Raw genomic sequence first — 41,001 nt, 5'->3', positions numbered from 1 at the left:
TTTCGTTGGGTGGTCCGGGATCAGCCAGCGCACAGCAGGAGCAAGACAGGCTGCGCAGACTTGAAGACTCACGATGGCCCGGTTTGGACCGTGCCATTGATCCAGCCGAGACTGATTTGGGTCGATTTCGGGAAAACACCGGATTGGCGCTCAGCTTTGACTATCAAGCGCTATACCAGCGCAGCTCTCACAGCCTGACCGGGCAGGACGAATCTGCATCCGGTCAGCTTAGGATGATCGGGACGTGGGAATTGGCAAACCGGGGTGGCGAAAACCCGGGTAGCCTTGTCTTTATTCTGGAGAACCGACACCGGTTGGGCCAGTCCATTGCACCTTCAGCGCTGCCTGCGCAAATTGGATATCAAGGGGCAACTGCGGTCACGTTTGGGGACACAAACACTACCTTGTCGGTAGCTTACTGGCAACAAGCCTTCGCAAACGGACGCGGAGGAGTGGTGGCGGGTCGGATCGATCCGGGCGACTACTCCGACATTCTGGGTTACGTGAACCCAAGGACGACCTTTTCGAACTATTCAATCCTGTTTAGTCCTGTACTGCCAATCCCAGATCCAGGCTTTGGCGTTACCGTCGGCGGCTATCTGACGGATCAGATTTACGCGTTAGGGGTGGTCAGCGATGCCAATGGGTCTCTCACAGACATTGAGTGGTTTTCCGGGGGTAGCGAATTTTACAAATACGCCGAGATCGGCTGGACGCCCGAAAAATCAAAACGATTTCTGACAAACGTTCATCTGGGGATGTTTCACACGGATGCGCGCCAACAAGTTGGCGTACCGGAAACATATGGAGCCACACTTTCTGCCAACCATACATTCGACAACCAACTGATGATCTTCGGACGGCTGGGATGGTCCAATGGTGGTGGAGCGCTGGCCACGCGTGCAGTCAACGCAGGCTTGATGTGGCGACCTGGCACCTATGATGATCTCTTTGGCATTGCGGCCACTGTTGCCGACCTGACGTCACCAGGCTTGCCCGATCAAACGACACTTGAAGCTTTCTACCGTCTGGACCTGGCTGACAATCTGGCGTTGACGGCAGACGTGCAATACCTGAAAAATCCCGGATCAAACTCGAACGACCCGCTGGTTTTAGGATTAAGACTGAGGGTCAATCTTTGATGCATGCCGGGTAACAAATTCCGTTCGGGCTTAATTTTGGCCAGAATGGCGGGGGCGGCAAGTGAGTGGGTCGCCCCCAACTTTTTCATAGTGGCAGACCTTTTCGGTCTCCTTATGATCTCTTCAGTCTTTATGTGGGAGCTTTAGTTTCATGGCGCGATACATCTACGGTTTGGTTATTTTGCTTTTTGCTGCGGCGGTATCGACGTCAAACGCTGTTCCAGCGTACGCACAGAACGCGGCGAGTGAACAGGAACCTGTTGATGTACAGCAAGAAGATCTCTTAACTCAGGTTGCCGACAAATCGATTTCCGCTGGCGACCTGGAGATACTGCTTGTTCCGCTGACGACTGACGAGCTTTCGGAAATTGCTGTTACCTGGCAAGACCATGTCCGCAACCAACTTGAAGAAATTGCCCGTATCAATCTTAGCCTTCAGGCCGGAAACGAAGCGCAAGAAGATGACCTGAGATCACAACTGTCTTTAATAAACGATACCGGCACCGTAATTTTGGATAATTACACTCTGGTCTTGGATGAATGGGCCCTAAAGGGTGCTGCAGAAGAAGATCTGAAACCGCATACAGATTATCTCTTAGCGCTCAAAACTGGCGTTCTTAAAACAACGGATTTTCAGACGCTATTTAATAACGCTCTCCAATGGTTGGTTTCCTGGGAAGGAGGTGCTGGTCTTTTATTGGCTGGGTTGGGTGTTTTGGCTGCTGTTTGGGTCATGATGTTTGTCGCCAAAATGGTGCGTCGTTTAACTGAGCGCGGCCTTGAAAAGATACCTACAATTTCGCGGATGCTTAAGAAATTCATTGCGACCGCAGTGTTTTGGGCGGTCTTTATTCTCGGAATTCTGGTTGTGCTTGCCTTGTTTGGTGTGAACGTCACTCCTTTGTTTGCAATATTTGGTGGTTTGTCTTTCATTCTTGGCTTTGCGCTTCAGGAAACGCTGGGCAATCTCGCTAGCGGTTTGATGATCATGGTTTTAAAGCCATTCGATACCGGGGACTATATTCAGGTTGGCGGGTCATCTGGTTTTGTTGACGAGATGTCGGTCGTTTCGACAAAAATCCGAACCTTCGACAACCAGATCATCATTGTGCCGAATAGTAAGATCTGGGGTGACGTAATCACAAATGTCAACGCATCTGATGAGCGTCGCGTCGATCTGGTTTTTGGGATCGCGTATTCAGACAATGCTGCTCACGCAATCGATGTTCTGAAGGAATTGGTCGCAAGGCACGAATTATGCCTGAAATCGCCTGATCCAGAAATATTTGTTGGTGAGCTTGGCGACAATTCAGTCAATATCTTTTGTCGACCGTGGTCCAAGTCTGATGACTATTGGACTGTCTATTGGGACCTTACCGGACAAGCAAAGGAGCGGTTTGACCAAGAGGGGATATCAATACCGTTCCCGCAGCGCGATGTTCACCTGATCCCAGTGGAAGGAGCAAAGACATGAAAGCATTTGTAATCTGGATGATGTCCTTCCTGCTTTTTTGCAGTGTAGCCTCGGCCCAGTCAGAAGAAGTTTTGCTGCCACAGCAGGAGCGAGAAGATCCCGAATTCATAGCACCTGTTGTTGTCGATGGGGATGAACTTTTTGTCGTCCGCGGATCCAGCGCATTGCCCGCAACGGACAGGGCCGCAAAGATTGAAGAAAGAATTGCTCAGGTCGCGGAAAAATCAGAGAGCAAAACGGTCGACATCCAAATCTCTCGGGCTGAATTTGGACAACTCGTACGCGTCGACGGCCATATGGTCACTATTACCACTCAGGCTGACGCAGACCACGAACAGATGGACATTGAAGTTCTGGCCGGGCTGCAAGCAGAGGCCATCGAAAATGCCATATTAAAGTACCGGGAAGCGCGATCCAACGAAGGCCGCGTTGACAGCGCGCTGGCCGCTGTAGCTTGGACAGCAATATTTGCACTGGTGTCATACTTCTTCTTTGCCAAACGGAAGAAGTTTCTAGGCTACATTAGAAACAACCTCGAGAAGAGAGCGGAAAGCGTAGAAGAGGCTACCAAGTCGATCTTACGAAGTCGAGCAATTGCATCCATCATCGTTTATTCAATTCATGCTTTGATGTGGGTGCTGTTTCTGTTCTTTTTCTACTACTACCTGTCCTTGGTATTGCTGTCGTTCGCGGAAACCCAGGCCATCGCTCAAGTTCTTCTCAAGTACGTCAGTGAGCCATTGATAAATGTTGTGCTGGCTGTCGTTGGGTACATCCCAAATCTGATCATGCTGGTAATTATTGCAACCTTATGTCGATTTGCGATCCGGGGCCTCGATCTGTTCTTTGACAACCTGGAGAACGGTGCATTCGAAATCAAAGATTTCGAGGCGCATTGGATCGCGCCGACGAACATGCTGTTCAGGGCTTTGGTCATCGTGATCGCACTGGTGTTCGCTTACCCATACATTCCGGGCTCAGGTTCCCGGGCGTTTCAAGGTCTGACAATTCTTGCCGGTATCATGGTCTCGTTAGGGTCCAACACGGTTGTGTCAAACATGATGGCAGGTCTGTTTGTCATCTATCGGCGCAGCACGAATGTTGGTGATCGAATAATGGTCGGAGACAAGATAGGGGACGTGACCGAAATCAAGCTCATGGAAACACTTATCAAGTCCATCAAAAATGAAATGATCAGTATTCCAAATGCCCAGTTGTTGAACTCAGAGGTCGTGAATTATTCGCGAAAAGTCGATGGTCGAGGCCTTGTCGTTCACACAACGGTCGGGATCGGGTACGAGGAGCCGCCAAAAAAAATTACAGCAATGTTGATAGAGGCGGCTCATCGCACACAGGGATTGAGAAAAAGCCCGGAACCTTTTGTGCTTTGGACACAGTTGGCCGACTACGCAATCAATTACGAAATTAACGCATACACGTCTCGGGGATCGAGTTTGCCTAAGATTCTGTCTGATCTACACCAAAACATCGTGGAAGTGTTCAACGAGAACGGTACGCAAATTATGACACCGTCCTACATGGCTGACCCGCCAAGTCCTAAGATTCCCACTGAGGAATGGGATGGAAAGCTTGCTCAAATAGCGGAGTAAAAGAATATTACGTCCACATTGGGCCCACTTAACTCCGTCACTGCGGTTCGATGGATTAGTTTGATTGATCCAGAGCAATGGGTAAGATCAACGAGGTAGTCTTAAAAGCGTTTTGGGGTGTCAGATGAGCAGAGGGTTGCTGACCGTAATAGTAGTGCTTTTCGCGGGTGCCGCTCTTGCCGCTGGTATGGAGCGGTGGGGTGAGTCCGGCGACTGGACAATTTTAATCGATCCTGAGAAAGGAAATGGCTGCCTCGCGTGGAAACCCTTCGAAGGCGACATGACAGTTGAGATTGGCGTCGCACCCAATCAGGCTGGCGGCTTCTTCGCCGCTTATAATCCGACCTGGGTTCAGATTGAGGACGGATCGACCGGCATCGTGAACTTTGATTTTGGTGACGCAAAGTTTGAAGGCGAAGCCGTAGGTGTTTTTAAGAATGGCGTCCCCGGGGGGTATGCCTTTTTCGACAACCCTGCGTTTGTAACCGAATTTGGAAAGCGCCAAAGCGTCACGATAAGTGGTGAAAGTGGAACCGAAGTAGAACTTGATCTGAGTGGGTCTTCGAAAGCCATCGAGGCCGTTTTGGCATGTCAAGCAGAACAGCCGGAACCACTCAAGAACTAGGTCGTGACCGACTATTGAAGTTGATTAATATCTGGCACGCACGGTTGCCTGTCTGCTGGCATCGCATCAGCGCCTTCCGGAGCCTTGTTTCTGGATCCGCCCACATCCAACTTGAACTTCGGTGACGAAAGTTGGCCAGTCACATGAAACGGCCACGCGCTACGGGATAACGGTTTGCCAACTCGACGTGGTTCCGCCCTGATCGCAATAGTATCTTTGACCCAATCCACTTGGCCTTTGGCCACCAATTGAACAGAACCCGTTTCAACCACGATAGAATCTGAGCTTACCCGGCCGACTTCGATCTTAATTGGTGCCACAACGCATGTTATGTCCGTGTAACCTTGACGGAGTTCCTCTGAGAACAGCCAAGGGAAAATACCAAGCCCTGCCAACTCCAGAAGGCTGGTGCTGACATAGCCTTGTGACATCGACAAAGAAGCATTGCCGCGCATGGAATTCACAAACGCCTTGCCCGACGCTGCATTGCCTGAAACATTGAACTCACCACTCAAACGCCCATATGCATCTATCCCGATACCCAGTTCATCGAGAATTTCTCCGAATTCCCATCCCGAGGTTGACCCCGACACGGAGAGCCAATCAGGTGAGTCAATCAGATCCATCACTGCCCGTAGGCTGAAGTTTCCACCGCCATATGCCATCTGGAGCGGGCCAAAATCTACGGTCCCTTCTTTTGCAGACAATTGGCTGGAAACAGAAGTTACGCCTTGTTGGCCAACAATTTCCTTAAAGTCGATCTGTACCTCGACGTCAGCCTCTCTCAGTACGCGCTGCACATCTAGAAGATCGGCAGGCTTTCCTTTCTCCTTTGGTAAAACCAGGGGCAGTACGTTGGTTTCTTTCGGTAGAACTAAGGGCTGTACGTCGGTTTCAGGATCTTTTGAAGCGTCGCCTACCAAGCTTTTAAGCTGGTCCAGCGTAGCGGTCAGGTTTTTTAGATCGTTTAAATCGAGCCTTTTACTCGCAACGTTTCCGCGAACTACAGAAGCGCCCTCGGGAAATTTTGCATCCAAAGCGGCCAGAAGGTGTGACGAACCGGCTGCAAACTCAATTGAGGCAGTGAAGTCCTCGCCCTGCTTCGACGTCTCTGCATCGACGGCAAGTGCGCCAATCTCGACAGGTTGCAACTTGAGCGCAGTCAGAAAACTGGCTCCGTCGCTGACATCCAGTTCCACGTCAAAATCAAGACCTGACAGCCCTTTCAATTCGCTGACCGATAGCGCGAGGTCAAGCGCCCAAAGATCTGTGCCATAGGTGGTTGCGTTAAACCTGTTGAGCGAAACAGGCCCTCCTTCATTGGACAAGCTGAAGTCGGCATTTATGCCACCGAGCTGATCGACAAAATCTTCATCCATATTTGGCAAAATCAATTTGGCCGGCCCGTTGAGTGTGCCTTCGAAGGTCACGTCCTGAAGTTGAAGCAGGTCGAGAATTTCGCCGTTGGCATTTAGAATTGGGTCTTCAATGGGTCCGGCCTGTAAGGCGATGCCCAGCATGGCAAGCCGACCATCGGGCATTCGGCGAATGCGTTCGATAGAGGCTGGCCCGATCACGTCCAGGCCCTGGTCAAATGCGTTAGTTTGGAACAGAAGTTTCTCGAACTCGAATGACGAAAGTGATCCCACCATGTGCATTTCAAAGGCTGTAAACTTCAGCTCTTGGAAACTCTTTGCTGCGTTCGGCGGCTGCCCCTCAGGATACAGCCGAGCGTCAAATAACAGATCAACGCCCTGGGCTGTGTAGAGGTTTTCCATCGACCCTTCAGCTGTAAGTCGCTGTCCGTCCTCAAGGTTTACACTGGTCGTGAAAGTCTCGATTTTCAGAGCGTCCTGAGAAACAAGCTCTGCTTGCAGCTGGCCATTCCCTTCCAGAACGCGCTCCAGCCCAATGACTTCAAGAAAGTCACCGAACTCACCAGTGTCCATTTGCAAAACGGCACGATAGCCGCCACCCTCGTTTTCCGAAAAAGGTTCACCGTCATAGCTTACCGTCATTTCGCCAAAATTGGCACGCGTCGTAAATGATGCGCCATGAGGATAGTCACCCTCGATTTCGAAACTTTGACCGTTGACGGAGCCTGTCCCCGAGACCTTTGTTCTTTGCCCTTGGTCTACCTGTTCCAGAGCGAGAGACTGGAGGTCAAACACGAACGAAAAGCCAGAGGTTTGATCATCAATGTTCAACCCAATGGATGTGAAAGCTACATTCTTGTCGCTCAGAAATGAGAGGATCCCGCTACCTTCTGGGTCACTCCCATTGGATCCGCCTGTCTCAGTTATAGCCTCTTGGTTGTCCTTTTCCGTGGCGTTTTCGGGTTCAGCTTTTGGCGTCGGTCGGCCTTTTCGCCAACTTGTAGTGCCGTCAGCAGCAGTAAGGAAATTCGCCTGGAGACCGTCAACGACGAGGTTGTCAAAGTGCAGACGCCGATTGGCCAAAGCAGCAACATCCAATTCCAGTTCCAGCAGGTTCAATTCTGCAAGAGATGTTTCCGGCATTGTTTGGCTCGGGATAACCACTCCGCCGACGTAAATGTGGGTAATGCGTCCAAGCGCGATACTTACATCGTCATTGACCACAATCGGTTGTCCGATTTGTTCAGAAAGGACTTTTTCAACCAGGTCACGTCGCATCCCCGAGAATAGCGGCGCAGCAAGTAGCAACCAAACAAATGCGATTGTTGCAAACACAAGTATTAAGACAATCCCAATTGTTCTAAACAGCCAAGTCCTCATGCATCCCCCTGTCGTCGCCTACGCCGTTTTGTCTATCTTTAACTCGGCGTTTGCCAAACTACTGGAAAAGTTGGGCACATAATTCGGTTCCCGCGCGCCGTGCATTTCGTGCTCATCGGTCCAAAGCTGCCAGGATACGAGCATCCCGCTCGTATGGGTCCTCGCGGAAATGAACGACCCCGTCTTCAACCCACGCTGTCCAGTATGTCAAAAGAACTGGCATTGGCTCAGGTAGATCAACGCGCGTTGTCTTCCCGCTATCCAGAATGGACTGCATCTTCTGTCGGCTCCAATCTGGCTCTCCCTCCATCAGAAGGCTCGCGAACTCGAACGGATACTCAAGGCGAACGCAGCCGGAACTGAGATTTCTCTCGTTTCGGTCAAAAAGGGTTCTGTCGTTTGTGTCGTGCAAGTATACAGCGTATTTGTTTGGAAACATGAACTTAACCAAACCCAGCGCATTGTCCGGGCCCGGTTGCTGAACCAGGGTCACGCCGGGGTTCTTCGCCCCCCAGTTTACAGCGTTTGGGGGGATTGTCTGGCCATTCTTGTTCCGAACGACATAGTTGTTGCGTGTCAGATAGGCTGGATCCTTGCGGATGCGCGAAAGTTTGTCTTTACGAAAAATCGAGGCGGGAACGGTCCAGGTGGGGTTGAATTCCATGTACTCAATTTCATCTCGGAACACAGGGGTCTTTCGGTAGGCTGACCCTGTGATCGATCTAGTGGTCCAAAGCGTGCCATCCGATGTAACCAAATATGTGCGGGCTCCTGCAATGTTCACCAGCACGAATTCGTCGTCGACTTCCCGCATAAGCCAGCGGCCGCGTTCCAAGCTGAGACGCAGCTTGTTTATGCGATCTGCCACCGGTTTGTTTAGTGATGCGAACGTCTTACCGCCAATGACCCCATCGGCTTCCAATCCATGCCGACTCTGAAAAGATTTGACTAATTTCACCAAGCTATCGTCGTAAACCCAAGCTGGGTTTGTGCCGTTTTCGCCATCTTCAGAAGAACCGCTTGTTTCAACGTAGCCTTCTGCCGCCAGCCTTTCGCGCAGCTTAGCGACGGCAGGATCTACCATTTCTGGTTTAAGAACGGTTTCATCCGGAACATTGGTCCAACCGCCCTGCAAAGCAATGGCCCTATACTTACTCAGTGCTTCGACAAGCATCGTATACTGCGCATTGTCGATATCGATGCGTTCGATTAACGCGCTAAAACCTTCTCCTTGAAGAAACTGATTCAGGACAACGGCTGGGTCTTGTTGAATGACCGGTTTTGAGAAGTTCCAATCGTCGTCCAGTGCATTTGGGTCAACTTTCCCGAACACCAAATGATGAACCAGTTTCACGGCAGCGTCAGTTGCCAGAATATCGAACAATGCTTGATTAGAGACATCCCCACTTTGGGCGGCCTTAAATGCGGCTTGAAGCTCCGCTAAGTCAAAGTCTTCTGGTCTGAAACCCTGTTCTATTGCACTATCCAACTCATCAAAGAGTTCGTCCGACAATACATCGCGTGCCCACGCAGGAGTGAAGTCCCTCTCTTCGTAAAAACGCGGCACTAGGATTTCAGCATCCAAGCTCTTGCTGTCAGGTAGCGTGCTGCTCACGTCCAACTTGGCACCGAGTAGAGAAGCAATCTGCTCTGATAGCTCGTTTGCGACACTTGGGATGGGGAATATTGTTACCAATGCAGTTAGCGAAATCGCGACTAACGACTTAACGTGACCCACCAATACCTCCTGCGGTTTCGCTCTACATGCTGTCTCTATGTGGGAGGATACTCATACATAATGTATAATCAAATTGTAATTTATGATTTTAGTATGGCCATTTGATTGGAGGGTTCGAGAGCCGTGTGGATATGCAGGGGATCGGCGCTGAACGTCCAAACGATGATGTGGACGAGGCGGCCCTGTTGAATCTAATGTCATTACAGTATCGACGGAGTTGGGCGGGTATGGCGACATTTGTTTTGGTCCATGGAGCGTGGCAAGGAGGATGGTGCTGGGCGCGCGTAGCCGCGCTTCTGCGCAGGGAGGGCCACGACGTTTTCACCCCGACACTGACAGGGTTGGGTGAACGTGCTCACCTCGTGAGTGACGAAACCGATCTGGCCATGCATATCGAGGATGTCCTGGGAGTGATCACGTGCGAAGAACTCTCCGACATTGTTTTGTGCGGTCATAGCTATGGCGGCATGGTTGTCAGCGGAGTCGCGGATAGAGCGCCCGACCACATTCGCTCACTTGTGTACCTCGATGCGCTCGTACCGGGCGATGGGCAGGCGGCCTTGGATGTTTTGCCTGCGGATATCGCGGCAGGGCTTCGTGATAGTGCTGTCGATGGTAAAGTCGCGCCGGGCCCAGCGGAGGCTTTTTCGGTGAATGGAGCAGACCGTGCGTGGGTGGACCGCCGAACTGTCGCGCAACCACTCAAGACATTTGAGCAACCGATTCAACTGGTGAGCGGCGGAGCCAAGGTGTTAAAGCGGACCTACATCCATGCCACCGGCTGGGTCCCAGGGCTTGGCCAACCGTTTTTCGAGCGATATCAGCATCAGCCGGGGTGGACGGCGATTTCGGTGCCATTCGGTCACTACGTGATGATCGACAGGCCTGACGACTTGGCCCGAATGCTAATGTCCGCAATTTGAAGGTGGCCACCGGGTCCTGCACGAGCGCGTGGACAGCGAAATTACCCGCGTAGGAATAGTAATTGCATCCATCCCGATTGTCCTACCTCAACCAGCGCTTCGGGCGAGATGCGCCGCAGCTCCGCATGTGATTCCGCGTCTCGACTGATCAGCTGGCATTGATCTCGATGCTCCATCTTCGGTCGTCTCATGGGGCCCTTCTTCTGACATTCCCCTTTGTATCTGACGCTCTCGGGCAATTGGCTAACTTTGCGTAATACTTCATCGCCCTAAGAAAGCCAGTTCTCTGGCGTGCGAGCGCATCTTCCGGAGAGGCTCTAATTCTGCAAACAACCTCGTCCTTCCGTGCAAGTAGTTTGCAACTGCGCAGCAATACGAGAGCTCAGCACCGATGCTCCTCATTGCTCGTTTTGTTGGGTGTCAACTGGCGACACATCCTGCTCATTGTCTGACGTTGCTTCAATCTCCCGAACTGCCAACCCGGCGATTTTTGAACCAGATACCAAACGCTGTTTCGGCGCGTGAGGCCCTTGATCCAGCCTGTGACATCCGTGGCAGGGATATCGAGATGCGGTGCTTCATCTTCAAAAACTCGGACCTTGTAGTCAGAGATGTCAGAGAGCCCGGACATGTTTCCTGCACGGGCCTCCGCGATTGGAGTAAGTGCCCTGATCTTGCAATTCTTGCCGGAGGCAGAAAAAGCAGGGGAGACACGAATTTGCCAGATGCTGTATGACGTATGAGTGACCAAAAGCTAACACTAAGCTGCTATCAGACCACCAGCTTCGCCTGCGATATCGACTATGCAGTCATCGCCGGTCTGAATGCGATTTGCCGGGCTTTCCCCTCCGAGTTCCAATTTGGGTGAGGTTAACCAGAACGCGCATTGCCATGGGGTCATTTCACGCGGCAGGGCTTTCAACACTTTTTCCATCAAAGGAAGCGGGGTTCCATCCTCAGCAAACTGGAAAGATGGATAGGCGTTGGCCCCTTTGTAAGGCAAAGAAAGTACCTTCCCGGTTCGTGTCCAGATGTCGGCTATCCGCGTGATCTGCCAAGAGCCCTTCTGCCATTGTGCGTGCACGCCGGCATCGTCCAGCAACGGATACTCACGCGCAAAATCATCCATCCGGATGTCATTGACGGCGCAACAATGCCCCTCGAAATTATGCAAATACATCTACTTACTCACTGAACTCACTAACAACTCATGAAACGATACTGCCAAAAAATCGTTCTAGCCAAAGTTAAGAAGTTCACATTGGGCAAACTTAACTTCAGCTAACCTCGCTTTTTTAACCTAGCGCGCTGAAATTATTGTTGGTTTGCTTACAATGGCCCGCCGTACTGATGCTCGTAAAACCAGTTCTGAATTCGTGGCTTTGTTACTCATTGGGGTGGTAATCCTCACAAGCTGAGGGCATTGGCCATGGATCTACCGAACCAATCTCTGGTTTGTGAGGGATCAACAACAAAGCATTGGACAAAGCCACAAGTCAATCTGTCCAATGTTGGAAACTAGTACTGAGGTTGGACTCTCTTTGCTACGACCACGATCCTCTTCTTCTGACACTCCCGCAAAAAGACAAAAGGTCCCGATCCTAAGACTTGCGTGACACCAAGCGGGATGGGGAGGTTTTGAATTTCTACCGACCTAAATTCTTTTCTCTGGTCACAATACGAACTGACCATTCCAAAAATTCTCTACCGCCACCTTGAATTTCTGGACCGACCATTCCACATCTTGCTCATGAGCAAAGAAACTTACGCAGTTGGCGACATCAAACCACCCGCAGGCCCGGGTAGGCCTCGCGCCTTTGACGAAGCTGAGGCTTTGGAAAAAGCCTTGTGCGTTTTTTGGCACAAGGGCTACGAGACCGCATCTGTGGATGATCTGACCAAGGCCATGGGTTTGAGCCGGTCCAGCTTCTATGGAACGTTCGGCAACAAGCAGGCTTTGTTTCACAAAGCTCTCAGGCACTATTCAAGGCGTGGTCTAAAAAATCTGCGTGACGTTGCAGATGCGGGCGGAAATGACCCCGTTGGTGCGATAATGGAAGCTTTGGCGAACCCGCAAGGCGGTCGTGACGGCTGCATGCTGATCAATTGCCTTACGGAGCTTGCTCCTCATGATGATGAAGTGGCGGCTCTCGGGCGACAGCATTTGGAGAGTATTGACGAGATTATTGCAAGAGCGCTTGAGCCTTCGGATCCGGGACAGGTACTCGACAAGGCACGCGCCTTTGCGTCCCTTGCAATCGGCACACTAGCCTTGCGTAAGGCGGGCGTTCCCGATGAGCAGATATCGCAAACCCTGAAACAAGCCCGGTTGGTGATTTCGCCATAAGGCCCCCCGCCACCATAAGGAAATGAAACCTAACACAAACTCAAACAAGAGACAGTGACCCTAATATTGGACCATTTGGTCCAATAATATCTGAACGAAGTTTACCAAAGAAGGAAGCAGCAATGGCTGATGAAAAACTGTTCTCCGGCATCAAAGCTGGTGCAATCGAGCTGAAAAACCGCATTGTCATGGCGCCACTGACCCGAAACCGGGCAAGAGCCGAGGATGACAGCGTCCATGAATTGCAGGCCAAGTACTACGCGCAGCGGGCAGGTGCTGGATTGATCATCACGGAAGCTTCGCAAATCTCGCCCCAAGGAAAAGGCTATGCCTGGACACCCGGCATTTATTCCGAAGCACAGATCGACGGCTGGAGAAAAGTGACTGAGGCCGTCCATGCCAAGGACGGGAAGATCGTAATCCAGCTTTGGCATGTGGGCCGGATTTCGCATACCAGTTTGCAGCACGATGGTGGCGCCCCTGTTGCACCATCCGCAATTGGCGCTAAGGCCAAGACGTTTGATGGTGAGCAGTTTGTTGAAACATCTGAACCGCGGGCTCTGACCATCGATGAAATTTCTGGCATCGTTGCCGACTACCGGAGGGCCGCGGAAAACGCCAAAGAGGCCGGTTTCGACGGTGTCGAGGTCCACGCAGCCAACGGATACCTTATAGATCAATTCCTGCGGGACGAATCCAACAAGCGTGAAGACGAATATGGCGGCCCAGTCGAGAATAGAGCACGGTTCCTGAAAGAGGTCATGGACGTGGTTGTCGATGTCTGGGGCGCCGACCGCGTTGGTGTCCGCCTCAGCCCATTCTCGGACGCCAACAACATCTCCGACAGCGACCCGCAGGCGACATTCACCCATGCGGTCAAATTGCTGAATGGCTATGGGCTGGCCTATCTCCATCTTGTGGAGGGACAGACCGGCGGCCCGCGCGATATTCCGGAAGGTGGCGATCTGAAGGCGCTCTATGAATTGTTTGACGGTGCGAAAATGGGCAACAACGCTTACGACCGAGACTTGGCGATTGAAGCGGTTGATACCGGCGCCGTCGATCTGGTGGCCTTTGGCCGGCCGTTTATTTCCAACCCGGATCTTGTCAACCGGCTGGAGAAAGACGCCGCACTGAATGAGCTCGATCCAGCCACTCTCTACGGCGGAAATGAAAAAGGGTACATCGACTACCCGGCACTGGAAGAGGAAGCTGTTGCCGCAGAGTAATGCATCGCTCTTAACCCTGTGGTGACAGGCAATACCAAGCAAAGTGAGCGCGCCAGTTTTGGACGCGCTCACCTAGCGGTTACGGCTATATCCATTCTTGAAGCGGGAAGCTATCACAAGCCCGCGAATGAACTGCTTCCCTATGATCGGGGTTGGATATTTCCAATCAGAATGCACTCTTGATTGAGAGGCGCCCAGTTTTAGTTGAAGAAGATGTACGATTACTATCACGAGTTTGCACTGTTTCGCGGAAATGGTGCGGATAGCTTTTGTTGGGTTTTCCTTGTCCGAGTCGCCGCCTTTGGGCTCAGCTTGCGCTAAACTTGCGACGCAAATGCTCAGCCAGCGCTGTTATGCGTCGGGGTTGTATCCGGCTGAGCGGAAACATCATTTGCAAAGGTTTCGTCGGTGGGAGGAAGTCGCACAATACAGAAACAAGTCTGCCAGATCGAACATCGTTGCCGACATCAAGCTCCGACTTTGAGACGACACCATGGCCTGCAATCGCCTAGATGTAAGCGAGATTGTTTTCTACTGAAGGTCGCCCAAGCGAGGTGCTGAAATGCTTCAGAGCGAAATCCCTTTCAGTCTAGTCGTGTCCCCAAGTAGGGAGACAAGCCGTCAAAGTATTTCCCAACAAACCTAAAGCTGGGACCCAATTGGTAAAATACTTAGGAAACCGGAAACTATGTGATCCCAGGCTGATCCTGTCGGTTCGGATTGATATTCAAGGACGTTGCCATCATCATCTCTTGTCGTCCATTTAAGCTGACCAGCTTGCTCGAGTGTCACGTTATATGTGTATGCGGGTAGCGCGTCGTCCAAGGCACCCATGGTCTGTGCAGTCAATGCTGGCGAGTCAATCAGAATTCCCATCTCGGTGTTGATGTTGACAGATCGTGGGTCCCAGTTGAACGACCCTACGAACAAGTACCGGTCATCAACTGCAAATGCTTTGGAGTGCAGGCCTGACCTTGATTGAGCCCAGTTAATACCGCGGCGTTGGACCTGATAGGCATCGGGTCGCAGCTCATAGAGTTCTACTCCACCGCGTAGAAGTGCTCGGCGTTTCTTGGCGTAGTGCGCGTAAACGGGTGCGACGTCGTTAGATGCAAGCGAATTGGTTACGACCATTACGTCGACCCCGCGGTTCTCCAGTTCTGTCAGCCATTTCACACCGTTGTTGCGCGGCACGAAATATGCGGACACGATATTCACCTCACTGTTGGCATTCTCAAAATATGGAAGCAACTGAGATGCCAGAACGGGGTCTGAATTCTCTAGACCCGCTGCTTTTGAAGGCGGATCAGCATAAAGTTTCGCAGGCAGCCAATCCAGTGACAGGGCTCCATCTGCGAAGTTCGCTTTTGCTGACTTTCTGAGGGCTGCGCCGTACTGCGTTTGCTTCGCTTCCTCGACGAGTTCATTTAACCTGCTTCGTGCATCGCTAAGGTCAAATTCTTCGGGTTCTCCAACGACCACGTTGGCCGGGACGGCGAACTCACTGTTCCAGTAAGTGTCAAAGCTACGTGACACCTCGCGTACAACGGGGCCTGCGGCCAGCACGTCTAGATCAGCGTAGTTCATTTCTTCCCGCGCCAGAAAATACTCGGCACCGATGTTTCTCCCACCGACAATCGTGAACACGTTGTCTGCCGTCATGGACTTGTTGTGCATTCTGCGATTGATGCGTTTGAAATCTGTCAGACCCGCGATCAGAAGGCTCTGATCTCGCCAGAACGGATTGAACAGCCTAATTTCAATATTCTTGTGATCGTCCAATGCGGCCGTCATCGCGTCATAGCTAGACGTATCCATGTCATCCAGCAACAATCGGACACGAACACCCCGATCGGCTGCCTGCAAAAGACTGGCCGCAAAAAGGTGACCCGTGGGGTCGTTGTGCAGAAGGTAGTATTGCGCGTCTATCGTTTGCTCGGCCGCAGCGGCCATCAGCAGCCGTGAAACGAGCGCTTCTTCTCCATCACTGATCAGCTTGATGCCTGATCGTCCGTCTTTGGGGTCCCCAAGGCGATTGGCCGCCTGACCCAAAGCTGTGCCCGAATTTACCGGTAGCGCAGCCGATACCGTCTTTTCATATGTGCGGGTTTTTGGAGCGCAAGCGACAAGAAACATCGCACAACAAACACTAACCACGAACTTCAATTGCGCCATAGGCTTCCTCCAACCCCATGCCTTAGGTGACTACGCGCAAGCATACGATTGCAAGTTTCTTCTAAGGAGCTTGAGGTTGTTTCGTTTGTTAGTGTTGATTTCGCAAATCCGACAAACGCCATGTTGTCCGTTCGCGAATTTTTCGCAAACCCAGTTCAAACGTACCCGGCACAACCCAAATGCATCGAACCACACCGTTCGCAACCAGTTTCCGCGTTCTAAGTCTCTCTGTTCTGATAATGTGATGCTCTCTGGTTTAAGGAGTGTAAGTACTCTTTGTATTGACCTGTCGCGATACTGCCCACCATTCTGAAGCAAATTTTAGGAGCATCCTGAGTGTTTGCGAGGACCATAGCCTTGCTGATCTGCACCGTGTCTTCCCCGGCCGTGGCATTGCAGCTCAGCGAAACCGGGCGCTACGAACTAAATCAACCCGCAAGTCTCGATTACGACCCAACCTTTTGTGGGTTGTGGATCGCGAATGAAGGTCCCGAGGCAGTTCTTGTCACATTGCAAGGCGATGAGTTGAGACGCATATCCAGCGATCTCTTCCGGATCAAAGCAATTGCTATTGAAGGGGATCACTTGTTGCTGGGAGATGGTCTTGGCAGGCTTCAACGAGTTACCAAGGACGGAGAGCCTTTAGGAGCGCCCTTTGAACTGGAAGGTGGATTTGCGGACACGGAAGGGATCGCGATCAATGCTATGGGGCAGATCGTGACCGTAGAAGACGACCCCGAACAACTGTCCTGGTTCACTTCAGAGGGTGCCCTCACGGCGAGGTTGGATACCATGAAACTCTCTCCTCCGTTAAGCGAGGCGCAGGGCATCGCGATTGATCCACGCACCGGCCACATGTTGATTGTTGATGACTGGGAAGGGTCAAACAGCCTGTATGAGTTCACGGCTGATGGCCAACTGCTCGCCCAGAAAAGCTTGTTGGAGTTCGGAACCGATCCGGAAGGCATCGCTATCAGGCCGGGATCAAACCAACTGTTCGTGGCGTTCGACAGCGGAGCGAAGATTGTTACGTTCGACTACACACCCACCTTGCCTGAAGGATCAACGCCGCTGCCCTCGGGCGCAGATTGTATGATGTTCTAGGTGTTTAGTGACCTTCGTACGCCAACGATGATCAAGCGAGGAAACGGGGCCATCAAACACAAGTGCTGAGTTTCTTGCTGCGTTGGCTAATTCTGTAAGGTAAGAAGCCAGTGCCGCAAAGGTCTGCTCGCCCTCGCTGAGCTCATCATGAACCTTGGCCTTTGGGTTGGCCTTGAGCTTAACCTCGGTTTGAGGCGAGTCAAATTTGCCTCCGGAGCGCGCGACCTCGACGCAAACACGGTTACGTGCTAGCGCGACAATCTCTTGTTGAAACCGGTCGCGCATGCCGGGTGTAATCAGATTGGCGGCAATCTCGTTTCTAGGCCGTGTGATTGCCGCCGTGGCTGTATTTCGCAAGCTGTTTTCAATTCGCGTAACGGCAGGACATTCTACCAGCCAAGTCGAGCTTTCCAAAGAGTGAGCCAGTGCTGCGTAGCCGTATTCAGCTACGCACCAAACAGGTCACAATGCGCCTTCGTCGCCAAGGAACTCGATACCAGCTGTCGCGCCATCACTGTAAGCAATGCAATTCCAAGGAGCACGATCCTCGCCAACGCCGACTGTGACCTGTGTTCCCGCCTCGCTAAACGCGGATGAGAGCACCACGACTTGCGAATTGTTCGTCGTGTTAGCTACATCTCGCAAACACGCCTGCTGAGCCGGCGTGAGCTCGGCGGACGCGCTTGATGTACTCGTATCGTCGCAGGCCGCAAGCAGTGCGAAACATGTCGCGCCTGCAATCATCACCATCTTGTTAGACATTTTCTTCTCCCTCTGGTTCCCTTGAAATTAGTGAAATTGGATGCGCTTGTTTGAAGCTCCCGCGTCTGTGCAGCCAATTGAACATACCTTGATCCTGAGACTACCTTTCCCAAAACTTCCCGCGGGGCGCTTGGTCGGCGGGACGATATTTCGTTGACTATCGGGGCCGACAATAACGTGTGAAGGCCGAATGACGTCACTAGCAAATGCTAGAGCAAATTCTGGACAGAGGGCGAGTACGTTAAGTCTAAGCATCGCGTCCTCCCAGCGCTCAATCATTGTAAAGTGCCTTCCGACCGCTAGCACTCACTCCAGCAGTCTGAAGGGCTCGGCACAGCGAGCAGCAACGACAACAACGGAGGTATAATAAAGTTGTGTCGAATTCGCATGTTTGAATCTAATTTTTAATAAATCAATATTTTTTTCGCGCGTAAATTTCTCTACGCTCTCGTACGATAGGCCTCTGCGTTCAAACAAAAAGTAAGTGGGAGCTGCGAGTGTGTTCCCCTGAGCGGCGAAGCGATTTGAGGCCGCACAGAAACAATAAAGGGATTGAAAGATGGGATTTGGTGAAGCAGTTAAAACGTGTTTCTCGAAATACTTCCAGTTCTCCGGTCGGGCCATGCGCTCAGAATACTGGTGGTTCTTCTTGTTTGTGGTTCTCGTGAGTGCCGCTTTAGCTGTGCTGGACACAATCATATTCGGGACCGACCCCGAAACAGGGCAAGGATCTCGGGTTCTGTCCTCTGTTTTCCAACTGGCCGTTATCATACCTATGCTGGCCGCCGGTTGGCGGCGGCTGCATGATACGGGACGACCTGGTTGGTACTTGCTGCTGCCGATGGCGCTCAGCATTATAACGCTTTTTGTTATGCTGGGTGGGGTAGCGTTCTTTTCGGTATTGGAGCAAGGGACAGAAAACCCCGAAGCATTGCGAGGACCGGCGGCAGTCCTAGGCGTAACCGGTATTGTTGTTGTCTCAATTCTTCAATTGGTTCTGTCCATCCTTATGATCTGGTGGCTGACGCGCCCTTCGGTAGAAGGAGCGAACGAGTACGGTGCACCTGTTTCCTGACCTGGTTGCCCGGGCAACGGCCGGAATCTCTGCTGAATGAAAGTGCGAACCGCAACACCATGGAGAGAGAAAATGAGTTTCAAGACGATTTCCATTGGAACGCTTATGATGGCAATGGCGACCACTGCATCGGCGGAGTGGTCCTTCAGTTCCGGTTCCAGTCCCAATGCATTTATTCAGACCGGAAACATGACGCTGGAGCTTCAGTGCAACCGTATCCGCTTTGCTCCGGCTGGATACGAGGACAGCCAGGACATTATGGACAAGCAGGGGCTGTCTATTCGTTTTTTGAAGAACGGCACAACCGAGGTTGGTGCTTTTCAGGTTGGCGCTGAAAACGCTGCCTTGCAGATCGTCGACAATTATCCCGTCGAGATCAGTTTTGATAGTCAGCAGGACTATGGTTTTGTACTGGACCAGCTTGCGGCCAATGCGGCGGTCAATCTGTCGATGATTGATCAAGATGTCAGCTATGGGATCTTTGACTTGAAAGGTTCCAGCGCGGCAATTCGGTCCCTTCGTTCCGCGTGCGATTCAGATCCTAGTCTGGGGGCTTCTTACGAAGCACCCGAAGGCATCGTCTATTGTGGTGGCGGAGCGATTGAGCGCGTGATCGAACCCGTAATTTTGGACAATCCGGAGGGAGAGTGGGACGCACGAGTAACGGTCAACGGCGAGTCGATCAGAGCCATGACGGCCTACAGTTACTTTGGAAACTATGAGCCGCCGGCCGGATTTGTCGTCGCGCTGCTTGGGGAAGACAGGTCCGAGTTTCTGATTTTTAGCGAAGGCTCGGCGAACTGGCTGGAGTACGGGGACTACAGGTATGATCAATGCAATTGATGCCGCCTTCCAACCGGCTTCCAAAATAGTGCGCCAGTTGAAAGGTTTGGTTTCCGGGATTGTGCTTGTATCGGTTCTAATTTGGAATTCACCAGCTTTCGCGGCTGACGTTTCGCAACTTCCCACCGGGTTGCGGGCAAAGGTTGATCTGGCGGCGCAGGCCTGCGCAGAGTTCAACAACGGTCAGTTTGACTTAGATTGGGGCGCGGTTGAAAGGGTGGATCTCGACGGAGATCTACAACGCGACTGGGTTCTGAATGAGTCTGGTTTTGCGTGTTCGAGCGCCACTTCTCTTTACAGCGGCACTGGCGGATTCATGTCGCACTTTTGGGTTAGTGAAAAGGCGCACTCCTTGCTAAACCAAGGCTGGACGGTCGTTGACTTTGGGCGTCAAAGCATTGTCCTAGCGGACGTCCATGGATCCAGTTGTGACGGAGTAAACGGAAGTGTAGAAAAACCGGCCCGATTGCATCTAACGTTTTTTGAAAAGACAGCAGCAAAGGCAGTTCTTGCGGATGTTTGGAAAACTATTGAAAGTAATTGCCGGGCTGGTTGTTCTGGGCGGTCTGGGGCTGGTCGGCTACCTTCTGATTGCGCCACCTGACCTGTTGAAGGTCGGCACGAATTACTCTGCAAAAATCGTTTGTTCGAACGTCTTTATTGCCGGGCGCGATCCACAAGAGGTGCTGTCGGTGGATGTGCAAGCCCCGGGGCATCCGTTGCTCAAACAGGTCTCGATCGACGTTGACCGAGAAGCGCAAACAGTTCAGGCGCGGCTGTTTCGGTTCTTTGCCCCCGCGACATCGCAGTTCCGCGAAGGGCTGGGCTGCACGAATGTTCATGATGCGGCCTTGAGTGATCAGTCGCTTGTTGCGCCCACCCGTTCAGCTGTGGGCCTTTGGCCAGAAGGCAACGACGTTGCCCTGTCACAGGACCAACAGATTCAGACCGTCATGTCCGACAAGAGTTTGCTGGGCGAAGGTTACCGCGCCGTAGTCGTGGTTCGAAACGGGCGCATTGTTGCAGAAAATTATGCCGACGGGTTCGACGCGCAAACGCCTTTGCTGGGTTGGTCTATGACCAAGACAGTCACGGCTGGGCTGATCGGTACATTGATTGAAGCCGGTCGGATGAACCTATCGGATAACCTGGTCGACAGCTTTCCGGATTGGGCCGAGGACACCCGCCGGGACATTACCGTGGCCGATATGTTGTCGATGACCAGCGGATTGCAATGGGATGAGGAATATGGCGATGTCTCGGACGTGACGCGGATGCTGTATCTCAGCAATGATATGGCTGGCTTTGCAGCGGATCGGGCGCCCGAAGCCAAAGCGGGTACGGATTTCAATTACTCCTCGGGGACAACCACAATTCTGTCGCGGGTGTGGCAGGACCACTTGCCTGATGGTGGGCTGGTATATCCGCAGACCGCGTTGTTTGAGCCACTGGGTATGACCTCGGCGATCCTTGAAACGGATGTCAACGACACGTTCATCGGGTCCAGCTATTTGTATGCAACAGCCCGTGACTGGGCCAGGTTTGGTCAGCTTTTGTTGCAAAAGGGGGTTTGGGACGATGCCCGGATCTTGCCCGAAGGGTTTGTGGACTGGAAGGTCGAGCCGGTTGCTGCATCGGACGGGCGCTATGCCATGGGGCATCTTTGGCTTGAGCCTCCGGGAGATTTCCCGCCCTTTGAAGACGCGTATTGGCTGCAGGGGCACGATGGTCAGTTCATCGGTGTTTTCCCGTCTCATGATATGGTCGTTCTTCGGATGGGGTTAACCCCATCTCGGTTGGGCTACTCCTCTTTGCCGTTGGCGCAGGCGTTGATTTCAGCCTTTGGGGACGATCCGACTTAGCAGACCACTTTTTCCTGGTCCCGTACCGGCCAGATCCACCGGGATCTGGGCAGGTTTGAAATCGGCTCAGGACACCGGGTCGCAGGTGGGAGACTTGCATGAGTTGTACTTTTAGTATACCGCCGCATACAAATAGAAACTGCCGGTCTTATCACCACCGGTACACCCAGCTAAATGGTCGGACACGTCATGAGCCTCTATACTGAATATCTGAACGAAATCGAGTCTCGCAAAGAGCAGGGCCTGAACCCTAAACCCATCGACGATGGAGCCTTGGCGAAAGAGGTCATTGATCAGATTCGCGATCCCCAAAACGCACACCGCGCGGATTCGCTGAACTTCTTCATCTACAACACGCTACCCGGTACAACCAGCGCCGCCGGTGAAAAAGCCCGCTTTCTGAAAGAGATCATTCTGGGCGAAGCGGACGTCGAAGAAATCTCGCAGGACTTTGCGTTCGAATTGCTGTCGCATATGAAAGGTGGTCCCTCGGTCGAGGTTCTTCTGGATCTTGCTCTGGGTGATGACGCTGCAATTGCTGGCAAAGCAGCCGAGGTGCTGAAAACGCAGGTCTTCCTCTATGATGCTGATACCGACCGTCTGAAGGCCGCGCTTGAGGCAGGAAACACAATCGCGCGGGACATCCTGGAAAGCTATGCCAAGGCCGAATTTTTCACCAAGCTGCCCGACATCGACGAGGAAATCGAAATCGTCACATATGTTGCTGCCGAAGGCGACATTTCCACTGACCTGCTGTCGCCGGGCAACCAGGCGCACTCGCGTGCTGATCGCGAACTGCACGGCAAATGCCTGATCTCAGAGAAAGCGCAGCAGGAAATCCAGGATCTGAAGCTTCAGCACCCTGGTAAACGCGTCATGCTGATCGCTGAAAAGGGGACCATGGGCGTGGGCTCGTCGCGTATGTCCGGCGTGAACAACGTGGCGCTTTGGACCGGTAAACAGGCCAGCCCCTATGTGCCGTTTGTCAACTTCGCCCCAATCGTCGCGGGCACGAACGGCATCTCGCCAATCTTCCTGACCACCGTTGGTGTAACCGGTGGCATCGGTCTTGACCTGAAAAACTGGGTCAAGAAGGTGGACGAAGACGGCAACGCGATCCTGAACAACGACGGCAACCCGATCCTTGAAGAGAAGTATTCGGTCGCCACAGGTACGGTTATAAAGATCAACACCAAAGACCAAAAACTGCTGAGCGAAGATGGCGACGAACTGGTCGACGTGTCCTCGTCTTTCACTCCCCAAAAAGTGGAATTCATGAAGGCTGGTGGTTCTTACGCCATCGTCTTTGGCAAGAAGCTGCAGACATTAGCGGCCGAAACACTGGGCGTCGAAGCGCCGCTGGTTTTTGCACCATCCAAAGAAATCAGCCACGACGGCCAGGGTTTGTCCGCGGTCGAGAAGATTTTCAACAAGAACGCCGTGGGCACAACGCCGGGCAAGACCCTGCACGCAGGTTCGGACGTGCGCGTAAAGGTCAACATCGTGGGGTCGCAGGACACCACCGGCCTGATGACCATGCAAGAACTTGAGGCGATGGCCGCCACCGTCGTGTCCCCGATCGTTGATGGAGCTTATCAGTCGGGCTGTCACACTGCGTCAGTCTGGGATGCGAAAGCGCAGGCCAATACGCCGCGCCTGATGAAATTCATGAATGACTTCGGCCTTGTCACGGGGCGTGACCCGAAAGGCGTCTATCATTCGATGACTGACGTGATCCACAAGGTGCTGAACGACATCACCGTGGATGACTGGTCTGTCATCATCGGTGGCGATAGCCACACCCGTATGTCCAAGGGCGTGGCCTTTGGTGCGGACTCGGGGACCGTGGCATTGGCGCTCGCGACCGGCGAAGCCTCGATGCCGATCCCGGAATCGGTCAAAGTAACCTTCAAAGGCAAAATGGCGGATCATATGGATTTCCGCGATGTGGTGCACGCAACACAAGCGCAGATGCTGGAACAGCATGGCGACAACGTCTTCCAGGGCCGTGTGATCGAAGTGCATATCGGGACGCTGTTGGCGGACCAGGCTTTCACCTTCACCGACTGGACTGCCGAGATGAAAGCCAAGGCCTCGGTCTGTATTTCGAATGATGAGACTTTGATCGGCTCGCTGGAGCTGGCCAAGTCGCGTATCCAGATCATGATCGACAAGGGCATGGAGCATGAAAACGGTATGCTGCAAAAGCTGATCGATATCGCGGATGCGCGCATCGCCGGGATCAAATCGGGTGAAAAACCTGCTCTGCAACCCGATGACAACGCGAAGTATTTCGCTGAGGTTGTTGTCGATCTGGATCAAATCGTAGAGCCGATGATCGCCGACCCGGATGTCAACAACTCCGATGTCTCCAAGCGTTACACTCACGATACGATCCGCCCGATCTCGTACTACAATGCTGAAAAGCATGTGGATCTGGGCTTTGTTGGGTCGTGCATGGTGCACAAGGGCGACATCAAGATCGTCGCCCAGATGTTGAAGAACCTTGAGAAGGAAGCCGGTAAAGTCGAATTCAAGGCACCGCTGGTGGTCGCGGCCCCGACCTACAACATCATCGACGAATTGAAGGAAGAGGGCGACTGGGAAGTGCTCGAGAAATACTCGGGCTTCGAATTCGACGACCTGTTCCCGAAACAGCAAGCACGTACCGAGTACGAGAACATTCTGTACCTCGAACGTCCGGGCTGTAACCTCTGCATGGGCAACCAGGAGAAAGCCGCCAAGGGTGACACGGTTCTTGCCACCTCGACCCGTCTGTTCCAGGGCCGCGTCGTGGCAGATGCGCCCGACAAGAAAGGCGAAAGCCTGCTGGCTTCGACCCCGGTTGTGGTGTTGTCGGCCATCTTGGGTCGGACGCCCAATATCGACGAATACAAGACCGCTGTTGAAGGCATCGATCTGACTAAGTTCGCGCCGCCGATGGAAAAACCGGCGGGCACGAAGTCAGCTCACTTCTGAAGCCAGTCTTAGATTGGAAAAACAGAAAACCCGGCCCCTCAGGTGGCCGGGTTTTTCGTTTGTGAACAAAGCTTAAGCGCTGTTGGGTCAGCTGTTGCGTTTCCGACTGAAGTCGAACGCGTCGGCATAGTGGCACGCTACAAAATGCTCTGGATCAAGCTCACGCCATTCGGGCTGTTCCGAACTGCATCGTTCTTTTGCAAACGGGCAGCGTGTATGGAACCGGCATCCGGAAGGGGCAGCCAGCGGATTTGGAATCTCACCCTGCAACCGGATCGGATCGAACACTGCATCCGGGTCAGCAGTTGGAATCGCGCTGAGCAGGGCATGTGTATACGGATGCTTGGGTGCGAAGAACAGTTTTTTGGTCGGGGCCTATGCGATGTCGCGGGCCAGTACGTCGTCCGAGATGAACGAAACAGTCTTGGGCTCCTCCGGAACACCCTGCGTCGGTTTACCTTGACCCAGATAATCGATCACGTTGATCTCGTCGCGGTTCTGATCGTGTTGAGTAGCGGCGTTGGCGTGACTGTGGTCCCTGATCGATCAAGCAGACGACATTGATACTGTTGCTCGAGCGAGACGACCAAATTGGAAACGGTTGGCTGACAGACACCCAGATCTTTTGCGGCCAGAGTGAAGCTACCAAGCCGAGTTACCACTTCCAGAGCCTGCAGTTTCTTGAGACTGATCTTAGATTTCACAAGGGTATCCGCCTCGTGGTTTTGCTTAAACTGAGGTTCGCTTTTCTACCGGGTGGGACACAATCAAAAACGCGCACAACCGTACACCGTTAAAGGATGGGCAATGGTCCGCGGGTCTTGGTTTGCCGTAGAACGAAGTTGCTGCGGGTGTCGCGGACAAGGCCGGATTTCAACAGGCGCTGCATTATGAAAATCTCCAGATCCTCGGGCGTCTTGGCATAGACTTTCAGAATGAAATCATGATCCCCGGTGATCGAGGCACATTCGACGATCTGCGGTTCAGTTTCGACCAGACGGAGGAAATCGGCGATGCTTTTTTCCTGATGGTCCTTGAGTGCAACATGAACATAGGCGATGGCATTCAGGCCAACCGCCTTGGCGGGGACTTGCGCGCGATATCCTGTAACCACTCCGCTTGCTTCAAGATCGCGTACACGTCGCCAGCATTGCGAGGCCGACAACCCGGTCCGATCTGCCAGCTCCTGCATCGACAGACGTCCACTGATCTGAAGCTCTCGCAGGATATCGATGTCGGCAGGATGGAGCATTTGTTGCACCGATTGAGAGAAGGTGAATTATTTCGTTCATTTTAGTGCAGAATTACCATTTATCAAAACAAATCTGCCGGGCTTGGCGCGGTATCCTGTTTCCAAGCAGGAGGATACGGATGCCTAAATCGACCAAATACGTCGCCAAGATCGCCGACGCGCGTGGCCACATTGCCTATACAGATGAAGAAAACGCTGTCTGGACGGATCTGTATGCAGCGCAACAGGAGAATGTGCAGCGTTATATGGCGCGCGAATATCTGGACGGTCTTGCCCGGCTGGATTTGCCGAAGACCAAGGTACCGTCCTGCGCGGACATCTCGGATCGGCTGTTGGACTTGACGGGGTGGCGGGTACAGCCGGTTCCGGCCCTGATCGGATTCAAGACGTTTTTTGGTATGCTGGCGGATCGCGTCTTTCCCGCAGCGTCCTTTATCCGGTCACGTGAGGATTTCGACTATATTGAAGAGCCGGATATCTTTCATGAGATCTTCGGACACACCCCTTTGCTGAGCGACCCGCGCTTTGCCGCGTTCAGCCATGCCATCGGGCGGGCAGGTCAGCAGGCGACGGATGCGGATTATGCGTGGCTGATCAGGCTGTACTGGTTTTCCATCGAGTTCGGTTTGCGCCGGCAGGACGGCCAGATCAAAGCGTTGGGATCGGGACTGGCGTCTTCGCCGACCGAGCTGGTTTATGCCGTGAGCAGCGACATCCCCGACCGGGACCCGTTTGACATCCTGACCATCCTGCGCACGCCGTACCGGATCGACATGCACCAGATGGGGTATTTCGTTCTGGATGACCCTGAGGATCTGTTTGAAGCGGCCGAGCGTGACCTTCTGGCTGATATTCGGCACGCGCGTGGTTTGGGGTTGCTGCCAAACAAGTTTCCCGAAAAGGTCACTGCAGCAGAGTAATCGCGCCGCCCACCTTCAGGCGGACAGGTCTTTGTACATGTAAGTTGTAGGCTCCAACCTGGGTTCGAACGGGTTGCGGCAATAATTCGGTACTTCCCCTGCAATCTGAAACCCGAGGCTTTGATACAGCAGCCGGGAGGGATCGGTGCTGCGCGTGTCCAATACCAGCATCGTGCGGTGCAAGTCGCGGGCGCGTTGAAACAATACCTCCATCAAAGCACGGCCATATCCACGACGCCGGGCGTTTGGGTGAACCAAAAGCTTTGCCACATCGGCGCGATGGGGTTGGTTGGGCATCGTGGCCGGGATCAACTGCGCGGTGCCTAAAACGCGTGGGCCATCATACGCTGCAAAGACGTCCAATGCACCCGCGGTTAAACCGGGCTGCACGTTCAGCTGCCAATAGGACCGCGCGTCTTCCAGAGTAAATGGCAGGATAAAGCCAATACTGGCCCCATCATGGACACAGGCGTGCAAAACATCGGTCAGATCATCCAGTGCTGCCTCAAAATCGGAACCGGTCAGACGTGTGATCATACCAGCACCAGAAGATATCGGGCACCCCGTGCAGCGCCTGTTTCGAACCGGGTCGGGCCAGACAAGTGATAGCGTAGACAATCCCCTGCGCTCAGGCTGTGCGGCGTTCCATCGACGGTCAGCGTAAGAGCTCCATCTATCAGTATCAGGTGATGCTCTTGCCCCGATTTGGGAGGCGTATCATAGGTAATGACCGTGTTCCGAGGAAGATGACCTTCAACGACCTCGGCGTTCAGACCATTGGCGGGGGGTGAAACCGCGCGGCGGGTGTAGCCTGTTTCGGGATCGCTCCATTCGGTCTGACGTTCAAGCGGGATCTTGGGATCAAAACTGTCCTCGACCATCATGAGCAGTCGTGACATTGGCAGGTCATACGCAGCACAGAGACGACCAAGGTTTTCTGCCGTTGGGCTGACATCGCCCTTCTCCATACGTGACAGAGTGGCACGGCTGATGCCGCTGTGCTCAGATAGCTGGTCCAGAGACCACCCGCGCCCGCGACGCAGCTCATTCAGTCGATTGGCAAGGCGGTTTGAAAGGGTATCAAGCATAGAGCACATGGCAGAAAAATTCTCATATAAGAGAAAAATACTTTGAATAAAACAAAATGCAAACAAAAAAAAGGGTGCGAAAACTCCGCACCCTTTAAAGCCGTCAGCGATTTGGAAGATTACTTCCAGCCAACCTCGTTAAAGATCTTCTGTGCTTCGGGAATGTTCTTGGCAACTTCGGACAGGTTCACTCCGTCAGCCTTGAACTCACCCAGTGTGGCAACCGACTCGGCCAGTTCTACGCTTGGAACGGCTGGGTATTCGTCGTTGCCCGACGAGAAGTATTGTTGCGCCTTATCGCTCGCCAGATATTCGAGGAACAGGATCGCGTTTTCCTTGTTTGGTGCGTGCGCCGCAACACCGCCGCCCGATAGGTTCATATGCGCGCCATAGCTGTCCTGGTTTGGGAAAACCCAGCTGATCATGTCGCGATCAGCCGAAAGACCTTTGACGTCTTTGCGGATTGAACGCGCAAAGTAATACGTGTTCGACACGGCGATATCGCATTCACCAGAAACGATGCCGCGCAGTTGGTCGGTGTCACCGCCCTGCGGATCACGCGCCATGTTGGCAACAATGCCTTCTGCCCAGGACTTGGCCGCGTCTACGCCTTCGTGGGTTATGATCGAAGCCAGCAGGGTCTGGTTGTAAACATTGGTCGACGACCGGATGCAGACCAGACCTTTGTATTCTGGCTTTGCCAGATCGGCATAAGTGGCTGGGGGGGTGGCGACGTTCTCTTTGTTGTAAAAGATGATCCGCCCGCGCTGTGAGAAGCCGAACCATTGGTTGTCTGTGTCTTGCAGGTTGGCGGGAACACGGTCTTCCAGGATTTCGCTGTCGATCGCCTGCAGGATGCCTGCATCCTTGGCGCGCGCCAGTCGCGAGGTGTCGACTGTCAGCATCACGTCTGCAGGAGAGTTCGCGCCTTCCGCTTCCATACGCGCAATCAACTCGTCGGCTTTGCCTTCGATCCGGTTGATCTTGATGCCAGTGGCGTCTTCGAAGTCCGTGTACAGACGTTCGTCAGTATCATAGTGGCGCGACGAATACAGGTTCAGTTCACCTTCGGCGGTGGCGGAGGTCGCGACCAATGCCGACAGAGCGGCAGCCAGGCAGGTTGTGGATTTCAGCATAGTGTGTCCCAACAATTGAATTTCGTGCCGGTCTGTAACCCGACTGATTTTCTCAATTATACGATTCTCGGCGGGATGCAAGGAAATCCGACAGATTTACTTGGTCAAATAATCGCAGGGGATGATGTGGGATTTACCCCATTATCAGCGAGTTGTTTGAATAAGAGGGATCAAAACCAAGTGGATCACCCGCGATCGAGTACTTCAACGGCAAGGATCGTAGGCAAATGGCGCGCCACTTCTTCCCAGGTATCCCCTTCGTCAACACTGGCAAAAACAGATCCGCTGTTGGTCCCGAAATAGATGCCTGCAGGGTCTCGGCGGTCTCCGGCCATGGCCTGGCGCAATACAGTGAAATAGCAGCTCTCCTGTGGCAGGCCGCGCCGCTGATCTTGCCATGTTGCGCCTCCGTTGGAGGATTTCCACACCGCAGCCGCTGCATCCGGCGGATAGCGCCCGATGCTGTCGCCATTCAAAGGCAATGTCCAGATCGTGTCAGGGTCGCGCGGGTGAACATGGATCGGAAACCCAAAGGTAGACGGTAGGCCTTCGGTGATGTCCTCCCAGCTGCGTCCTCCGTCGGGCGAACGCCAGACCCCGTGATGGTTTTGTTGGTACAGCAGATCCGTGGTTCCCGGGGCTTGAACCATGTTGTGGACGCAATGACCTGTCTCGCCATCTCTGGGGGCCGCAGGATGATCGTGGTGCGCACAGGCTTCGGCATTGGACAACCTGTTGCGTCGCTCCCAGCTCGCACCACCATCCTCGGACGCAAAAACACCTGCCGCCGAGATGCCAACCCAAAGCTTTTTGGCATCATTTGGATCCACCACGATCGTGTGCAGAACCAGACCCGCGCCGCCAGGATTCCAGTCAGGTGCTGAAGGATGGTTGGTCAGTCCCTCTACTGTGTCCCATGTCCGACCATCGTCATTGCTGACCAGCAGACGGGCCGGTTTGGTTCCAGCGTATAGCGCTCCGTGCTCATGGCGCAGAGACCAGATTTGCGAAACCGCGTCAGCGAAAGGCGCGGGCTCTCCGGTCCAGCCAATCATCTGGGCAAAATCAGGGTCGTTCGCGGCCCATTCGTCCCTTTGACCGTTGGTGAGTTTCGTCACCTCCCAGGTTTCACCGCCATCTTCAGATCTCCAGACACCGGCACCATGCCAGTCGCCGCCGCCTCCGGCCCAAAGAGTGCCAGTTTCGGTATCACCGATGACGTGGTTGATCGGCCAGCCGTCGCAATGCGGGCCCGATACTTTCTAGTCTGATCTGCCCTGGGCACCAGAGACTATAAAGGCGCCCTTGGTCGTGCCCACCAGCACATCGATGCCGTGTTCCAGCATGGTCTTCGCGCTCCGAATTATCGGAGCAAGTGTACCACGCCACGCCCAAAGTTTCAGAAAACAAAAAAAACCGCGCTGGGAAGCGCGGTTCTTCAAAACAGTGATGTGCAGTTCTTAGCCCTGGCGAGCTTTGAACTTGCGCTGCGTCTTGTTGATCACGTAGACGCGGCCTTTGCGACGCACAATACGGCAATCACGGTGCCGGTTCTTGAGCGAGCGGAGCGAGTTCTTGACCTTCATGGGTCTGTCTCCAATCTGCGGCGCCTTCATCAAGGACGTGGCCAGCGCCTGGGTTAGCGGGTGTCCCGGAAACCCGGAACAATGAAACGATGGTGGGCGGTACAAGGATCGAACTTGTGACCCCTTCGATGTCAACGAAGTGCTCTACCGCTGAGCTAACCGCCCACTTTCCCTTTGCGTGCCCAGCCCCATAACGAAATGGGGCGCGGATACCCGCGCCGGTAGCGGGGTCTATAAAAGGAGTCGTTCAGGGGTTCAAGGGGTTTGGAAGAACTATTTTCCGGTCTATGTTGATTACGAACATGGAGGGATCATGCATAACGCAGCCTATGTCTTGGACATGCCCGAAAACCGCACCTCGTGCGTGGTTTTTTCATCTCCTCACAGCGGGCGAGAGTATCCGGCGGCTTTTCTGAAGCGATCCGTGTTGAATCAAAATGTGATTCGGTCATCAGAAGATGCATTCGTGGACCAGTTATTTGCGCCTGCGGCGGAAAACGGTGCGCCTTTGATCAAAGCAGCCATGCCGCGTGCATATCTGGATTTGAATCGCAGCCTCGACGAGCTGGACCCGGCCCTGATCAGCGGTGCGCGCAGACATGGGCACAATCCCCGCGTTGCTTCAGGGTTGGGAGTGATTCCCCGCGTCGTGGCCAATGGTCGCGCGATCTACAGCGGAAAGCTGACCATGGATGAAGCGCGGCTGCGCATCGATACGTACTGGCGACCCTATCACGCTCGGCTGAAATCCCTGCTGGCCGAATCGCAGGAGAAATTTGGTCAGGCGATTCTGGTCGATTGCCATTCTATGCCGCATGAGGCCGTTTCCATGGCCGGCACGGCCCGCAGCAAACGGCCCGAGATCGTGCTGGGGGATCGGTTTGGTGCATCCGCGTCTTCGGAAATCGTGGATCTTGTCGAATCGGCCTTTGCCTCGGCAGGTCTCAACGTGGCGCGCAACGCGCCGTTTGCCGGGGCCTATGTCACCCAGACCTACGGGCGTCCGGGTCGCCATCAGCACGCCATTCAGATCGAAATCGACCGCGCGCTTTACATGGACGAAGAGAGGATCGCACCAAACGCTGATTTCATGGCGTTTTCGAAACTCTTGCGACAGGTGGTGCGCGAAATTGCAAGCATCGGGTCGGAACCGGTTCGTTTGGCGGCAGAGTAAACTCAGCGCAGCGCGCGGCCTTTCACAATGGCATCTGAGCCGAACCTTTGCCTGATCTCATCGGTGGCCCGCTCCGCCTGCGATCTGCGGGCGGCGCCGGGATCAAGCAGGTCGCCCGAGATGTCGGCCTGATCTGCCGAGCACAGATCAGACAGGCCACATCCCAAAAGCCGATAGGGTCCCTGATCACCCACTTGATCGAAAAGCCCCCTTGCCGTGCGATAAATCCGGTCGGCAATCTGCGTCGCATCCCGAAGGGACACGCGTCGGGTCAGGGTCTTGTGGTTGGCCTTCTTCAGCTTGAGCGTGACAACTCGCCCCGCCAGGTCCTTGGCCTTGGCCCGGTCCGAGACTTTCAGGGCCATGCGCCACAAATGCCCGTCCAAAATCTCGAGGTTGGCGGTGTCTTCGAAAAATGTGGTCTCATTGCTAATCGACTTCATCGGCTCATGCGCCGAGACACGGCGTTTGTCCTGCCCGCGGGCCAGATGCCACAGGCGATACCCCATTGCGCCGAAGCGTGCAGTTAGTGCCTCCTGATCCCAGCGCAGCAGATCGTTGAACGTTCGTATCCCTGCCCGGTCCAGCGATTCTTGTGCTGCTGGGCCAATGCCCCAGATCAGCCTTACGGGTTTGTCGTTCAGGAAGTCTGCCGTCTCGGCCTTGCCGATAACCGAGAAGCCGCGCGGCTTGTCGAGATCTGAAGCGACCTTGGCCAGGAACTTGTTGTGGCTCAGCCCGATAGACCCCGTCACGCCCAACTCTTCTTTCATGCGTTTGACCAAACGCGCCAGCATGACGGCCGGGGGTACCCCGTGCAATCGCTCGGTGCCGGAAAGATCCATGAACGCCTCATCCAGAGAGAGTGGTTCGACGACCGGAGTCAGCTCATCCATCATAGCACGTATATCGCGCGACACTTCAGCGTAAACGGACATGCGCGGTTTGATCACGACGGCTTCCGGGCAGAGCTGTAGGGCCTTGAACATGGGCATCGCGGATTTTACGCCGCGTATTCGGGCCACGTAACACGCCGTCGACACTACGCCCCGCTTCCCGCCACCTATGATGACCGGCTTGTCCGCAAGCTCGGGATTGTCGCGCTTTTCCACCGAGGCATAGAAAGCATCGCAATCCATATGAGCGATGGACAGGTCAAACAGCTCGGGGTGCGACTTGACCCTGGGGCTGCCACAGGCGTGGCAGCGCCGCTCGTTCGTCAAAGGTGTCAGGCAATCTCGGCAAAGACCGTGCATCTGCGACCTCGTGTGCTCCGCAGTTGGCTTGGGGTCCTTTATATCATCCCCCAACAGCGATCAAAGATCATTCATGAAAAGAAAACCCCCCGCAACGTCGCGGGGGGAAGTAACGAACCTCAGGAAGAAATGGTCCGTTGGGGAGTAATTCCCCTTAAGAATCGCCAAGTTTTTCGGTTTTCGATAGGATGAAGACCGCTTTTCTAAAACTCACTTTTTGAATGTGTGTTTTCCGGCACAGGGACGATTTGGCGCGGTTTTTCGAAAAATTGACCTAAGGTCAACTTGTTATCTGGCAAACCGGAGGCACAAACCGGACGAAATCGGCTGGTCCAGTCAGTGAATTTTCAAGGAATTTAACTCTGCCAGAACGGCCTCGGCAGCGGCTTTTGGGTCTTTCGCCTGATAAATCGGGCGGCCAACGACGATATGATCCGCGCCATCCTGAACCGCGTTGGCCGGCGTCGCCACGCGTTTCTGATCACCAAGAGCGGCACCGGCAGGGCGTACACCGGGAGTGACAATCAGGCGACCTTCGGCTTGGGGCAGGGCGCGGATCAGGGCGGCCTCTTGCGGGCTGGCGATGACGCCATCTGCCCCGGCTTCGAGTGCCTTGGCGGCACGTTCGACGACCAATTCCTGCACGTCGCCGTCTTTCAGAAGGCTGGCGTCCAGATCATCACGGTTCAGCGAAGTCAGGATCGTCACAGCGAGGATCTTCAGATCCTTGCCCGAGGCACCTTCTTTCGCGGCACGCACGACATGCGGGTCGCCATGTACGGTCAGGAAATCCAGATCGAACTGCGCCAGCCCTCGCACCGCGTTTTCAACCGTATTGCCAATGTCGAACAGCTTCATGTCCAGAAAAATGCGCTTGCCGTGATCCTGTTTCAGTTCATTGGCCAACGCCAACCCGCCTCCGGTCAGCATTCCCAGCCCGATCTTGTAGAAGGACACACTGTCCCCCAGCCGTTCAGCCATGGCCAGCCCCTGCAGGGCGTTGGGGACATCGAGGGCTACGATAAGGCGGTCATCGGACATGGGGGCGCTCCTTTTTGGCAAACGTCTGCGTCCTAGCGGGTTCAGCACACTCTGTCCATCTGAGATGCCGGACGCAGGGCGTATCCTTTTGTGTTATCGTACTGGAATTGAGCATTTGATTTCACAGTAAGGGACAGAAAATGAAAAAGCTGGTTGTGCTGGGCGTGTTGGTTGCGCTGGCTGCATGTGAGGAAACTCCGCCTGAAACACCGGAAACCGGGGCTGCACCGGTACCTACAAATGATGATTTACGTCTTGTGGGCGGCTATCGATCTGAAGACGATTGGTGTCAGCTTACGGGTGAAACGGCCTTTACTGGGAACTTCCTGGATCACACGGCCGATCTGGTGTCATGCCCGACGGGAAGTGCCGCAGCGCAGTCTCTGGTGGCTGATTTGGGTGCAGTTCAGGTTGCTGAGACCGGGGGCTACACCGTATTTACCATACAGCGCGAATAGTGGCGATTTCTGCGTCTTAGCCTCTTGAACCGGTAAAGATATTTCCCAGATTGAATGTGAGGCTTCGACCGATATGTGCCGCCAAGCGGGCATGTCAAAACGGGGCGCTTGGAAAAGGAGAATATCATGGACTTGAACAAGTTCACCGAGCGGGCACGGGGATTCGTGCAGGCGGCGCAGACTATTGCGCTGCGTGAGGGGCACCAGAGGTTGGAGCCCACACATATACTCAAAGCATTGATGGATGATGATCAGGGGCTGGCGAGCAACCTGATCACACGTGCAGGCGGTGCGCCGAACCGCGTGGTTGAAGCGCTGGATGCGGCCATGGGCAAGATCCCGAAGGTCAGCGGCGACGCGAGCCAGATCTACATGGACGGCCAGAGTGCAAAGGTTCTGGACGAGGCCACGAAGATTGCCACCAAGGCGGGTGATAGTTTTGTGCCCGTTGAACGGGTGCTTATGGCGCTGTGCATGGTCAAATCCAAGGCCAAAGAGGCGTTGGAGGCCGGTGCCGTATCCGCCCAGAAACTCAATGAGGCGATCAATGACATTCGTAAGGGCCGCACCGCGGACACCGCGTCTGCGGAAGAGGGCTATGACGCGCTCAAGAAATACGCGCGCGACCTGACCGAGGCGGCTGCCGAAGGCAAGATTGACCCGATCATCGGGCGGGATGAGGAAATCCGCCGCTCGATGCAGGTTCTGTCGCGTCGGACCAAGAACAACCCGGTTCTGATCGGGGAACCCGGCGTCGGTAAAACCGCGATTGCCGAAGGTATGGCCCTGCGCATCATCAACGGCGACGTGCCGGAATCGTTGAAGGACAAGAAGCTGCTCGCGCTCGACATGGGGGCGCTGATTGCTGGCGCGAAATACCGTGGTGAGTTCGAAGAACGACTGAAGGCGGTTCTGACCGAGGTCACCGAGGCCGCCGGTGAGATCATCCTGTTCATCGACGAGATGCACACGCTGGTCGGTGCCGGGAAATCCGACGGCGCGATGGATGCCGCCAACCTGATCAAACCTGCGCTTGCCCGGGGTGAGCTGCATTGTATCGGTGCAACCACGCTGGATGAGTACCGCAAGTACGTCGAAAAAGACGCGGCCCTTGCGCGCCGGTTCCAGCCTGTTGTCGTGGCTGAACCCACCGTTGAGGACACGATCAGCATCCTGCGCGGTATAAAAGAGAAGTACGAGTTGCACCACGGCGTGCGCATCTCGGACTCGGCGTTGGTGTCGGCGGCGACGCTGTCGCATCGCTATATCACTGACCGGTTCCTGCCTGACAAAGCCATCGATTTGGTCGACGAAGCGGCCTCGCGGTTGCGGATGGAGGTGGATTCCAAGCCGGAAGAACTCGATCAGCTGGATCGCCAGATTCTACAGATGCAGATCGAGGAAGAGGCGCTGAAGCTTGAGGACGACGCGGCCTCGAAGGATCGTCTGGAAACCTTGCAAAAGGATTTGGCCGATCTGCAGGAGAAATCCGCAGAGATGACCGCGCAATGGCAGGCCGAGCGTGACAAGCTGGCGGGCGCCCGTGATCTGAAAGAGCAGCTCGACAAGGCACGGGCTGATCTGGAAATCGCGAAGCGGGAAGGCAATCTGGCGAAAGCAGGAGAGCTGTCTTATGGCGTCATCCCCGAGCTTGAGAAAAAACTGACCGAGGCCGAGAACGCCGAAAGCAACGCAATGATGGCTGAGGAAACTGTTCGTCCGGAACAGATCGCTTCGGTTGTCGAACGCTGGACCGGCATCCCGACCTCGAAAATGCTGGAAGGCGAGCGTGAGAAACTGCTGCGGATGGAAGATGATCTGCATTCCCGCGTGATCGGTCAGGATGCGGCAGTCACGGCTGTGTCCAACGCTGTGCGCCGTGCACGGGCTGGTCTGAATGACGAAGGACGCCCACTGGGTTCGTTCCTGTTCCTGGGGCCGACCGGCGTGGGTAAGACCGAACTGACCAAGGCCGTGGCGAATTTCCTGTTCGACGACGACAACGCGATGGTGCGCATCGACATGTCCGAGTTCATGGAAAAACACGCGGTCGCCCGTCTGATCGGTGCCCCTCCGGGCTATGTCGGCTATGACGAAGGCGGTGTGCTGACCGAAGCTGTGCGGCGCCGGCCCTATCAGGTTGTGCTGTTTGATGAGGTCGAAAAGGCGCATCCGGATGTGTTCAACGTTCTGCTGCAGGTTCTGGACGATGGTGTGTTGACCGATGGTCAGGGCCGCACCGTGGACTTCAAGCAGACGCTGATCATCCTGACGTCGAACCTTGGGTCTCAGGCGCTCAGCCAGTTGCCCGAAGGGGCCGATAGCGCACAGGCCAAGCGCGACGTGATGGATGCAGTCCGGGCGCATTTCCGACCTGAGTTCCTGAACCGTCTGGACGAGACTATCATCTTCGACCGGCTCAAGCGGGCCGATATGGATGGCATTGTCGATATCCAGATGGCACGCCTGCAGAAACGGCTGGCCGTCCGCAAGATCGAGCTGGTGCTGGACGATGGTGCCAAGGAATGGCTGGCTGACGAAGGCTATGACCCGGTCTTTGGTGCGCGTCCGTTGAAGCGCGTGATTCAGCGCGCCTTGCAGAACCCGTTGGCCGAAGCGCTGCTGGCCGGCGAGATCAAGGATGGTGAGACTGTGCCTGTAACGGCTGGCGCCGACGGTCTGATCATCGGTGACCGGCTGGGAACGTCAGAACGACCACGCCCGGATGATGCTGTGGTGCATTAAACCTGACCAAAACAGAAGACCCGCCATTCCGGCGGGTCTTTATCTTAATACCTTCAAACCCTTCGATGGGCTAGGATACCCCGGCTTGTCCGTGATGGTGGGCCTGCGGGAAAAGAAAACTCACGGTCGCAGGTAAACCCTGCCTTCTCCAGAAGACCTAGAATCTGTTCCTTGCGAAACGTGCAGTGTCGCCATTGCAGCCAGATGATCGCATTGCACCAATGCGGCTTTGACACGACCAGATACAAACGCCCACCGGGTCGCAGAAGGTCGCGTATCTGCTCGAGCGCATTCAAAGCGTCCGGGCAGTGTTCGATCACATGCGCCGCCAATGCTACATCAGCGGGTTTGAGCTCTACAGAGCCGAGCATTCCTTGTGCAATGCTCGGCTCCACTCCCCGCGCGCGCAATGCGTCTTGGCCTTGCTTTACCATGACGTGACTGGGTTCAAGCAGTGTCATTTCACTGGGCGGTCCATGAATGGCGACCCAAGCTTCTGCGAAGGAGGCTGTCCCAGCGCCTACGTCAACAACACGCGACTTGGGCTCAGGCGCGCGTTGTTCTGCTGAGAGAAACCCAAGATACGCATCGTAGTAGCCAAGTGTGCGCATCTTGTCCCGCCATTTTGGTGCGGCGGTGTCATAGCGCGGGGTAGTGTCTGAAGTCGTCTTTTCCATAGGTTGATGTGCCCTCTGGGCCCGAGGTGTTTGGTGCGCACAGTGAGAAACTGACCAACAATACAGGCAAGCCAGATTGGTTGTTCGCTCATAGATTCACACCAACGCAAAAATCCGCGCTGGCCCACCGGTGCCACCTGCATGTTTTGGCGCACCGATAACGAGTGTCGCGCCGGATGCTGGCACCCGATCCAGATTGGCCAGGCATTCAATCCCAAACCGACCTGAAGGCAACCATGCATAATGGGTGGCAAAATCTGCTGACATGCCATGATCCAGCGACAGTGTATCCACGGCTATAGACCGCGCGCCGGTGTCCTCCATCAGCATCTGCGCCGCTTCAACATGGAAGCCCGGATAATGTTGCGCTGCGCCATCGAAGTTGCGAAACGCGTCTGTGGCGGTTTTTCCACCCCAGCCGGAATGCATCGCCACGCAGGCACCGTCAGGGATGTCTCCGTTGGCCGATATCCATGCCTTCAGATCGTCCGGTGTGACACGTGTGTCGGCATCGTCTGCTGCCCGCGCGGCGATATCCACCACACATAAAGGCGCGACCAGATCATTGACCGGAATCTCATCAACCGAGGTGCCATCCTCTGAAAAGTGCAGCGGGGCGTCGATATGAGTGCCTGTATGTTCATTGATCGATAAGTTGAACAGGTTGAACCCGTGATCCGCAAAGTTGAAAGACTGCTCGGCCGAAATGCCGGGCTCACCGCCCCATGTCGGGAAATCAGGGCTGAGCGTGTGGGTCATGTCCTCGATGCCGCCATGTCCTGCGGCCAGAGATGCGGGCGCCGTACCACCGGTTGCGACAGCGGCAACGCTTGTAGCAGCTGCAGCTTTGAAGAACCCGCGCCGAGACAGCATCCTGTCCTTGACGGCATTCATTACACAGATGTCACACATAATTCTTCCTCCCTTTTTGCGGCGAAACGGCTGCAATATCAGACAAGCGACGCGCAGGATCGCGTGCGATGCCTGCGTGGAAGAGTGCAATCTCGTAGGCGCTTTTGTAAAGGTTGCAGGCAAAAGGCCGGCATCTACGTCTGCATGGTCGGGACTTTCTTCCGTTTCGCAGCCCAGGTTCGGGGGCTGCTCGCCTGCAACGCGACCGGCGCGCATCACCTGAAGCGAAAAGCCTCTCACGGAGTCGCACGCGCGCCGTCCAGATTGGGAACGTTACAGTCACTTCGCTCAATCGTTACGCCTGTTTCGGTGGCGCTGTGCTATCAGCGCTATACCTTAACAGAGACAGATGTACGTAACGGAGACCCATATGGCGCATCGCTGGACCAATACTTTGACACAAGCCGACGTCACCCCTAGGGCGGCGTTCCTGAACCGGCGGCAGGTGATGGCCGGTCTGGCAGGTGTCGGACTGACCGCGATGGCACGCCCGGCTGCGGCGCAGGAGGAGCTGGAGCCGAACACGTGGGAAGAGATCACGACCTACAACAATTATTATGAGTTCGGGACCGGAAAAGATGACCCGGCCAAATATGCCGGATCGCTTGTGACCGAACCTTGGAGTGTCAAGATAGATGGTCTGGTGGATCGCCCGGGTGATTATGACTTCAAGGATATTCTGTCCGAAATGACCATCGAAGAGCGGATTTACCGTTTCCGATGCGTCGAGGCGTGGTCAATGGTCATTCCCTGGAACGGGTTCGAACTTGCGGACCTTCTGAATATGGCTGGTGTGAAGGAGGGCGCAAAATATGTGGCCCTTGAAACCGCGTACCGCCCGGATGAAATGCCCGGAACACGTTTCCCGATACTTGAATGGCCATATCGCGAAGGGCTGCGTCTGGATGAAGCGATGCATCCGCTGACGATCATGGCCACCGGAATTTACGGGAAAACGATTCCGAACCAGAACGGTGCGCCATTGCGGTTGGTGGTTCCTTGGAAATACGGGTTCAAGTCGATCAAGTCGATTGTGCGCATCACACTGACCGATGTAGAGCCGCCGACAAGCTGGAACATGTCCAACCCGCGCGAATATGGGTTTTACAGTAATGTGAATCCGAATGTGGATCATCCGCGTTGGTCTCAGGCTTCCGAGCGTCGCATTGGCGGCGGTTTGTTTGCCAAGCGGATCCCCACCCTTATGCTCAACGGTTATGAAGAAGAAGTCGCCGGCCTATATGAAGGCATGGATCTGGCTAAGAACTACTAAGATCATGCAGGCCTTGAACCAGATATTCCGCCGTATTCCGGTATGGGTTGTTTACCTGCTTGGGGCGCTACCTGCGCCCTGGCTGTTTTATCTCGGCCTGACCGGAGGTTTGGGCATCGATCCGATCGAAGCGTTGGAGCATCGCTATGGTGAACTGGCCCTGCAACTTCTGATCGCCGGTCTGGCAATCACTCCCATGCGTCGGATTGCGGGTTTGAACCTGATGAAGTTTCGGCGCGCCATCGGAGTTCTGACGTTCTCGTATGTCAGTCTGCATCTTCTGGTTTGGCTAGTATTGGATGTACAGCTTCCCAGCCAGATCTGGGCGGATATCCTCAAGCGCCCCTATATCACCGTTGGCATGGCTGCTTTCCTTCTTATGTTGCCGCTGGCGGTGACATCGAACAACTGGTCGGTGCGCAGGCTGGGGCGGCGTTGGCGCAAGCTTCACCGATTGATGTATCCGACCGCATTGCTGGGTGCATTGCACTACGTCATGCTTACCAAAGGGTTTCAGATCGAGCCGCTGGTTTATCTAACGATCATTCTCACGCTTCTTGCCCTTCGTTTGCCGATTCCAAGTGTCGTTTCCAGATCCAAAGCTGCAGATTCCGTCTGACTCGCCGCCGAGTCTGTGGGTAACTGTGTGCATAAGGGGTCGGCACCATAAATTTTGCGGTGACGTCACCAGATTTCGGCAATTCTTGGCGAGCGTCGAGGTGGATAAGCTTTTAAATTATAATATAAAAACAGATTATATAGAAAAACTTTTGATTTTTTGTTTTTTCTGCTTGCGGGTTTTGTGGGTAAACCTTAGAACCCCCTTCACCGGCGCTGCT

At 54.3% G+C, this 41,001-nt stretch carries 34 protein-coding genes, 1 tRNA gene and 2 pseudogenes; 19 read left to right on the top strand and 18 right to left on the bottom strand.

Annotation, left to right across the window (positions count from 1 at the left end):
• From AC2FJZ_RS20120 to AC2FJZ_RS20105, 4 genes are all read left to right on the top strand, one after another.
• On the top strand, positions 1-1,142 hold a 1,142-nt coding region (locus AC2FJZ_RS20120; protein WP_496779860.1), incomplete at its 5' end, for a carbohydrate porin.
• A 151-nt stretch (positions 1,143-1,293) separates the two neighbouring features.
• On the top strand, positions 1,294-2,616 hold the full coding sequence (locus AC2FJZ_RS20115; protein ID WP_496779858.1) for a mechanosensitive ion channel family protein: 1,323 nt from the start codon (positions 1,294-1,296) through the stop codon (positions 2,614-2,616).
• Positions 2,613-4,226 (top strand): mechanosensitive ion channel family protein, encoded by a 1,614-nt coding sequence (locus AC2FJZ_RS20110; RefSeq protein ID WP_496779856.1) that lies wholly within the window; start codon positions 2,613-2,615, stop codon positions 4,224-4,226. The genes AC2FJZ_RS20115 and AC2FJZ_RS20110 overlap by 4 nt, the downstream gene beginning before the upstream one ends.
• Before the next feature lie 124 nt (positions 4,227-4,350).
• Entirely contained in the window at positions 4,351-4,851 is a 501-nt protein-coding gene (locus AC2FJZ_RS20105; RefSeq protein ID WP_496674310.1) for a hypothetical protein, read from the top strand.
• 11 nt (positions 4,852-4,862) lie between these two features.
• On the opposite strand, the gene AC2FJZ_RS20100 is transcribed toward AC2FJZ_RS20105, so the two are convergent.
• Together AC2FJZ_RS20100 and AC2FJZ_RS20095 are read right to left on the bottom strand one after the other, a co-directional pair.
• Positions 4,863-7,607 (bottom strand): AsmA family protein, encoded by a 2,745-nt coding sequence (locus AC2FJZ_RS20100; protein ID WP_496779854.1) that lies wholly within the window; start codon positions 7,605-7,607, stop codon positions 4,863-4,865.
• 112 nt (positions 7,608-7,719) lie between these two features.
• Positions 7,720-9,345 (bottom strand): L,D-transpeptidase family protein, encoded by a 1,626-nt coding sequence (locus AC2FJZ_RS20095; protein ID WP_496779852.1) that lies wholly within the window; start codon positions 9,343-9,345, stop codon positions 7,720-7,722.
• A gap of 227 nt (positions 9,346-9,572) precedes the next feature.
• Between AC2FJZ_RS20095 and AC2FJZ_RS20090 the strand changes: the two genes are divergently transcribed.
• Complete coding sequence (locus AC2FJZ_RS20090; protein WP_496779850.1) at positions 9,573-10,268, top strand: alpha/beta fold hydrolase; 696 nt, start codon at positions 9,573-9,575, stop codon at positions 10,266-10,268.
• 760 nt (positions 10,269-11,028) lie between these two features.
• Here the strand turns inward: AC2FJZ_RS20090 and AC2FJZ_RS20085 are convergent.
• On the bottom strand, positions 11,029-11,448 hold the full coding sequence (locus AC2FJZ_RS20085; protein WP_496779848.1) for a hypothetical protein: 420 nt from the start codon (positions 11,446-11,448) through the stop codon (positions 11,029-11,031).
• A 570-nt stretch (positions 11,449-12,018) separates the two neighbouring features.
• Here AC2FJZ_RS20085 and AC2FJZ_RS20080 point away from each other — a divergent pair.
• Together AC2FJZ_RS20080 and AC2FJZ_RS20075 are read left to right on the top strand one after the other, a co-directional pair.
• Entirely contained in the window at positions 12,019-12,615 is a 597-nt protein-coding gene (locus AC2FJZ_RS20080; RefSeq protein ID WP_496779846.1) for a TetR/AcrR family transcriptional regulator, read from the top strand.
• Between the two features lie 122 nt (positions 12,616-12,737).
• Complete coding sequence (locus tag AC2FJZ_RS20075) at positions 12,738-13,844, top strand: alkene reductase (RefSeq protein WP_496779844.1); 1,107 nt, start codon at positions 12,738-12,740, stop codon at positions 13,842-13,844.
• A 642-nt stretch (positions 13,845-14,486) separates the two neighbouring features.
• Here the strand turns inward: AC2FJZ_RS20075 and AC2FJZ_RS20070 are convergent.
• Positions 14,487-16,019 (bottom strand): phospholipase D family protein, encoded by a 1,533-nt coding sequence (locus tag AC2FJZ_RS20070; RefSeq protein ID WP_496779843.1) that lies wholly within the window; start codon positions 16,017-16,019, stop codon positions 14,487-14,489.
• A 336-nt stretch (positions 16,020-16,355) separates the two neighbouring features.
• On the opposite strand from AC2FJZ_RS20070, the gene AC2FJZ_RS20065 reads away from it, so the two are divergent.
• Positions 16,356-17,123: an SdiA-regulated/phytase-like domain-containing protein gene (locus tag AC2FJZ_RS20065; protein WP_496779841.1), complete on the top strand. Its 768-nt coding sequence runs from the start codon at positions 16,356-16,358 to the stop codon at positions 17,121-17,123.
• 462 nt (positions 17,124-17,585) lie between these two features.
• Here the strand turns inward: AC2FJZ_RS20065 and AC2FJZ_RS20060 are convergent, their stop codons facing one another.
• Positions 17,586-17,885 (bottom strand): hypothetical protein, encoded by a 300-nt coding sequence (locus tag AC2FJZ_RS20060; RefSeq protein ID WP_170337109.1) that lies wholly within the window; start codon positions 17,883-17,885, stop codon positions 17,586-17,588.
• Positions 17,886-18,444: 559 nt separating this feature from the next.
• On the opposite strand from AC2FJZ_RS20060, the gene AC2FJZ_RS20055 reads away from it, so the two are divergent.
• From AC2FJZ_RS20055 to AC2FJZ_RS20035, 5 genes are all read left to right on the top strand, one after another.
• Positions 18,445-18,960 carry a DUF805 domain-containing protein gene (locus AC2FJZ_RS20055; protein ID WP_496779839.1) on the top strand — a complete coding sequence of 172 codons (516 nt, stop codon included), beginning with the start codon at positions 18,445-18,447 and terminating at the stop codon, positions 18,958-18,960.
• Between the two features lie 72 nt (positions 18,961-19,032).
• Positions 19,033-19,803, top strand: a complete 771-nt coding sequence (locus AC2FJZ_RS20050) for a hypothetical protein (RefSeq protein WP_481668352.1) — start codon at positions 19,033-19,035, stop codon at positions 19,801-19,803.
• Positions 19,787-20,407 (top strand): hypothetical protein, encoded by a 621-nt coding sequence (locus AC2FJZ_RS20045; RefSeq protein WP_496779837.1) that lies wholly within the window; start codon positions 19,787-19,789, stop codon positions 20,405-20,407. The genes AC2FJZ_RS20050 and AC2FJZ_RS20045 overlap by 17 nt, the downstream gene beginning before the upstream one ends.
• A complete protein-coding gene (locus AC2FJZ_RS20040; protein WP_496779835.1) occupies positions 20,319-21,665 on the top strand; it encodes a serine hydrolase domain-containing protein in 1,347 nt (448 codons plus the stop codon). Before AC2FJZ_RS20045 ends, AC2FJZ_RS20040 begins: the two co-directional genes overlap by 89 nt.
• Before the next feature lie 189 nt (positions 21,666-21,854).
• Positions 21,855-24,644 (top strand): bifunctional aconitate hydratase 2/2-methylisocitrate dehydratase, encoded by a 2,790-nt coding sequence (locus AC2FJZ_RS20035; protein ID WP_496779833.1) that lies wholly within the window; start codon positions 21,855-21,857, stop codon positions 24,642-24,644.
• An 87-nt stretch (positions 24,645-24,731) separates the two neighbouring features.
• On the opposite strand, the pseudogene AC2FJZ_RS20030 reads toward AC2FJZ_RS20035, so the two are convergent.
• The 3 genes and pseudogenes from AC2FJZ_RS20030 to AC2FJZ_RS20020 form a co-directional block, all read right to left on the bottom strand.
• Positions 24,732-25,007 (bottom strand): annotated as a pseudogene (locus tag AC2FJZ_RS20030) (oligopeptide/dipeptide ABC transporter ATP-binding protein); the annotation flags it as partial.
• 113 nt (positions 25,008-25,120) lie between these two features.
• The gene (locus AC2FJZ_RS20025) at positions 25,121-25,348 is read right to left on the bottom strand and encodes a helix-turn-helix domain-containing protein (protein WP_496779832.1); all 228 of its coding nucleotides are present in this window, start codon (positions 25,346-25,348) and stop codon (positions 25,121-25,123) included.
• Positions 25,349-25,437: 89 nt separating this feature from the next.
• Positions 25,438-25,896: an Lrp/AsnC family transcriptional regulator gene (locus AC2FJZ_RS20020; protein WP_496674243.1), complete on the bottom strand. Its 459-nt coding sequence runs from the start codon at positions 25,894-25,896 to the stop codon at positions 25,438-25,440.
• A 119-nt stretch (positions 25,897-26,015) separates the two neighbouring features.
• Between AC2FJZ_RS20020 and phhA the strand changes: the two genes are divergently transcribed.
• Positions 26,016-26,816 (top strand): phenylalanine 4-monooxygenase, encoded by an 801-nt coding sequence (gene phhA / locus AC2FJZ_RS20015; protein WP_496779831.1) that lies wholly within the window; start codon positions 26,016-26,018, stop codon positions 26,814-26,816.
• A gap of 15 nt (positions 26,817-26,831) precedes the next feature.
• Here the strand turns inward: phhA and AC2FJZ_RS20010 are convergent, their stop codons facing one another.
• The 6 genes and pseudogenes from AC2FJZ_RS20010 to AC2FJZ_RS19985 all read right to left on the bottom strand — a co-directional run bounded on the left by AC2FJZ_RS20010 (position 26,832) and on the right by AC2FJZ_RS19985 (position 30,791).
• Positions 26,832-27,353 carry a GNAT family N-acetyltransferase gene (locus AC2FJZ_RS20010; protein WP_496779829.1) on the bottom strand — a complete coding sequence of 174 codons (522 nt, stop codon included), beginning with the start codon at positions 27,351-27,353 and terminating at the stop codon, positions 26,832-26,834.
• Positions 27,350-27,904 (bottom strand): helix-turn-helix domain-containing protein, encoded by a 555-nt coding sequence (locus AC2FJZ_RS20005; protein WP_496779827.1) that lies wholly within the window; start codon positions 27,902-27,904, stop codon positions 27,350-27,352. Before AC2FJZ_RS20005 ends, AC2FJZ_RS20010 begins: the two co-directional genes overlap by 4 nt.
• A 119-nt stretch (positions 27,905-28,023) precedes the next feature.
• Entirely contained in the window at positions 28,024-29,040 is a 1,017-nt protein-coding gene (locus AC2FJZ_RS20000) for a Fe(3+) ABC transporter substrate-binding protein (protein ID WP_496674235.1), read from the bottom strand.
• 185 nt (positions 29,041-29,225) lie between these two features.
• Positions 29,226-30,386, bottom strand: a pseudogene (locus AC2FJZ_RS19995) (WD40/YVTN/BNR-like repeat-containing protein).
• Between the two features lie 114 nt (positions 30,387-30,500).
• Positions 30,501-30,626: a type B 50S ribosomal protein L36 gene (gene ykgO, locus AC2FJZ_RS19990; RefSeq protein ID WP_008755722.1), complete on the bottom strand. Its 126-nt coding sequence runs from the start codon at positions 30,624-30,626 to the stop codon at positions 30,501-30,503.
• A gap of 90 nt (positions 30,627-30,716) precedes the next feature.
• Positions 30,717-30,791 (bottom strand) — tRNA-Val (locus AC2FJZ_RS19985).
• 148 nt (positions 30,792-30,939) lie between these two features.
• Between AC2FJZ_RS19985 and AC2FJZ_RS19980 the strand changes: the two genes are divergently transcribed.
• Positions 30,940-31,800: an N-formylglutamate amidohydrolase gene (locus tag AC2FJZ_RS19980; protein WP_050606016.1), complete on the top strand. Its 861-nt coding sequence runs from the start codon at positions 30,940-30,942 to the stop codon at positions 31,798-31,800.
• A 2-nt stretch (positions 31,801-31,802) separates the two neighbouring features.
• On the opposite strand, the gene AC2FJZ_RS19975 is transcribed toward AC2FJZ_RS19980, so the two are convergent.
• Together AC2FJZ_RS19975 and pyrF are read right to left on the bottom strand one after the other, a co-directional pair.
• Entirely contained in the window at positions 31,803-33,056 is a 1,254-nt protein-coding gene (locus AC2FJZ_RS19975) for a DNA polymerase IV (protein WP_496779825.1), read from the bottom strand.
• A 336-nt stretch (positions 33,057-33,392) separates the two neighbouring features.
• A complete protein-coding gene (pyrF, locus tag AC2FJZ_RS19970) occupies positions 33,393-34,097 on the bottom strand; it encodes an orotidine-5'-phosphate decarboxylase (RefSeq protein WP_496674225.1) in 705 nt (234 codons plus the stop codon).
• Between the two features lie 140 nt (positions 34,098-34,237).
• Here pyrF and AC2FJZ_RS19965 point away from each other — a divergent pair, with 140 nt between their 5' ends.
• Both AC2FJZ_RS19965 and clpB read left to right on the top strand, forming a co-directional pair.
• The gene (locus AC2FJZ_RS19965) at positions 34,238-34,555 is read left to right on the top strand and encodes a hypothetical protein (RefSeq protein WP_496674222.1); all 318 of its coding nucleotides are present in this window, start codon (positions 34,238-34,240) and stop codon (positions 34,553-34,555) included.
• Positions 34,556-34,681: 126 nt separating this feature from the next.
• Positions 34,682-37,300, top strand: coding sequence for an ATP-dependent chaperone ClpB (gene clpB, locus AC2FJZ_RS19960; RefSeq protein ID WP_496779823.1), 2,619 nt, complete (start codon positions 34,682-34,684; stop codon positions 37,298-37,300).
• A 53-nt stretch (positions 37,301-37,353) separates the two neighbouring features.
• Here clpB and AC2FJZ_RS19955 read toward each other — a convergent pair whose 3' ends face one another.
• The gene (locus tag AC2FJZ_RS19955; RefSeq protein ID WP_496779821.1) at positions 37,354-37,977 is read right to left on the bottom strand and encodes a class I SAM-dependent methyltransferase; all 624 of its coding nucleotides are present in this window, start codon (positions 37,975-37,977) and stop codon (positions 37,354-37,356) included.
• 96 nt (positions 37,978-38,073) lie between these two features.
• Entirely contained in the window at positions 38,074-38,889 is an 816-nt protein-coding gene (locus AC2FJZ_RS19950; protein WP_496779819.1) for a cyclase family protein, read from the bottom strand.
• Positions 38,890-39,259: 370 nt separating this feature from the next.
• Between AC2FJZ_RS19950 and msrP the strand changes: the two genes are divergently transcribed.
• Positions 39,260-40,162 carry a protein-methionine-sulfoxide reductase catalytic subunit MsrP gene (msrP, locus tag AC2FJZ_RS19945; RefSeq protein WP_496779862.1) on the top strand — a complete coding sequence of 301 codons (903 nt, stop codon included), beginning with the start codon at positions 39,260-39,262 and terminating at the stop codon, positions 40,160-40,162.
• A gap of 4 nt (positions 40,163-40,166) precedes the next feature.
• Positions 40,167-40,781 (top strand): protein-methionine-sulfoxide reductase heme-binding subunit MsrQ, encoded by a 615-nt coding sequence (msrQ, locus tag AC2FJZ_RS19940; protein ID WP_496779817.1) that lies wholly within the window; start codon positions 40,167-40,169, stop codon positions 40,779-40,781.
• Positions 40,782-41,001: the final 220 nt, after the last annotated feature.

The organism is Ruegeria sp. CDSA079, assembly GCF_059612245.1.
Note: the sequence above shows the minus strand (reverse complement) of the source record. Positions and strands in the feature narration are given on the sequence as shown.

Coding starts and splice junctions, on each gene's coding strand:
- AC2FJZ_RS20115 (WP_496779858.1), top strand. CDS start 1,294: ATGGCGCGATACATCTACGGTTTGGTTATTTTGCTTTTTGCTGCGGCG.
- AC2FJZ_RS20110 (WP_496779856.1), top strand. CDS start 2,613: ATGAAAGCATTTGTAATCTGGATGATGTCCTTCCTGCTTTTTTGCAGT.
- AC2FJZ_RS20105 (WP_496674310.1), top strand. CDS start 4,351: ATGAGCAGAGGGTTGCTGACCGTAATAGTAGTGCTTTTCGCGGGTGCC.
- AC2FJZ_RS20100 (WP_496779854.1), bottom strand. CDS start 7,607: ATGAGGACTTGGCTGTTTAGAACAATTGGGATTGTCTTAATACTTGTG.
- AC2FJZ_RS20090 (WP_496779850.1), top strand. CDS start 9,573: ATGGCGACATTTGTTTTGGTCCATGGAGCGTGGCAAGGAGGATGGTGC.
- AC2FJZ_RS20085 (WP_496779848.1), bottom strand. CDS start 11,448: ATGTATTTGCATAATTTCGAGGGGCATTGTTGCGCCGTCAATGACATC.
- AC2FJZ_RS20080 (WP_496779846.1), top strand. CDS start 12,019: ATGAGCAAAGAAACTTACGCAGTTGGCGACATCAAACCACCCGCAGGC.
- AC2FJZ_RS20075 (WP_496779844.1), top strand. CDS start 12,738: ATGGCTGATGAAAAACTGTTCTCCGGCATCAAAGCTGGTGCAATCGAG.
- AC2FJZ_RS20070 (WP_496779843.1), bottom strand. CDS start 16,019: ATGGCGCAATTGAAGTTCGTGGTTAGTGTTTGTTGTGCGATGTTTCTT.
- AC2FJZ_RS20060 (WP_170337109.1), bottom strand. CDS start 17,885: ATGTCTAACAAGATGGTGATGATTGCAGGCGCGACATGTTTCGCACTG.
- AC2FJZ_RS20055 (WP_496779839.1), top strand. CDS start 18,445: ATGGGATTTGGTGAAGCAGTTAAAACGTGTTTCTCGAAATACTTCCAG.
- AC2FJZ_RS20050 (WP_481668352.1), top strand. CDS start 19,033: ATGAGTTTCAAGACGATTTCCATTGGAACGCTTATGATGGCAATGGCG.
- AC2FJZ_RS20045 (WP_496779837.1), top strand. CDS start 19,787: ATGATCAATGCAATTGATGCCGCCTTCCAACCGGCTTCCAAAATAGTG.
- AC2FJZ_RS20040 (WP_496779835.1), top strand. CDS start 20,319: ATGTTTGGAAAACTATTGAAAGTAATTGCCGGGCTGGTTGTTCTGGGC.
- AC2FJZ_RS20035 (WP_496779833.1), top strand. CDS start 21,855: ATGAGCCTCTATACTGAATATCTGAACGAAATCGAGTCTCGCAAAGAG.
- AC2FJZ_RS20020 (WP_496674243.1), bottom strand. CDS start 25,896: ATGCTCCATCCTGCCGACATCGATATCCTGCGAGAGCTTCAGATCAGT.
- phhA (WP_496779831.1), top strand. CDS start 26,016: ATGCCTAAATCGACCAAATACGTCGCCAAGATCGCCGACGCGCGTGGC.
- AC2FJZ_RS20010 (WP_496779829.1), bottom strand. CDS start 27,353: ATGATCACACGTCTGACCGGTTCCGATTTTGAGGCAGCACTGGATGAT.
- AC2FJZ_RS20005 (WP_496779827.1), bottom strand. CDS start 27,904: ATGCTTGATACCCTTTCAAACCGCCTTGCCAATCGACTGAATGAGCTG.
- AC2FJZ_RS20000 (WP_496674235.1), bottom strand. CDS start 29,040: ATGCTGAAATCCACAACCTGCCTGGCTGCCGCTCTGTCGGCATTGGTC.
- ykgO (WP_008755722.1), bottom strand. CDS start 30,626: ATGAAGGTCAAGAACTCGCTCCGCTCGCTCAAGAACCGGCACCGTGAT.
- AC2FJZ_RS19980 (WP_050606016.1), top strand. CDS start 30,940: ATGCATAACGCAGCCTATGTCTTGGACATGCCCGAAAACCGCACCTCG.
- AC2FJZ_RS19975 (WP_496779825.1), bottom strand. CDS start 33,056: ATGCACGGTCTTTGCCGAGATTGCCTGACACCTTTGACGAACGAGCGG.
- pyrF (WP_496674225.1), bottom strand. CDS start 34,097: ATGTCCGATGACCGCCTTATCGTAGCCCTCGATGTCCCCAACGCCCTG.
- AC2FJZ_RS19965 (WP_496674222.1), top strand. CDS start 34,238: ATGAAAAAGCTGGTTGTGCTGGGCGTGTTGGTTGCGCTGGCTGCATGT.
- clpB (WP_496779823.1), top strand. CDS start 34,682: ATGGACTTGAACAAGTTCACCGAGCGGGCACGGGGATTCGTGCAGGCG.
- AC2FJZ_RS19955 (WP_496779821.1), bottom strand. CDS start 37,977: ATGGAAAAGACGACTTCAGACACTACCCCGCGCTATGACACCGCCGCA.
- AC2FJZ_RS19950 (WP_496779819.1), bottom strand. CDS start 38,889: ATGTGTGACATCTGTGTAATGAATGCCGTCAAGGACAGGATGCTGTCT.
- msrP (WP_496779862.1), top strand. CDS start 39,260: ATGGCGCATCGCTGGACCAATACTTTGACACAAGCCGACGTCACCCCT.
- msrQ (WP_496779817.1), top strand. CDS start 40,167: ATGCAGGCCTTGAACCAGATATTCCGCCGTATTCCGGTATGGGTTGTT.